Source organism: Bacillus sp. SM2101 (assembly GCF_018588585.1).
GTDB lineage: Bacteria > Bacillota > Bacilli > Bacillales > SM2101 > Nanhaiella > Nanhaiella sioensis.
The window spans coordinates 1-48,106 of record NZ_JAEUFG010000028.1 but is presented as its reverse complement, the minus strand read 5'-3'; the positions used below and the strand labels follow the sequence as shown (position 1 = coordinate 48,106).

General features: G+C 33.8%; 41 protein-coding genes and 1 pseudogene. 35 read left to right on the top strand and 7 right to left on the bottom strand.

Going from position 1 to position 48,106, the window contains the following annotated elements:
* Positions 1-267: 267 nt before the first annotated feature.
* Entirely contained in the window at positions 268-540 is a 273-nt protein-coding gene (locus JM172_RS20030; protein ID WP_214484151.1) for a YjcQ family protein, read from the bottom strand.
* 208 nt (positions 541-748) lie between these two features.
* On the opposite strand from JM172_RS20030, the gene JM172_RS20025 reads away from it, so the two are divergent.
* The 3 genes from JM172_RS20025 to JM172_RS24885 all read left to right on the top strand — a co-directional run bounded on the left by JM172_RS20025 (position 749) and on the right by JM172_RS24885 (position 3,406).
* The gene (locus tag JM172_RS20025; RefSeq protein WP_214484150.1) at positions 749-1,333 is read left to right on the top strand and encodes a collagen-like triple helix repeat-containing protein; all 585 of its coding nucleotides are present in this window, start codon (positions 749-751) and stop codon (positions 1,331-1,333) included.
* A 1,487-nt stretch (positions 1,334-2,820) separates the two neighbouring features.
* The gene (locus tag JM172_RS20020) at positions 2,821-2,985 is read left to right on the top strand and encodes a hypothetical protein (RefSeq protein ID WP_214484149.1); all 165 of its coding nucleotides are present in this window, start codon (positions 2,821-2,823) and stop codon (positions 2,983-2,985) included.
* A gap of 331 nt (positions 2,986-3,316) precedes the next feature.
* Positions 3,317-3,406, top strand: coding sequence for a putative holin-like toxin (locus JM172_RS24885; RefSeq protein WP_250886792.1), 90 nt, complete (start codon positions 3,317-3,319; stop codon positions 3,404-3,406).
* 356 nt (positions 3,407-3,762) lie between these two features.
* Here the strand turns inward: JM172_RS24885 and JM172_RS20015 are convergent, their stop codons facing one another.
* Complete coding sequence (locus tag JM172_RS20015; RefSeq protein ID WP_214484148.1) at positions 3,763-4,413, bottom strand: VOC family protein; 651 nt, start codon at positions 4,411-4,413, stop codon at positions 3,763-3,765.
* A gap of 573 nt (positions 4,414-4,986) precedes the next feature.
* Between JM172_RS20015 and JM172_RS20010 the strand changes: the two genes are divergently transcribed.
* The 8 genes from JM172_RS20010 (at position 4,987) to JM172_RS19975 (ending at position 16,441) form a co-directional block, all read left to right on the top strand.
* Entirely contained in the window at positions 4,987-5,097 is a 111-nt protein-coding gene (locus JM172_RS20010) for an FbpB family small basic protein (protein ID WP_214484153.1), read from the top strand.
* A gap of 114 nt (positions 5,098-5,211) precedes the next feature.
* Entirely contained in the window at positions 5,212-5,493 is a 282-nt protein-coding gene (locus JM172_RS20005; protein WP_214484147.1) for a hypothetical protein, read from the top strand.
* A gap of 529 nt (positions 5,494-6,022) precedes the next feature.
* Positions 6,023-7,198 (top strand): acyl-CoA dehydrogenase family protein, encoded by a 1,176-nt coding sequence (locus tag JM172_RS20000; RefSeq protein ID WP_214484146.1) that lies wholly within the window; start codon positions 6,023-6,025, stop codon positions 7,196-7,198.
* Positions 7,199-7,227: 29 nt separating this feature from the next.
* Positions 7,228-7,992 (top strand): 3-oxoacyl-ACP reductase FabG, encoded by a 765-nt coding sequence (fabG, locus tag JM172_RS19995; RefSeq protein WP_214484145.1) that lies wholly within the window; start codon positions 7,228-7,230, stop codon positions 7,990-7,992.
* A gap of 24 nt (positions 7,993-8,016) precedes the next feature.
* Entirely contained in the window at positions 8,017-8,466 is a 450-nt protein-coding gene (locus JM172_RS19990) for a MaoC family dehydratase N-terminal domain-containing protein (RefSeq protein ID WP_214484144.1), read from the top strand.
* Entirely contained in the window at positions 8,463-8,867 is a 405-nt protein-coding gene (locus tag JM172_RS19985; RefSeq protein ID WP_214484143.1) for a MaoC/PaaZ C-terminal domain-containing protein, read from the top strand. The genes JM172_RS19990 and JM172_RS19985 overlap by 4 nt, the downstream gene beginning before the upstream one ends.
* Before the next feature lie 1,002 nt (positions 8,868-9,869).
* Positions 9,870-12,113 (top strand): immune inhibitor A domain-containing protein, encoded by a 2,244-nt coding sequence (locus JM172_RS19980; RefSeq protein WP_214484142.1) that lies wholly within the window; start codon positions 9,870-9,872, stop codon positions 12,111-12,113.
* A 773-nt stretch (positions 12,114-12,886) separates the two neighbouring features.
* Positions 12,887-16,441, top strand: coding sequence for a PKD domain-containing protein (locus tag JM172_RS19975; RefSeq protein WP_214484141.1), 3,555 nt, complete (start codon positions 12,887-12,889; stop codon positions 16,439-16,441).
* A 360-nt stretch (positions 16,442-16,801) separates the two neighbouring features.
* Here the strand turns inward: JM172_RS19975 and JM172_RS19970 are convergent, their stop codons facing one another.
* Positions 16,802-17,278 (bottom strand): GNAT family N-acetyltransferase, encoded by a 477-nt coding sequence (locus JM172_RS19970; protein ID WP_214484140.1) that lies wholly within the window; start codon positions 17,276-17,278, stop codon positions 16,802-16,804.
* Positions 17,279-17,983: 705 nt separating this feature from the next.
* Here JM172_RS19970 and JM172_RS19965 point away from each other — a divergent pair.
* The 7 genes from JM172_RS19965 (at position 17,984) to JM172_RS19935 (ending at position 25,479) form a co-directional block, all read left to right on the top strand.
* Positions 17,984-19,363 (top strand): MFS transporter, encoded by a 1,380-nt coding sequence (locus JM172_RS19965; protein ID WP_214484139.1) that lies wholly within the window; start codon positions 17,984-17,986, stop codon positions 19,361-19,363.
* A 123-nt stretch (positions 19,364-19,486) separates the two neighbouring features.
* Positions 19,487-20,356, top strand: a complete 870-nt coding sequence (locus JM172_RS19960) for a cation diffusion facilitator family transporter (protein ID WP_214484138.1) — start codon at positions 19,487-19,489, stop codon at positions 20,354-20,356.
* A gap of 226 nt (positions 20,357-20,582) precedes the next feature.
* Positions 20,583-21,353 carry a divergent polysaccharide deacetylase family protein gene (locus tag JM172_RS19955; RefSeq protein ID WP_250886790.1) on the top strand — a complete coding sequence of 257 codons (771 nt, stop codon included), beginning with the start codon at positions 20,583-20,585 and terminating at the stop codon, positions 21,351-21,353.
* A 301-nt stretch (positions 21,354-21,654) separates the two neighbouring features.
* Positions 21,655-21,936, top strand: a complete 282-nt coding sequence (locus JM172_RS19950) for a DUF6509 family protein (RefSeq protein ID WP_214484136.1) — start codon at positions 21,655-21,657, stop codon at positions 21,934-21,936.
* A gap of 144 nt (positions 21,937-22,080) precedes the next feature.
* Complete coding sequence (locus JM172_RS19945; protein WP_214484135.1) at positions 22,081-23,478, top strand: DEAD/DEAH box helicase; 1,398 nt, start codon at positions 22,081-22,083, stop codon at positions 23,476-23,478.
* Between the two features lie 147 nt (positions 23,479-23,625).
* A complete protein-coding gene (locus tag JM172_RS19940; protein ID WP_214484134.1) occupies positions 23,626-24,381 on the top strand; it encodes an exodeoxyribonuclease III in 756 nt (251 codons plus the stop codon).
* 117 nt (positions 24,382-24,498) lie between these two features.
* Positions 24,499-25,479 (top strand): sodium:calcium antiporter, encoded by a 981-nt coding sequence (locus JM172_RS19935; RefSeq protein ID WP_214484133.1) that lies wholly within the window; start codon positions 24,499-24,501, stop codon positions 25,477-25,479.
* A gap of 425 nt (positions 25,480-25,904) precedes the next feature.
* On the opposite strand, the gene JM172_RS19930 is transcribed toward JM172_RS19935, so the two are convergent.
* Positions 25,905-27,062 carry an amidohydrolase gene (locus JM172_RS19930; protein ID WP_214484132.1) on the bottom strand — a complete coding sequence of 386 codons (1,158 nt, stop codon included), beginning with the start codon at positions 27,060-27,062 and terminating at the stop codon, positions 25,905-25,907.
* A gap of 601 nt (positions 27,063-27,663) precedes the next feature.
* Between JM172_RS19930 and JM172_RS19925 the strand changes: the two genes are divergently transcribed.
* The 3 genes and pseudogenes from JM172_RS19925 (at position 27,664) to trxA (ending at position 30,428) form a co-directional block, all read left to right on the top strand.
* On the top strand, positions 27,664-29,019 hold the full coding sequence (locus JM172_RS19925; protein WP_214484131.1) for a TrkH family potassium uptake protein: 1,356 nt from the start codon (positions 27,664-27,666) through the stop codon (positions 29,017-29,019).
* A 347-nt stretch (positions 29,020-29,366) separates the two neighbouring features.
* Positions 29,367-29,744, top strand: coding sequence for a MerR family transcriptional regulator (locus JM172_RS19920; RefSeq protein ID WP_214484130.1), 378 nt, complete (start codon positions 29,367-29,369; stop codon positions 29,742-29,744).
* A 369-nt stretch (positions 29,745-30,113) separates the two neighbouring features.
* Positions 30,114-30,428, top strand: a pseudogene (gene trxA / locus JM172_RS19915) (thioredoxin).
* A gap of 131 nt (positions 30,429-30,559) precedes the next feature.
* On the opposite strand, the gene JM172_RS19910 reads toward trxA, so the two are convergent.
* Both JM172_RS19910 and JM172_RS19905 read right to left on the bottom strand, forming a co-directional pair.
* Positions 30,560-30,850, bottom strand: coding sequence for an alpha-helical endospore appendage domain-containing protein (locus JM172_RS19910; RefSeq protein ID WP_214484129.1), 291 nt, complete (start codon positions 30,848-30,850; stop codon positions 30,560-30,562).
* A 198-nt stretch (positions 30,851-31,048) separates the two neighbouring features.
* A complete protein-coding gene (locus JM172_RS19905) occupies positions 31,049-31,345 on the bottom strand; it encodes an alpha-helical endospore appendage domain-containing protein (RefSeq protein ID WP_214484128.1) in 297 nt (98 codons plus the stop codon).
* A 530-nt stretch (positions 31,346-31,875) separates the two neighbouring features.
* On the opposite strand from JM172_RS19905, the gene JM172_RS19900 reads away from it, so the two are divergent.
* Positions 31,876-33,009, top strand: coding sequence for a histidine kinase N-terminal domain-containing protein (locus JM172_RS19900; RefSeq protein ID WP_214484127.1), 1,134 nt, complete (start codon positions 31,876-31,878; stop codon positions 33,007-33,009).
* A 578-nt stretch (positions 33,010-33,587) separates the two neighbouring features.
* The gene (locus JM172_RS19895; RefSeq protein ID WP_214484126.1) at positions 33,588-34,052 is read left to right on the top strand and encodes a hypothetical protein; all 465 of its coding nucleotides are present in this window, start codon (positions 33,588-33,590) and stop codon (positions 34,050-34,052) included.
* 283 nt (positions 34,053-34,335) lie between these two features.
* Here JM172_RS19895 and JM172_RS19890 read toward each other — a convergent pair whose 3' ends face one another.
* Complete coding sequence (locus JM172_RS19890) at positions 34,336-34,707, bottom strand: PadR family transcriptional regulator (RefSeq protein ID WP_214484125.1); 372 nt, start codon at positions 34,705-34,707, stop codon at positions 34,336-34,338.
* 541 nt (positions 34,708-35,248) lie between these two features.
* Here JM172_RS19890 and JM172_RS19885 point away from each other — a divergent pair.
* The 12 genes from JM172_RS19885 to JM172_RS19830 all read left to right on the top strand — a co-directional run bounded on the left by JM172_RS19885 (position 35,249) and on the right by JM172_RS19830 (position 47,827).
* Positions 35,249-37,252, top strand: a complete 2,004-nt coding sequence (locus JM172_RS19885) for a glycosyltransferase family 39 protein (RefSeq protein WP_214484124.1) — start codon at positions 35,249-35,251, stop codon at positions 37,250-37,252.
* Positions 37,253-37,256: 4 nt separating this feature from the next.
* Positions 37,257-38,234, top strand: coding sequence for a glycosyltransferase family 2 protein (locus JM172_RS19880; protein ID WP_214484123.1), 978 nt, complete (start codon positions 37,257-37,259; stop codon positions 38,232-38,234).
* The gene (locus JM172_RS19875) at positions 38,197-38,631 is read left to right on the top strand and encodes a GtrA family protein (RefSeq protein WP_250886789.1); all 435 of its coding nucleotides are present in this window, start codon (positions 38,197-38,199) and stop codon (positions 38,629-38,631) included. The genes JM172_RS19880 and JM172_RS19875 overlap by 38 nt, the downstream gene beginning before the upstream one ends.
* On the top strand, positions 38,628-39,521 hold the full coding sequence (galU, locus tag JM172_RS19870) for a UTP--glucose-1-phosphate uridylyltransferase GalU (protein ID WP_214484122.1): 894 nt from the start codon (positions 38,628-38,630) through the stop codon (positions 39,519-39,521). The genes JM172_RS19875 and galU overlap by 4 nt, the downstream gene beginning before the upstream one ends.
* Positions 39,518-40,507: a UDP-glucose 4-epimerase GalE gene (gene galE, locus JM172_RS19865; RefSeq protein WP_214484121.1), complete on the top strand. Its 990-nt coding sequence runs from the start codon at positions 39,518-39,520 to the stop codon at positions 40,505-40,507. The genes galU and galE overlap by 4 nt, the downstream gene beginning before the upstream one ends.
* Before the next feature lie 64 nt (positions 40,508-40,571).
* Positions 40,572-41,249 carry a response regulator transcription factor gene (locus JM172_RS19860; protein ID WP_214484120.1) on the top strand — a complete coding sequence of 226 codons (678 nt, stop codon included), beginning with the start codon at positions 40,572-40,574 and terminating at the stop codon, positions 41,247-41,249.
* The gene (locus JM172_RS19855; RefSeq protein WP_214484119.1) at positions 41,246-42,607 is read left to right on the top strand and encodes a sensor histidine kinase; all 1,362 of its coding nucleotides are present in this window, start codon (positions 41,246-41,248) and stop codon (positions 42,605-42,607) included. Before JM172_RS19860 ends, JM172_RS19855 begins: the two co-directional genes overlap by 4 nt.
* Positions 42,608-42,713: 106 nt before the next feature.
* Positions 42,714-43,904 (top strand): NAD(P)/FAD-dependent oxidoreductase, encoded by a 1,191-nt coding sequence (locus tag JM172_RS19850; protein WP_214484118.1) that lies wholly within the window; start codon positions 42,714-42,716, stop codon positions 43,902-43,904.
* A gap of 12 nt (positions 43,905-43,916) precedes the next feature.
* Positions 43,917-44,801: an RNA polymerase sigma factor SigJ gene (sigJ, locus tag JM172_RS19845; RefSeq protein WP_214484117.1), complete on the top strand. Its 885-nt coding sequence runs from the start codon at positions 43,917-43,919 to the stop codon at positions 44,799-44,801.
* Between the two features lie 519 nt (positions 44,802-45,320).
* Positions 45,321-46,010 carry a DNA alkylation repair protein gene (locus tag JM172_RS19840; protein ID WP_214484116.1) on the top strand — a complete coding sequence of 230 codons (690 nt, stop codon included), beginning with the start codon at positions 45,321-45,323 and terminating at the stop codon, positions 46,008-46,010.
* 205 nt (positions 46,011-46,215) lie between these two features.
* Complete coding sequence (locus JM172_RS19835) at positions 46,216-46,719, top strand: DUF4275 family protein (protein WP_214484115.1); 504 nt, start codon at positions 46,216-46,218, stop codon at positions 46,717-46,719.
* A gap of 532 nt (positions 46,720-47,251) precedes the next feature.
* Positions 47,252-47,827 carry a C1q-like domain-containing protein gene (locus tag JM172_RS19830; RefSeq protein ID WP_214484114.1) on the top strand — a complete coding sequence of 192 codons (576 nt, stop codon included), beginning with the start codon at positions 47,252-47,254 and terminating at the stop codon, positions 47,825-47,827.
* Positions 47,828-48,106 lie beyond the last annotated feature (279 nt).

The window sequence follows — 48,106 nt, the reverse complement described above, 5'->3', positions numbered from 1 at the left end:
ATGAGTCCGGTTCAATACCGAATGCATGCCTTAGAAGCTGCCTAAATATATATGTCTAACTTTATGGGTTCAGTTCATTAACGGAATAGGGTTGCGGTCTATCTTTTTAGATATATCAGCCGATCCTCTGAAGAACCTTCTATTGTAGGACCGTGAGTGTTGCGAGCACTTGCGGTCTTTCTTATTGTATGCAGTTACTGCTAGTCTATGATTAGAATATCATATTTGTTGGAAAATGTACAACCTAGGAATCTTCCTATACTTTCTCTATTCTTTCCTAACCCAAAAAGGGATATCCTTTTTTGAAGGGTATTCATCTTCATAACGTTTATTATTAGCTAAAAAATCTAATCCTTCCTCAGTAAGTTTTGCTCCACCTAAAAATATATCGGTAAAAGTAATAATTTCGCCCTTTATGTAATTATGCTCTTTAATGTAGTGGATTACTTTTCTAAATTCATAATACTTCATATTGTAATCTTGTGCCTTAGGTAAATTTGATTGATGTATTTCCCTTAAAATACTATAAATAAGACGCATGAATATCCCTCCCAAAATAAATATAGCAAAGTGATTGATGTTATTAACATTATTCAAGGCTAGTATATTTTATAGTGGTTATTGGAAAATATGGAGTATTAACATAGACTTAAGTACATTTTTGTCACGTTATTATGATAGTCCAGCCTTCTACAGCAAATATCCATACATGTAAAATAAATACAATTAGAGAAGGTGAAAATTTCTTATGAATGATAAAAATTGTACATGTAGAGTAGTTCCACCACCAGCTCAAGGTGCACAAGGACCACCTGGGAAGCAGGGTGCACAAGGACCAATGGGTAATCCAGGAACACCTGGTAGTGCACTAGGTATTTGCGGTCTTTTTAACACATCCGCTACGCCTATTGCAGTAAATAATATAACACAAACAGTGCTGCTTACTGATTCAAGTCAACCATGTACGGGTGGCTTTATAAATAATGATGCTAATAATCCAAACGCAATCATTCTTCCTGCGAATGGCTTTTATCAAATCACATACGGCATGATTTGTCTAGTAGAAGGCGGTAATCCTGATATTGGGAGAGATGGGCAACTACTTGGATTTAAAATCTATAATGGAACAAGCTTGTTTGATGAATCTAGTACAATTATAGACAATACACCTGACAACGCCTCTGATCTAGGTATACCAATATCTAAAACTTTTCTTTATAACGGGATGATGGGAGAACCTATTACTATACAGGTATCCGACCTTATCAATGAAGTTCCTAATTTAACACCAACTTATTTTAGACCATATTTAACGATAATCAGGTACACATAAGTAACACACGGGTACTCTCCAATTGCCAGAGTGTCTTTTGCATGTATGATTTTATTGAAGAACTGTGAATATGATGTTTAAATCTAGTTTGCAAAATAGAAGCAAGAGGAACTAGTGGATAACATAGACAATCGTACATTATTGACACATTATAGATGATTAGTCCAACCTGTTATAGCAAATAACTATACAATATAGTGAAAATAATGATAGAAAAGTAAAAGATTGTAAATATAGAGTAGTTCCACCACCACTTTAAGGGCCATAAGGGCCACCAGGGAAACAAGGATTAGTTAACACTGTTAAGCAGTGTACTAGCTTTAATGTGGAAGAATTTTCTACAACTTATGACGTTATAATAACAAGTGTTATAGGTGCTCCACGATTTCAGTTTTTCAATTTATCTGTAATTCAAACTAGATGGCGGGAATTACACTTTCTTATCAAATAATGACCCCCATAGAGTTGCAGCACTACCAAATACTCTTGACATCATAAACTATAATGTCAAGAGTATTTGGTAGTGCTGCAATTGAAAGAAATCCAGCACGTGGAGACATTTTCATCAATCTCAATGATGATGATGATAACAATTGTCCTTTTCTACACAGGTAATGTTACAACCTGGTGAGTCTGTTGAATTTGTCATCCTTGGCATCCGACAAAATGATACACCAATTCCTGAATCAGAAAGTCATGTTTCTATTTAGCTGAAGAATTAATACAACGATATTGTGCTCACTCCTTTATGGCTGGGCTCTTTCTTTGACGATGTTTGTATGTGAAAAAATACGGTATACAAATCTAATTAACTTAATAAGAGTTATGCCATTTCTTTATTTCCCGAATTTCTTACATATTTGTTGTATATAAATCTTCTAATATAAATAGTAGGAAAATCACCTTTCTTGTCGAATTGGGATTGTATATCCAATAATGAAAGGTGATGTCTTTTATAATGAAGAAACAAGCAGTTGTAGAAATGAAGTATATAAAAGAGGATTTGCCATAGGATAAAATAACTGAGATACAAAATTTTTCTATGCTGCATTATGGACAACGGATCATCTTTACAGATCAAAGTGAGAAATTGGGTTACTACTGTCCGATCGACTATCATGTATATCAGATGTAAGTGCAGTTGGAATATTTTAAGGAATCTAAACTACAACAACTAATCGTTACATTCTTATTGGAGATTTATTACATCAATAACCTTCAGGAGCTGAATTATATAAAGTACCATTCAAGCTCAAGAGGAGAAGTAAAAAAAGTTCAACATATAGGAAGTACTAACAACGTTTTAATCTATCAAGAATCTTGGAGTTGCAATACAAAGAATGGGTCAACTTATCAGTTCTGGTAGGCTGACTCAAATTGAGTGGAGATAGCTTGATTTTATGTGTTGAAGCTAGTTTTATTCTGTTAAATGATGGCTTTTAGCAGATTGAATAGAAAATACAGTAAACTCAATAGGGAGAGATGACATGAAGTATCATAGAAAAGATTTTTTAGTGTTAGCGGGATTTTTCTTTTTTCCATTACTTTTGTTAATAGTAGTGAGAAGAACAAACATTATTAATATTGGAATTGGAAACCTAAATATCAACCAACCGGAAATAGATGCGAACAAAGAGTGCACATCCAGTTAATTAGTAGCCCGCCCGTACGTTCACGAAAGGAGTAATGTACCAACCAGAGAGGTGAGAGTGCTAATAAAGGGTGTACGTTATGTTATGTAAGCATGTAATTTAAGCTTGTATTAATGTGATAGGTCTAATAAATCAATTTTTTGACCCATTGATTAGAAAGGCAATTAGTTCCAGATATTCATTAATAAAAAACAGGAGCTTTTGAGATTATACATAAACATGCAAGGTGGGACCAACTTACAATAATATGGGCAACTATGGTATAATTGGAATACAATAGCGAATTTCTAAGGGTGGTCGGCTTCATTCCCCGTGAAAGGGGGTGAGGCGTATGACGGTATTTGAAGCATTGATGTTGGCAATTGCATTTTGCGGGCTGATTATTTCAGTACTGTCGTTCAACAAAGATGACAACAAATAGACCACCCTTAACGCTTTAGCCAGAGCGGTTGGTGGTCTATTTAGACTATTAAAGCCGACTCTCTAGAGAATCGTCTATTGTACAGACCGTGAGTGCTAGCGACACTTGCGGTCTTTCTTATTGTATGCAGTTACTGCTTGTCTATGATTAGAATATCATAATTGTTGGAAAATGTACAATTTACATAGGCCTCAGTCTATTTTAGTTACGTTATATATGTTAGTCCAATCTGCTATAGCAAATATGCATTTTACCACCTTTACAGAGTGGTCTTGTAATAAGGTTAAATCAAACACAGCTCGGTTAGGTGAAGGGTTTGGGGCAACAATGCTAAATTAGCCAACTGTTTTCAATAATTAATTAGGTTTAACCGTGATTGTATAAGGGAGGTTTGAATGTTTGAAATGAAGAAACCTCTCACCGTGTATAGTAATATCTAGTGGATGGATCGTTGCTGGGCGTTCCGTTGGATACCAATGTCTTCCTTCATTCACTAAAACAAAAACACCAAATGTATCACCGTAAAATGCAAAATTATCACCAATTCCATATATTTTGTCGATAACATGAGGGGTCAAAACTTCTTGCATTTGTCTGACTGAACTGGAAGGTATTCCGATTTCTCCAACGTCAAACCAGCCGAATGGTTCCTCTTCATTATCATTAAACGGTCTCACAAGCACTTCTAAAATATTCCCATCAGGATCATAAAAATATGCTTGTTGTCCTTCCCAAAATAAAGAGGTTTCTCCAGACTCATCTGGTAATAACACATCCCTCTTTGACAACGTTTTATATATATGTTCGAAATATAGATCGTTTGTACGAAAACAAAGATGATAGAATGGAAGTTGTGAATCATGTTCAAAGTTTAGCCGCGTCTTTCCAGCCATTACAGAAAACATCCTGTCGTTTTCTTCAATTAATGTCATTTGCAGAACATCTGTATAAAATTGCTTCATTTTTTCTAAGTTATATGTTTTCATAGATAACTCAATAATCTTCATTTTTAATCTCTCCTTTGTTTTTTTAAAAAAATCTTTATATAATATGTTGAGTTTATTGTAATAAACTTTATTAAACAGAGCATTAGGCAGATGGATGAGTATTACTACAACTTTCGTATGAGGTAGTGAATAATTTGTTAATAGAAAATAAGCCCACATCACATATGCTGTCACATAAAATATGAAAATACTAATTGACAAAGACATATCGTTTATTTTATGATATAGGTAAATTAACTTAATGTTTCTCCTAAAGGGGAGTAGCTTTTACAGCAAAGTCGTCATTACGGAGTTTGATACTCTCGGCTTTGTTGGCGACATAACGTTGTTAGCAAGACCTTTATCTAGCGGTAAAGGTCTTTATATGTAGAAAAACCTTTACCACTCTGGTAAAGGTTTTTTTTGATAGGTTATACAAAAGTGGAGTGAAGAAATGTAAAAAATATTGATCTACTATACATGACATAACACGATAATTTTCTACAGTATCATAATCGTTTAAAAACATATTATATTGACCTTTAATAAGAAAAACTAATTGAAAGGTGAGTGAATGTATTGAAAAAAGTAAAAATGCCGTTAGCACAACTAATTAGACAAAACAAAGAAGAACTTCTTAAAGACAAGGATGCTATTGCCAAAATCGAGAAACGCATTGATAAGAAGCATGTTGGAAATAAGTAAAACATTTGTAAATGCAACAAAATGACTGGCATCGGAAGTAAGATATTTAACATGCTTGGTTAATTAAAATGGTGGATAGGGCTAGTAATTAAATTGTGATAGGAGAGAATCAATATGGCGATTGAAAGGATAAAAGTTGTTCCGTGTGGTTGTAAAGGTACGATACAATTTTGCGAAACATGTGGTGGCACTGGTAAGTTGAATGCTTGCCGTAAAGTATTAGCTGAGACAACCATTGAACCTATGGGCCAAACTAATGTAAAACAATCTTTTTTTAGTGTTACAACAGCGGATGATTATCTGGCGTACTCTAACATTAAACAATTTTTAGAAAACTTAATTGTTACAGTAAAAATGGAAAGAAAAACTTACAAAATTACCTTTACGACAATTTAAGCATACTCAGTAGCGTCTACATTACCTTAATGTGAAATTATTAACGATTAAGGTAATGTTTTTTTTATAGAGAAAATATAATTATATAGTAGGGTATGTCAAAATAGTAACAACTTTTTTAAAGGAGTAAAGTCAAAAATATAGAATCCATAATTATAGTACTTTTTAATAGGCTACCTACGCATGATATTTTCCTTCATACCAAAGGATGTAAAACTTATAATGATCGTTCGTGGCATCTTTGCTATTTTAAATTTTAAAATTGATGTCAACTAGCTAAATTAATACAATTGTTGCTATGCCTATTTAGATACTTAACAACAAATATGACGCAAAGAGCCTGTTAATAAGTGAAAGGAGGCTGCCTCTTAATAAACTGTTCATTAACGCTCTCTACTTCTCTCGCAAAAATATAGAATATGAATGATTATTTTCATGTAAACGAAGAAAATATATTACGCTATTTAAACGGGGGGACTATAACTTATTAATTCGGAAAATTCAAAAAATATAATATGGAGTTGATTTTATGAATTTAAGATTAACCGATGAGCAGAAAATGGTTCAAAAAACTATTAGAAAATTTGTTGAAAAAGAATTAATTCCTCTTGAAAACGACGTTCTCAGAAATGAACGTGCAGGTAAGCCAGGTCTTCCTGCTAGTAAATTGAAAGAGCTTCAATTAAAGGCGAAAGAAGCTGGTTTTTGGGGTATTAGTACACCAAAGGAATATGGAGGAGCAGACCTCGGGCAGATGATGTTAGCAATTGTTCTTATGGAAGTGTCGAAAACTTTTGTACCTTTCATGTTTGGTGGCTCAGCAGATATCATTCTATATTACGCAAATGAGGAACAAAAGAAAAAGTATTTAATTCCTACCATTGATGGGGAGAAAAAATCGTGTTTTGCCATAACAGAACCAAGTGCAGGCTCAGATACTAGAAACATAAAAATGACAGCGGTTAAAGAAGGAAATGAATGGGTTTTAAATGGAGAAAAGACGTTTATTACAGGTGGTAATGATGCTGATTTTGTTATGGTTATTGCTATTACTGACAAAGAAATGCATCAAGCAACAGGTAGAGATGGGGTGACGTGTTTTATTGTTGACAGAGACATGGGCTGGAGATCTGAAGAAATTTTAACGATGGGAGAAGGTGGCCCTGCAAGTTTAGTTTTTGAAAATGTACGTGTACCAGAAGAGAATATCCTTGGAGAGATTAATGGAGGCTATAAGTTAGGCTTGGAGTGGATAGGCTTTGCAAGATGGATAGTTGGGGCACGTGCAGTAGGTGCTTCTGAAAGACTGCTTCAGATGGCTATTGATTACGCTAAAGAGAGGGAGACATTTGGAAAACCGATTGCTACAAGACAAGCTATTCAATGGCAAATTGCCGATTGTGCTGTTGAAATTGAAGCTGCACGCTGGCTTGTGCTAAATGCAGCATTTACACTGGACCAAGGTGAAGACAATCGTCATGCAGCGTCTATCGCAAAACTATACGGAGCAAATATGGGGAATAGAGTAGTTGATCGTGTGCTGCAAATTCATGGTGGTATGGGATATACGAAGGAGCTCCCAATAGAAAGGTGGTACCGTGAGGCACGGCTCTGGAGGATTTTTGATGGAACAGATGAAATACAGCGCTTAATCATTTCTAGAAATCTATTAAAAGGCCATGTAAAAGTAGGACAATTCGGTTAAGAAGATTTTTTGGGAAGGAGATATAACTCATGTCAGGAAGGTTTCATAATCAAGTAGCAATTGTCACAGGTGGAAGTAGAGGAATAGGAAAAAGCATTGCTGAACAATTTGCTCAGGAAGGTGCAAAAGTAGCTATTTTTGATATAAATGAAGAAGCATTATATGAAGCTTCTCAGCAATTTCAGGAAAAAGGATTCGAAGTTTTTTCAAAAGTCGTTAATGTTGTTGATCCTATTGCTGTAAATGCAACGATTGATGAAGTATATAACAAATATGGATCGATAGATATACTTGTAAACAACGCAGGCGTTATTCGTGACAATTTATTATTTAAAATGACTGATGATGATTGGCAGACCGTTATGGATGTTCATTTAAAAGGATCATTTAATGTCACTCGTGCTGCTCAAAAACATATGGTGAAAAATAATTATGGGCGAATTATTAATATTTCTTCAACTTCTGCACTAGGAAATCGTGGGCAAGTAAATTATGCAGCTGCCAAGGCTGGTTTACAAGGATTTACGAAAACACTAGCTATTGAATTGGGTAAATATGGAGTTACTGCAAATGTAGTTGCGCCAGGATTCATAGAAACGGAAATGACCAAAGAAACAGCTAGAAGGATTGGTATATCGTTTGAAGATTTAATACAGGCTAGTATAGCAACGATCCCTGTTGGAAGGACAGGTAAGCCGAGTGATATTGCGAATGCTGTAACATTTTTTGCAGATGAAAAATCATCATTTGTAAATGGCCAAGTCATCTACGTCGCTGGAGGTCCAAAAAATTAACGAGTCATTGTGGGGTGTTATAGTTTGTTTAGAAAATTAATCGGCAAGCGTTCTAAAAAACATAGAAACACCATTGAAAGAGGAGCTGTCAAAAAATTTGCTGAGGCAATTGGTGATCCCCATCCTATTTTTATAGATGAGAAAGTAGGGACGGAATCTCGATACAAAACTAATATTGCACCAGTAACGTTTCCAAGAGTATTAAATTATGGTGTAATTGAAGGTTTGCAGCTCCCTAAGAAAGGGCTGATCCACGGTGAAGAATTGTATCATTATGAAAGGCCACTACTTGTTAATGAAGAGATACTTTGTTATCAGGAAGTAGAGGATTATTATGATAAATCGAGCAATAGTGGAGAGCTGGGCTTCTTAGTGCTCAAAAGCTACGGAGAAGATGTAAGCGGTAACATTGTTTTTACTGCTAAGTCAACAATTGTTTTTAATGCTGCCTTACGAAAGGAGATGAACAGGTGATAGAATTGACGGAACTAAAGGTGGGGGATGCACTGAGTGATGTCGAATTACCACCTGTTTCTCGTTTAAATTTAATTAAATATGCTGGTGCTTCAGGTGACTACAATCCAATTCATACGATTGATGAAGAAGCTCAAAAAGCAGGTTTACCAGGGATTATTGCTCATGGGATGTGGACGATGGGGAATTTATCTAAGTTATTTAGCCCTTTTTTGCTAGATGGTTATATTCAAGACTATTCAATTCGCTTTAAAAGTATGGTTTTCTTAAACGATATTATTACATTGAAAGCAACATTGACACAAATCTGTAATAATGAGATGAATTTTGATGTTAATGCCATTAATCAGCATAATAAGCAAGTAATCAGGGGCAATGTACATTTTATTACGTATGAATAATAGTCTACTTTGTTGGTTTACTAAATAGGACAGTCTGATACATTTTTTACAATTCAATTATGTTAAAGTATCAAAGATGCTACGAATGATTGATATTTACGTGTGAATATTTAAGAATGAATAGCAACAATTAATGGAAAAAAGCCATTATTTATGAAATGCTCTTCAAAATTATAAATGTTAAAATTGTTAATTTGTAAGTTTCCTATTTTAGATGGTGATATAAAAACGAACAAAAAAGATTTTGTTATTCCTCACAATCCAATTAAATGCCTTTTTTATAGATGTATTTTGTTATTTAATTGGATTGTTGGGGTGATTTTGTTATCTAAACTATGTTTCTTTCATTGTATGTACCTTATTTAAATATTGTTAGATCATATCTTCTGAGAAACCCTTTAACAATTTCTCCTCATTCATCTCAGTTAACATCTATTTCGTAAGTTGTAGGTTAATTTGTCCTTTCCTCCACATTGCATATGTTTCATATTTTTATTCCTATAATTATACCTTTGCAAACAAACTAGTAGAGAGAAATCAAAAATGTAACATAGTAACCACCTATGTTCATGTGCAGAATTACGCTGTTAAAGATTTTCACTATCTTTGTCTACTATAAAACGATGACTGTCTAGTTTAAGAGCCATAACTATAAAGATTACGAAAAGAATGTAAAGTATTAAAAGAAGGCAATAAAATTAAAAAAAGCGATCTTATTGGTAACGAAGTATTTTCTTTCAGCACGGTTATTATATTTATTAAGTTAACCTATCTATATGTAATCCTAATATTGGTTTATCAGGTTTGAAGTACCCCCTTTTACGAAACAAGAAGAATGCAAGGCTTTTTTGTTCTCTACTAGCATTTATACACTGAAATAGTCCTATAAAAATAGTTTTACATTGCGCATAATAATCAGTGAATTTACACTATTGAAAAAAATAGAAAAAAATCATATTATTTCCTTGGGTTAAAAGATTAAAAACAGAAGGGAGTATCATATTGAAAAAAACAATAATTTCTACCATCGCTAGTATATCATTAGGAATTAGTTTAATGTCCGTTTCTATTGCCAATAGTGCTTCAGAGTTTAAGGCCCGAGGTCAAAATCCACCTCAAAATAATCCTTATATTTTTAGTGGAGAAGAAATTGAGCTAGATAAGGAAGAATCGAAACGATTAAAACTTATCCAGTCTACTTACGAAAAAAGAGGCATAAATGGGACAAGTAATGCAATTAAAAAAGGGAATGGTAATAAGTTGGGATTGACTGAGGATGTACAAATGGTGAATCCTGAGGCATGGAATGGGGAGCTAACTGTTAGTAATGTCGTTGTACTTTTAGCAGAGTATCCTGATCATCCTGTTAATGACATTTTACCTAATGATACTGAATTGTATTATGAAGACTATAATAAAGAACACTTTGAAGGGCTCGTGTTTGGAGAGAATGGTTATGAAGGACCAAAAGGTGACAAGTTAATCTCCGTGAAACAATTTTACGAGGAACAATCTGGGGGAAGTCACACGATTGATGGAGAAGTATTTGGGTGGTATACCGTTGATAAACCTTCAACATATTATGGAAATGAAGATTATGAATATGAGCGAAGGTACGAACTAGTTGAAGATGTCCTAAAAAAATTTGGAGAAGATGTAGCAGCAAACAATATTGATTTATCTAGATATGATCAGATGGATCAATATGATTTTGACAATGATGGAAATATCTTTGAGCCCGATGGGATAATTGATTATGTAATGGTTGTACAATCAACTGTTGCTGAAGATGGTGTTTTTATGTCAGATAATATTACTAGTGATGAAACAATTTGGCCGCATTATTGGCATATTGATGAACCAATTAATCTCGATGGTACAGATCTAAAAGGATTTTCTTATACAATACAAGGTGCGACAGGAGGAGCAGCTATTTTTGCACATGAGTTTGCTCACGCTCTGGGTTTACTTGATGAATATGAAAATTCTGGGTTAGGAGAACCTATATCTTTCTGGTCTCTAATGGCTTCTGGTAGTTGGGCAGGCGAAATCCCACAAACAGAACCACCTGGGTTTAGTCCTTATGCAAAGGAAATATTACAGGCTACTTTTGGAGGTAATTGGTTATCAGGTAATACAATTTCTGTTGAAGATATTGATAGTAACGGTCTAGAAATATTGCTTGATCAAGCAAGTACTAAAGGAACGAATAGTGATGTAGTTAAGATAGAACTCCCTAATAAAGAAATTACAATAGAAGAACCTTATAGTGGGAGTTACGCATTTTATAGCGGTAGAGGCAACTATTTAGCTAACGATTTGGTTTTTAATTTAGACCTAACAAATACATCAACTGACGCTTTCCTTACATTTAAAACTTCTTATGAAATTGAAGAAGGATGGGATTTTGCTTCAGTCCAAATAAAAGAGGATGGAACTAATGAGTGGGTAGCCATAGAAGGGAATATAACAACAACTGAGGCAGAAGAAGATAATAATAATCCCGGACATGGAATTACAGGGAAAAGTGATGGATGGATAGATGGTGTTTTTGACCTATCAGCATTTGTAGGTGCAAAAATCCAATTAAAATTTCATTATTTCACAGATACTAACACAGTTGAAACAGGATTTTGGGTTGATGACATTAGCGTTGTTACTGATGGAGAAGAAATTTTCTTTGATGATGCAGAAGGTGAGACATCAGCAATTCTAGATGGATTCACGAAAGCAACAGGGACATATAGTGGTGAGCACTACTATTTATTAGAATGGAGAAACCATCAAGGGGTAGACAAGGCATTGAGTCATATTCGTCCAATTACTAGTAAACCCGTATTTTTATCGTATAAGCCAGGGTTGGTCATATGGTACGTTGATCATACTCAGGACAATAATGCTGTTGGTGATCATCCCGGAGATGGTTATTTAGGTGTAGTTGATGCTGATCAACAAATGGTCACTTGGACAGATGGTTACATCACATATACTGATACACAAATTCACGATGCCGCATTTGGTTTAGTACAATCGGAAAAAGTCTATTTAGACTACGATGATTATTATGGTGCAAGCATTAGGGATAACTTTACTCAACAAAATACACTATTTGATGACAGTCAATCTTACCTTAACAGTAAAGTAGCAGATGCAGGGCGTAACATTCCGACATATGGCTTGAAAATTCGCGTTATAGGAGAAAGTGATGACAGAAGTGTAGGTAAAATTCTTTTAACACGAGATTAATTAAATAACTATAAAAAAATACTGTTCTTGACATTTGATCTATAGTTAAGTTCGGAGCATCCTTATTTAGGCTATAAAAGTTAATAATTGATATCTTTTCTTTTATGTAAGTGAAAAAATAACACAGTTTTCGAAAACAGCCCTATACAAAAAACTAAAAAAGGCAACTAGTTTTCATTTCAGAAAACGATTTGAAGTTAATATTTATAGTATAGAACATTTAAGGAGTACTAGTTACTCTTTTTTTTATTGTGTCATTCATTCCGAAGCATGCTATTTGATATTTTTCATTCAATATTATTAATAGCTGAATGTTGACTTAAGCTTATATTCTATCATACGTCAGTTATGTATATATTTTTATACATAACAATGTATAAAAATTTACACATCATATGTAACTTCTTTCAAGCACATATTTAAATATCATACATAAGTCTCATTGGAAATAATGACATTTTATTTCCTTTTTTTTATGTAGTTCAAATGTAGTAATTTTTAGTTGTTGCGATAGTTTTGGTATATCAATTGCAATTTTATATTAACATGGCGAACAATCATCGGTATTGTTGTCTAAATATTAGGAAAGAGGTGTTGTTCGGTTTTATATTTTTTTGTTGATTGGGGGGAGGAGTTACGACGTATTTATGTGATTGATTCCAAGTCCCAGGAATTGATTACGGTATGTTTACGCTTATTAAGTAAATATTTTGCATTTGAAAAAAACAGAAAATTAAGAAAAGAGAATAACTATACAAAAAGGAGGAATTATGTTGTCAAAAAAACGAAAGGTCATGTACAAAATTACTAGCATTATCCTTGTATTTACTGTTATTTTATCGACAGGTTCCCTTACTCAAGCCAACTCAATTAACAATGATCATGCTTCTATCGTTAAGGGAAGAGAGGAAATAAAAAAGCCGTTACAACATGCACCTGGATATAGCGAATTGACATTTTCAGACTTGAGTAGCGTGTATGAACACAATGATGTTCATAATACGGTTCGATCAATAAAATCTAATAACATCGAAAACAATGTTATTTCAGCAACTAGCACAGTTATTGATTTTGCTTATTTAAATAATTTGTCCTATGACAGTTTAATAGACTACCTAATATATGATCTTAATAGCGTCGATGATATAGAGGATTTTTGGACGTTTAGCTCAGATGCTGTTGACTTTTATGTTGATGAAAGTCGCCATCAAGCATTATTAGATGCAATCGTACAACAAGCTCCTCAGTGGAGAGAAACAAATGATGTAGGTTTAATCAATCTTATAGAGATGGCAAACAGACCTTTTTATAAATCAGATGAATATAGTGAATTAAGCTTTTATGACGACTTGGAGTATCGAGAGAAAGTAAATCCAGCAATCAATGCAGTTTTAGACAATCGTAATGTTGGTTTTAGTGACACGGCTGAAGGCAACTACTTAATCACTCAATTAAGCTGGTTTTTAAATCATGCAGTTACAGATAGTGATATGTACTATAAATTTGGTGATGTTGTTCGTGAGTTTACTTCTAATTTAACATTGTATGCCGACTATGATGCAGCAATTGATGCTTATATAGAATTTATTTATTCACTTGATTGGCAAACAAAATATAACTATGGGACAACAGGTTGGGAGTTTAACGCTGGTTTAGATTATTTAATAGAACAAATAACTATTTTTATTTACGAGATGGAAGAAGATTACCGTTTAGTATGGGCATTAGACAACACTATGTGGCTGATCCTCCATTTTAACGTAGGTGGCTATCATTCAAATGAATATTATGGCTATGAAGCTATTACAGAAGCTCTTGATACAGTATACAATAGATGGGGAGCAAGGGAATATTTAGCTCTTTATCATATTTATTGGCAATATGATGGCATAGATGCAAATGGAACAACTGTAGCAAGAGTAGCCCCTTATGATTCATTTGTTGATCGATATTTCGGTAATGAATATGTGTTTGAAGCTGGTGAGTTTACAATTTGGGCAGGAGATGACGTACCAGAGGACAAAATAAAAAGAATGTATTGGGCAGCAAGAGAAGTTAAATCACAGTTTCATAGGTTTTCTGGAACCGATGATCCAGCCGACGGACCAGGAAATCCTGATGACAACTTATTATCAATTGTGTATAACAGCAAATTTGAATACCAACTTATGAATGGCTTATTAAATAATGATTATAGTGTTGAAAATGGTGGTAGATATATAGAAAGTGCAGGATTATTCTACACATGGGATAGAAGTGTTGCAGCAGGAGATAGTAGGTTTGAATTAGAAGAGTTGTTTCGACATGAATATACGCATTACTTAATGAGTAGATTTCTAATACCAGGGTTTTATGCTGACACTCCTTTGTACGATAACAATAACAATTTACCTTGGTTCGGCGAAGGCGGAGCTGAATTTTTCGCTGGTTCTACTAGAACTGGTGTAGACGGTAGAAATGTGATGGTTGAGGAAATAGGTGACCCAGCCTCTCGGTTTACAGTTGAACAAGTGATCAATGCGACTTATGATTTATATGGTTTTGATTATTATGATTATGCATACAGCTTCTATGATTTTATGGTCAACGGCAACGGTGGAGACTATTTATATATTTTAAATGATTTAAATGAAATTGTAGCTAACGAAGATTTTGAAAGAGCTTCAACTTTGTATAGGCAATATGTAGATGATCTTTCTCAAGACAATGCCGTTGAGGCAGCATACCAGCAACATATGAATGAGATGTGGGAAAATTACACGAATGGAGAGTACCGCACTGTTTTAGTAGGTGATGAGTATTTATACGAGCATCCTGAAAGGTCTATAAGACAAATTCAGAATGATATTACTAGTTTGATGAATTTAGATAATCTTGAGGTGACAACAAAATCATCGACTTTCTTTGAAACATTTACGCTTGAAGGAACATACGTTAGTGAAAGCTCATCTCGTGGCGAAGCTGTTGATATTGCTGAGATGGATAATGCTACGAATACTGCTTTAAGTGAACTAGATAATAGTGGTGTTTGGAGTGGTTATAAAACTGTTACTGCTTATTTTGTAAATCATCGAGTCAATTCAAATGGACAATTTGAGTTTGATGTAGTCTTGCATGGAATTTATGCAGGCGAAACGAATAACAGTGCACCAATTGCAGTGATTAATGCTCCTGCTACTGTTGTAGTTAATGAATCGACCTTATTCACAGGTGGTGATTCATATGATGAAGACGGTTCTATCGTGAATTATGAATGGGATTTTGGAGATGGAAACATAAGCTCAGAGGAAAATCCTATTAATATATATGAGGAAACCGGCTCATTTGTCGTAACATTATCGGTAACAGATAATGAAGGGGCTACTGGATTTACAACTAAGACGATAGTTGTAGAAGGATCTGATGAAGAAGGAACAGAAACGGAACCAAATAACCGAAAATCAGCTGCGAATAACATACAAGTTGAAGGTGAAATTAAGGGCTCTTTAGATTATGCAACTGGAGATCATACAGACTGGTTTTATTTTGATGTTGAAGAAGCAGGTGATATCGTTGTAAATGTTACAAAAACAGGTGGAGAAATAAATGCCATAGTAGAAGATGAAAATGGTAATCGCATTGGCGAGCCTCTAAGAAATAATACAATGACGCTATCCACAGGAAGATATTATGTGATCGCTTATACATGGTCTGGAGAATCTGCTGATTATACAATATCAATATCTCACGACAATGCTAGTACAAATACTGCTCCAGTAGCTATCATAAATGCACCTAGTAGTGTTGTTGTAAATGAAACAGTTGCGTTCGATGGTGGTGATTCATATGATGAAGATGGATGGATAACTTCTTATGAGTGGGATTTTGGTGACGGCCATACGAGTTCAGTAGCAAACCCAACCCATGTTTATGAAGAAGTAGGTTCATTTGATGTGCAATTAACTGTTACCGATGATTTAGGAGAAACAAGTGTGACAATAATGAGCATCACTGTTAATAATGACGTACTAATAAGTGAAACTGAGCCAAATAATCGAAAATCTAATGCCAACTTCATTGAAGGCAGTATTGTTGGGTCTCTTGATTATGAAGCAGGAGATCATACTGATTGGTACTATTTTGATATGGTGGATGATGGAGAAGTGACAATTAACCTTAATCAATCGGGTGGAAATTATAATGTTGTTGTTGAGGATGAGAATGGTGAAATTGTAGCAGAGCCACTTCGTGACAATGTTTTTCACCTCACAATGGGTACGTACTACATCATAGCTTATACATGGTCCGGGGAGGAAATAATCGATTATTCGATTCAAATCACAAAATAGATTTGTGATCTTAACTTTCCAAACCGACAAAGGAAAATAGATTTAAGTTAACAAAGAAGCAATAGACCAAATCTACTCAATGATTTTGTCTATTGCTTTCTCTATGGTGAAAAAAGAGTTGAAAATCAATTGTGCAAAAAAACAGCAGTTTTTCGTGTATAAGGTGAGTGTGTGACTGTTGATGTTCTAAAAAATTCTTTTTTCCTTAAATATTATGTATAGCGTCTAATTCCCATATAATAATCATAAGAACAAGCGTACGTGTGGCTGTTTTAACTGGTTGTAATAACTGTTAACGTGTTGGAATGATATAAATGTGTTTACGTAGATACCCTTTCTTGCGTTTTTAGTTAGCAGCTGTTAGTTAAATTTAAGTTCCATTCTTCTACTTTTTGTAGTCATTCCCATTGACTTATAAAATTCAATGGCAAATATATTTTTCTCGGACACTCCCAATTCGATACTATCAACTGTGAGACTTTTCCCGAAATTAAAAACATATTTAGTTAGCTTTTTTCCGATGCCTTTCTTCCGGTGCGTTTCAGCAACTGATAAACTGTTTATAACCAATATTTTCCTTGCTCTGACAAAAGAATTTTCGGTTATTTCTTCTTCCTTCGTCACTATAACACCAACTATATCCTTGCCAATAGTAGCCACAAAAATATGTTGTTTACCATCATTCAATTGACGTTCAAAGAATTCTTGCTCGACTGGATTGGGATTGTCAATGTATAAATCTGGTCTTACACGCACGTGGAGGTTGTGAACTTGCCTAAATAAAGGCAACAATAACTCGTAGTCGTTCATATCAGCGTTTCGAATAGATACATCCATATTTTTTCCTTCCCCCTTAAAGATAGCTTACTTTTACTATTCCTCACCCTTGAACTGGCATATCTCTTAAACTATTCAATCCTTTAGATATGAAAAAATACTTTCTTTATATATTAACCATTAACAGAAAATCCTACAAACCCTTTCCCTTATTATTTGAAAACCACAATATCTTACAATACAGGAGAATAAAAAAAATAAATTGAGCTGAAAACTACGCTAATTTAAGCTTGTTTTAATAGTTATAGTCTCCGCCTTTATAGGTGGATCTTTCAATTAGGTGGTATGGGGTCATCACCTGATATGTTAGAAGCTGATCTTTAGATTAATATGAATGTAGCAGACGTTATAAGCATTATTCTTTTCAAAATCCACCTTTTCGCTTTATGATTAGTAAGAATACGTAAAATTTCATCTATCCGAAATAGTAAGTCGTTCATGCGAATAGTAATAATAGTACATTTAATATTGATGAAGGCTGTTTTCGTATAGATTGTTTGCTGTCATACTAAGTAATCAATGCTTAAAAATCAAGTGTTCGTGGCATCTGTTCTCATTTTAATATAAAGTCAATGGTGTAAATTTTTTTGCTGCTGTCCTCAATTATCTCAATTGCAACAAAGTTTACGAAAAGAGCCTTGGTGGAAAATGACTCTCTTTTTTTTTGACTACTATCAGTAATTTTATAAGTGAAGGTGGGTTTAAATGACTTCAATTTCTGTTCCTGCTAGTAAACAGGCACACAATGAACAGATACAGGAAAACAAAATTGTCCTTATATGGAGTTTTACTGTGTGGCTTGTTGTGATGAATACAACGATGTTTAATGTAGCATTGCCGAGTGTGCTACACGATTTATCTTTATCTTCTTCTTCAGCGTCCTGGATTGTCTCTGCATATTCAGTGTCTTTTGCTATTGCAACGTTAACATTTAGTCGACTATCTGACTATATTCCAATTTCAAGACTGTTACTTATAGGCTTGACAATATTAGGGGTTGCTTCAGTGTTAGGGTTTCTCTCTCAGAGCTTTTTAATTTTGCTTGTTGCACGTATATTACAAGCTGCTGGAGCGGGGGCAGTTCCAGGACTTGCAATGGTACTTGCAAGTCGCTACATTCCACTTTCTAGAAGAGGGAAAGCGATGGCACTGATTTCATCGGCTGCTTCACTAGGTTTTGGGTTAGGTCCCGTAATAGGTGGGGCAATTACGCAATATTTGGGTTGGAATTATCTATTTGCTGTAACAGGTCTTGTTTTACTGTTTATTCCTATTTTTTTAAAACTATTACCTCAAGAAGAAGTGAAAAAGGTAAAGTTTGATACGATTGGTGGAATTCTTACCGCTTTATGTGTAACTGGATTGTTATTGTTTCTTTCAACTTTTTCTTATGTCATTTTAATAATTACAATTATGTTAATTTTTATTATGTGGAGACATATAGGAAAAATAGAACTTCCATTTATTCAACCTGCATTACTTAAAAATAGACAATATTTAAAGCTATTATTCATTGCTTTTTCTGCATTTATAATACACTTTGCCTCCTTATTCCTATTACCACTTATTTTAGCAAATGTGTATAATATGGAGCCTGCTGCAATTGGGATGATTATTTTTCCTGGTGCGATTTTATCTGCAGTAGCTGCACAGTTTATTGGACGATTAATAGATAAATTCGGTAATATACCTTTAATCACTTTCGGACAAACGTTTCTTATGATTGCGACTGTTTTGTTTGCTATCCTAGCTAGTATATCTCCATACTTCATTCTTGTAACATATATGTTCATGAGTATTGGTTTTTCTGCACTTACTTCAAGTATTTCAAATGAATTAACGAGGATTTTACCTAGTTCTGAAATAGGATCTGGTATGGGAATGGCTCAATTGACGCAATTCATTGGAGGTGCTTTTGGTGTAACATTAACAGGGATATTATTAACGATGCAACAACAAAGAGGATTTGTAGCAGAGATAAGTTATAGGAATATTTTTGTCGTTCTATCGTTGCTGCTTCTTTTGGCAATTGTTATGTTTGCACTGTACGTACGACATAAAATTCCAAATGAAAAAGGAGCTTAATTTTTACTATGCGAAACATTTTTTGACGCCTATTAATAGTAAAGTTTAAGGAAAAAAGGTTGCTCTAGACCCACACGATGTATAGTTGTTATGATGTTACGTAAGATAAGTGGAGGGGTTATTATGGAGCAACAAAAATATCAAGAACTAAAAATGGGTGAACGTGGAGCAGTGATAAGTATCATTGCCTATATCTGCTTATCAGCATTGAAGTTATTTATAGGAAACACTGCAAATTCTCAAGCGTTAATCGCAGACGGACTAAATAATGCAACGGATATCATAGCATCTGTTGCAGTCTTAATAGGTCTAAAATTGTCTCAAAAACCACCTGATAAAAATCATCCATACGGCCATTGGAAAGCAGAAACAGTAGCTTCACTAGTCGCTTCGTTTATTATGATGTTTGTAGGTGTCCAAGTTTTATATGACGCTGTAATCTCAGTTGTTAGCGGCAAACATCAATCCCCTGACATGATTTCTGCATGGACAGGAATTTTTAGTGCAGTAGTCATGTATTTTGTATACATATACAATAGAAATCTAGGGAAGAAAATTAAGAGTCAAGCCGTCCTCGCTGCTGCTAAAGATAATTTATCCGATGCATGGGTAAGTATAGGTACAACTGTGGGTATAGTCGGTTCACAGCTTAATTTGCCGTGGTTAGATCCTCTCACTGCAATTATAGTTGCAATTCTTATTTGCAGAACAGCTTGGGGGATTTTTCAAGATGCATCGCTACATTTAACAGACGGTTTTGATGAAGAGCTCATTAGCTGTTACAAAGAAACAGTTCTTAGTTTATATGGCGTAAAAGGGGTAAAAGAGATTAGAGGAAGGAGGTATGGGAATAACGCTGTAGTAGACATTGTTATTCTTGTTAACTCTAACCTAAATATTCGTGAAGCACATGATATATCAACGATGGTTGAAAATGTCTTAAGAAAGGAACATGAGGTATATGATATCCATGTTCATGTCGAGCCTAATTAACGGTTTTAACGAAAAAACAGCAGTTTAAGAATTCAAAAAAGCCACCAATTACAATAATACAAATAATTATGTTAACATCGAGTTCCGACAGCTTTCACGTTATATAAGTAACACTTTCATTAGCAAAAATTCATTCATTTTAATGTGTTAAGTTCATTTAAGTCCATGAATAGCAAATGTGTAACGACGAATAATAAAATGACTAACATAATTAGGTGGGATGATTTTGAAAAATGCTGTTATTTGTGCGTTTTTTATTGTTGCTTGCTTGTTAACAACTCATAATGTATATGGAGAAGCAGAGAAGATCAAGTCAGCCATTATTATTGATGATTTTGGTGGGGGAGATGGTGGAGTGATGGAATTTTTGAAAGGTGATATTCCAATTACTGTCGCTGTTATGCCATTTGCTGACAACTCAATAGAGCATGCGATGTTGGCACATCAACAAGGGTTTGAAATAATGGTACATTTACCTATGCAGCCAAAGAAAGGAAAAAAATCTTGGTTAGGTCCAAAACCCATAACAATTGATCTACCTCCATCGGAAGTGAAAAAGAGAGTAACTGAAGCAATCGAAAGTGTACCTTATGCAAAAGGTTTAAACAATCATATGGGTTCTCTCGTCGTTGAAAATGAAGATATTGTCAGAGCAATTGTTGAAGTTGTTAAACAAAAAAACATGTATATTGTAGATAGTGTTACAAGCCCGAACTCTAAGTTTCCCGAAATTGCTGAGGAGCTAGGTGTTCCACTACTAGAAAGAGATATATTTCTAGATGATATATCCTCTGTGTCTCATGTGACGAACCAAATGTTAAAATTAGCAGAAGTTGCAGAAGAGTACGGGGTAGGAATCGCAATAGGGCATGTTGGTGAGACAGGTAAAGTTTGTTATACTGGAATTTCACAATCAATGAAGCAATTTAAGGAACGAAACATTCAAATTGTTCCAGTATCTGACCTAATTGATGATAAGTATTTTGAATTTGAATAAGGAATAGTCACATAGCTTGTTCTTTTTACATGGCTCCCTTTATCCTGAATGATATGGGATTAAGATTAACGGTTGTTTACCCATACTGTTAGTAATTTTATTATGAAGGGTTAAAAAAACATTTACCACCAAACAAAAACATGTAAATAGGGAAGATTAGAACGTTGGATTATGATTTATGGTAAAATGTATGATAGACTTTAACTATTTTTATATATTGTTTAGCTACAGCTCAACACAAATTATTCGGTCTATTGATTTATAATAGTTGGGTCAGGGGTAGTATAAGGGAGAGGAATTAATGAATATTATTAGTCATTCAGTTGAAAAATTAAAAGACCCTACAGGGATCTTAGTTGGAGATAGATACGAATTTTTTTTACATATTGAAGTAGCGGAAGATGATGACTTATTTAGTCCTGAAGGTTTATATATAAAAGCCATCTTCGCAGTTTATGAAGATGATTATAAAGTTGCGCAATATCAGATTATTGAAAAAAACACAAATAAATATTATGATTGGGCTTTAGACGCAGAGGAAGAAATCCAAGTATTAAACTATTGCAAACAAAACTTTGAATAAATATAGGGTTTAAGAAGGGCGATATCTCAGTAGGGGTACTGTCCTTTCATCTTTTTAGCATGACATTCATATCATTCGTGCATAGGGTAGACCGCATTGAATTAATTACAAAAAACGTAACACGTAAAGAAAGCAGGTATAGCAATGCAAGATTTTTTGTCATTAAACCTTTCAGATACATTAATCAATACATTAACAAATGAAGGAATCGTTCAACCTACACCGATTCAGGAACGAGCAATCCCAAAAATACTCGACAATAAAGATGTCATTGCTCAAGCACAAACTGGGACTGGTAAAACAATTGCGTTCATGTTACCGATTTTAGAAAAGATTGATGCGAGCAAAGGACACATTCAAGCACTTATTGTAACTCCAACACGAGAGTTAGCCTTACAAATTACTGCTGAATTAGAAAAATTTATTGCGGATGTAGAAGGTGTTCATGCTTTAGCAGTATATGGTGGACAAGAGGTAGATAAACAGCTAAAAAAATTAAAACAAAACACTCAAATCGTCGTTGGAACGCCAGGTCGCCTTTTAGATCATATTAAAAGAAAAACGATTGATTTATCTACAATAGATATTCTCGTGCTTGATGAGGCTGACCAAATGTTGAATATAGGATTTCTAACAGAAGTAGAAGAAATCATTAAAGAGACTCCTGATAAACGTCAAACATTATTATTTTCTGCTACAATACCTACAGAAATAAAAAAATTAGCTTCAAAATATATGCATGACCCTTCATACATTCAAGTTGAAAAGATTCAAGGGCCAGCAGATAATGTTAAACAAATAGCAATACATACAATTGATCGTGCCAAACAAGCTACACTCTTCCATTTAATAGATACTCGTCGCCCATATTTAGCAGTCATCTTTTGTAGAACGAAGAGAAGGGTTAGTAAGCTGTACGACATACTGAAATCAAAAGGATATTTATGTGATGAACTACACGGAGATTTATCACAAGCAAAAAGAGAGCAAGTGATGAAACGGTTTAGAGATGTACAGCTTCAATTGCTTATTGCAACAGATGTGGCAGCAAGAGGGCTTGATGTAGAAGGTGTTACTCATGTTTTTAATTATGATATACCACAGGATGCCGAAAGCTACGTTCACAGAATTGGGAGAACTGGTAGAGCTGGTATGCCAGGAGAGGCTATTACCTTTTACTCTTCTAATGATCGCCCAGTCCTTGATATGATTGAAAAAGATCTAAACATCAAGATAGAAAAACAAAACGTAGGTAAAATAACGAAGAATGAGGACAAGGGTAAGAAAAAAAATTATAAATCAAACAGAACCAATAAGAATAAATATTCTCGTCAAGATAGTAAGGACGAATCCAATTCTAAATCAACAACTAAGTCTAATAAGCAAAGTTCAAGGTCGAGGCAATCACAAAAAACTCATAACGATGAGTCTGGGTCCACATTTAAAGGTAGTAGGAATAGCTCTAAAACTAGTTCGAATAAAAAATTGCATCGGAAGAAGAATGTCAAAAAGAAGGCTACTCAAAAAGGCAGAAGAAAATAAGTCATGTTAAGCAAAGTACTTCAAAAGAGATCGTGAGTGTAGGTTAAACTACTGTGGTGAGACACTACTACTTTGAAAAGTTTGTGCTTATCATAAAGGTGAAAACCATCCAAACAAAAAATGTTAAACAGTGATGAGGAATGGTATATGAAATTGGTTTCATGGAATGTTAACGGAATAAGGGCATGTGTAAAGAAAGGGTTTTTAGATTATTTTAATGAAGTGGATGCAGATATTTTTTGCATTCAAGAGTCAAAATTACAGCACGGTCAAATTGACTTAGATTTAACAGGATATTTTCAATATTGGAACTACGCTTTGAAAAAAGGTTATTCTGGAACAGCGATATTTACCAAAATAAAGCCACTATCTGTCTCATATGGGGTGGGAGATAATGAAAGTGAGCCTGAAGGTAGAATTATTACTTTAGAGTTTGATAAATTTTATTTAGTAAATGTTTATACACCTAATGCTCAAAGAGATTTAGCAAGACTTGAATATCGTTTACAATGGGAAGATAATATAAGAACTTATCTTTTGGAATTAGATAACATCAAACCTGTAATCCTATGTGGAGACCTTAATGTAGCTCATAAAGAAATCGATTTGAAAAACCCTAAGTCAAATAGGGGCAACTCTGGATTCACTGATGAAGAACGTGAAAAGATGACAAATCTGCTTGATGCTGGTTTTGTTGATTCTTATAGATTTCTTTACCCTAATAAGGAAGATGCCTATTCGTGGTGGTCCTATATGAACAAAGTAAGAGAAAGAAACATTGGATGGAGAATAGATTATTTTATCGTATCCAATAAACTTAAATCGATTATGTTAGATTCAGAGATTCATTCACAAATACTCGGAAGTGACCATTGCCCTGTTTTACTAGAAATGGATATGTAACAAGTTAGTTAAAAATAGTTGTATGAAGTCATTTTTTATTATAAATTAACTAAGTAATGTATTAGATCAATTTGGAAATACTGTTTACAAGTAAATTTATTGAAGGTGGACGAACTTATGGTATATTTTCTCTTTTTCATTGCTGCATGTTTTACTATCTTTCTAGCTGTCCAGTTGTCAAAACATGCTGATATTATTGGAGAAAAATCAACTTTAAATGCAGCGGTGTTAGGGTTAATGCTTGGTGGAGCAACATCGTTACCTGAAATCACAACGAGTGTGACTTCTATTTTTATTGAAAATCCAGATATTGCAACTGGAAATGTACTAGGTAGTAATTTATTTAATTTGTTAATACTAGCTCTCGTTGATCTCTGGTATCGAAATAAGCAGATTTTTAATTACTCTAGCAAAGAAAATGGTTATACAAATGTGCTTGTAATGACGCTTTCAAGTATTATTTTTATATCACTTTATATAAGAGTCCCAAATCATTTCTTTTCTATTGGAATAGATACGATTGTGTTAATTAGTGTTTATATATTGGGCATCGTACTGCTGTCAAAAGTTAAAAAACCGCAGCTAGAAGTAGAAGTTCAAGGAGAAACAACTAAATATGCACATGAATCTTTAAAAAAATCTGTTCGAACTTTCATATTGACTGCTTTTCTTATTCTGCTTTTTGGCACCCTGTTAACTATTACAGCAGACCAAATAGCTACACTAACCGGCATTGAGGCTTCCTTTATAGGATCATTTTTAGTAGCAGCAAGTACGAGTTTACCGGAAGCAGTGTCTATTGTCGTTGCGGTGCGGCTTGCAAACTATGGCCTTGCGATTGGTTCAATACTAGGTAGCAACATCTTTAACATACTTATTTTAGTGTTTACTGATGTTATGTTTAGAAGTGGTAGTCTGTTGTTCTATTCTAGTCCAAGCCATATTTATACTGTATTAGGAACCCTTATCCTTTCAATCATCACATACTATGCAATATTAAGAGAACGTTCTATAAATAAAGTTACATACGTTTTGCCAAGTTTATTCGTCGTTATATGTTATTTTATCACTAGTTATGTTATTTTTAGTAAATTATAATAGGCTCACTTTGTAGCTATTGTTAAAATTAATACAAGAATATATGTTTTTGACAATACCTCAGTGTCTAAATGTAATACTTGAATTTATGCAGCTATTTTCGTTCAAAAAACACCAATAATTAAAATTAACTTCAAGTTCCGTTAGATACATACACCTAGAAGAAGCTTAAGCAGAAGGTTAAACTTAACCAGACAATAAAGGCATGTTCAGCTACAATGAACAACTAATAAAAAACAAGCCTTCAAAATTAATCAGATGAAGGCTTGTTTTTATTGTCAGGCTCTTTTTTTTGGGACCAAATTAGTATATTAGGTTATCGAAAAAAAATGCCACGAACGTATTATAGGTGTGCATTTACATAGCTCGAAAAGCATCCTATTATTTTGTAAATACATCATTTGATCACGCATCAGCTACATCATTTAGACGTTCATTCTACGCTCTTCAGCATACACAAGCTTGCCGTTGATAAACGTTTGCTCAACTTTATTTCTTAAGTCAAATGGGTCTCCGCTCCAAAGTACGAAATCAGCGTCTTTCCCAACTTCAATAGATCCAATCTTTTCTTCCAACCCTAAGTGTTTTGCAGCATTTAACGTAATAGCTTTTAATGCAAGCTCTTCTGTTAAACCATATTTCACAGCTAAAATAGCACTAGTCATCAAGTGATCTATGCCGACAACTGGGTGATCGGTAGTAATAGAGAATGGTACATCTTCATTAGCTAACGCTTGAAGTGTGTGCCAACCTTTATCAGCAAGTTCAATTTTTGACCGAGAAGACATTGTAGGTCCGACAGCTACACGAACATTATGCTTAGCAATGAAAGGAGCAATTTTATGACCTTCTGTACAGTGCTCAATCGTAAGGTCGAAGCCAAATTCATTTTTTAAACGTAATGCAGTTACTATATCATCAGCACGATGTGCATGAACACGTAATGGAATTTCTTTATTAAGTACTTTTGCAATATTTTCTAGCTCAAGTTTACGATCAACCTTGCCCTTTTTCCTATTTTCAATATAATTTTGCACCTCAATTAATTTTTCTCTTAACAGTGCAGCTGTCCCCATTCTTGTTATAGGCAAAATACCTTTACCACCATGAAAGCGTTTTGGATTTTCACCCAGAGCAGCCTTTAATCCCGACGGACTTTTGACTACCATTTCGTCAACGATATGGCCGACCGTTTTTACGATAACCATTTCACCACCGATTACATTGGCACTTCCGGGCATGATTTGGACAGTTGTAACTCCAGCAAGACGTGCATCATTAAATCCCTTTTCAATAGGATTAATACCATCTATTGCTCGAACTTGAGGAGTTGACGCTGCGCTTACTTCGTTGTAATCTTGTCCTTCTTTACCAATTCCCTCTTCATGAATTCCTAAATGTGTATGGACATCTATTAGACCTGGTGTAATAACTTGGCCTCTAGCATTCACAACCTCACATCCATCAGGAATAGCAATATCATTTCCAATTTTTACGAATTTCCCGTCAGAAATAATGATTGTTCCTTCACTTAATTTTGTTCCATTACCAATATAACCAGTCACATTTGTAATTGCTAACATCAAAATCCTCCTAAAATATCAATAAAATAACTTAATTGTTCTATTAATCATATTTTTCTATCTATATCTTATTGATCATAATGGATATTTGAAATATTGTAAATAGATTGCAACCAGCCGAATCTGTTAACTGTTTGCTGTCATTTTACTATAAGAAAATGAGAATCTGTGCTAACAAAGTTTCCTCGAAATATAACGAAAATGATGCAATTTTAGCATGAGGTTTACGCGTAGCACTGATGGTGTTACTATAATGACTAATTCGTTTATTGAGGACTAGATTCTTCGCTATAGTATTGAAAGGAATAAAAGCAAAGCAAAAAAAACTAAAGTGGAATTATGATAAATAGGCAAATTCTTGTTTTATCTTTGGGTGACTTCAGTTAGTTGATACTCAAAAGCTCTTATCATCGTTAATACTGTATTTGAAATTTTGTCGCTACAATTTCAACAATATTACCGTTAAAAGGTGTTTTCATCCAAGATCCTGATTTTTCACGTAGTAAAGATGCAACGAAATGATTATTCTATAGTAAAAAATCAACATGGAAACAAGCTTTTTATAACAATAATTAATTAAATAGACATTGGAGAAAAAACAATGAGGATGTTAGCTAAAAGAAAATTATTGTCATTTACACCGATTCAATTGATTGTTTTTTATTATACAGTTGCTGCGATCGTATCAACAATTTTACTCATGCTTCCTATCGCTGTTAAAGATGGTGTGGAATGGTCATTTATAGATGCTTTATTTACTGCTATCAGTGCAATAAGCGTAACAGGGCTAACTGTTGTGTCGACTGTTGACACATTTAGTATTCCAGGAATTTTTATCTTGGCATTTATTTTACAATTTGGTGGCATTGGTTTAATGACCTTAATGACTTTTATGTGGATGTTGTTTAGAAAGAAAATTTCATATCAAAACCGAAAGCTCATTACTTATGACCAAAATCGCATTACATATAAAGGGCTTGTCATGTATATTAAACAAATTTTATTAATCATAATCACGATTGAGACGTTAGGTATGCTTATTTTAGGCACATATTTCTTAAAGTATTATCCTAATTGGCAAACCGCATTTTTACAAGGTTTCTTTGCTTCAATTAGCGCAACGACGAATGCGGGATTCGATATAACAGGGAGCTCTTTAGTACCATATGCAAACGACTATTTTGTTCAATTTATATATATCATTCTATTAATTGTTGGAGCAATTGGCTTTCCAGTCTTGATAGAACTGAGGGATAGTTTATCTTTTATGAAATGGAACAAAAGGTTTCGTTTTTCACTATATGTAAAACTCACTACACTTACTTTTTTCATTTTAATTGTAGTTGGAGGACTATTGATTTTCCTCTTCGAATTTAATCATTTTTTTTCACATAAATCGTGGCATCAATCACTGTTTTCTTCTTTGTTCCATTCTGTATCAGCAAGGAATGGTGGCCTAGCAACAATGGATTTAAATAATTTTTCAACTGCTACTCAGCTTACATTGGCTATGCTTATGATTATAGGTGCATCACCTAGTAGTGTTGGAGGAGGGATACGGACTACGACCTTTGCTATTGTGATTTTAGCGATGTATGCACATATTAGGGGGCAAGGATCAGTGAAGATATTCAAGAGAGAATTAGATAAAGATGATATTGCAAAGTCATTTGCCATTGTAATGATTGCTTTCTTCGTTTGTGCAAGCTCTGTTGTGATCTTGAGCATAATTGAACCATTTTCATTAAAGTCGATCATATTTGAGGTTTGTTCAGCGTTTGGAACGACAGGATTATCTTTAGGAATTACACCTAGTTTGAGCAATGCTGGTAAAATAGTCATTATTGTCCTTATGTTTATTGGAAGGATAGGAATTTTAACTTTTATTTATTCAATATCTGGTGAGCAAGAACAAGAACAGTATCGCTATCCTAAAGAGTATGTCTTAACTGATTAATAAGCACAAAGATTTGTGTGTATTATGCTTGCGAGAATAGAATGGGTCTTTCTGTATTTGAAAAAGGCATCGTTTGTACCCCTTCCATTTTAAAAAAATCTCATGAAATATAGTAATCAATGCGCCTAGCTTGATTTACAGAATCAGACAATGTGCCTTTTTGTCTTTTTTTTCTTGACCTTAACATTAATGTCATCGTTTATACTTAATTTACTTTAAGTAGCACAATCTTTAAGTGAGGGAGGTTGGTATATATAAGCTGAATAATAGCTATTATTTTATTGCCAGCAAGCAGTAGTGGTATACCGTATAGTTAGATATGGAACAGGGTGGAGGTTTTCACATTTATGAAAATAGGTGAACTATCTAACATAACCGGTGTTAGTGAACGATCAATTCGATATTATGAAAAACAAGGGCTTATTACTCCCATACGTTTAGCAAATGAGTATAGGGAATATAATCAATCTGCTATAGAACAGGTAAATACAATCCAATTATATATAAATTTGGGACTGACAACTAAGCAAATATCTAGCTTTTTAACGTGCGTACTAAAAAACAAAGAAGAGTTTTGTAGTGATGTATTACCAATATACAAAGATAAGCTTCAAGAGATAAATAACCAAATTAAACAGCTTGAAATGATTAAATCGAATCTTGAAGAAAGAATATTATACTTTACTACAGGTCACGAAGATAAAGGGAAGCATGGTAGTAGTTAACGTATGCAAATTTACTACCACAAGAAACTTTCAAATGGTTGTACGACTAGGGAGTATCGTTAAGGTAAAGTCTGCTCGTGCATAAGCAAACTTTGTTGCTTCTTATAAACTTAAGTATAACTAGTATAGTTTTTAAACAAGTAAAGATACCTCCAGCGTTAGTTATAATGCAGTTTAGCTCCTCTTGGAAAAAGCAACAAAAATTAATGAGCAATGAGCCAGAACTATAAATGATTTTGATGAGTTGACATCAATTTATGACAAAGTAGGATGCGAAGAACGTTATAAGTATAGTGTTATAACTAAAGTACGAAAAGTAAAAATTAATGCGTAAATAGCCTTATTAAACGATAAGGGAGGTATATATGAATGGCGATCTTACACGTTACTGATAAATCATTTGCAAATGAAACTTATGACGGGCTAGTATTAGTAGATTTTTGGGCACAGTGGTGTCCACCATACAAAATGATCGCACCAATTCTTGAAGATTTAGATAAAGAGTTTAGCCATAAATTAAAGATAGTTAAGCTAGATGTTGATGCAAATGAATGAACTGTATTAAAATATGACATTATGAGTATGCCTACATTATTACTTCTAAATAATGGTGAAGTGATCGATAAAGCCGTTGGATATAAGCCAAAGGAACAACTAGTTAATTTAATTACAAAGCATCTATAAGCTAGTTTTAGGTGAAAAGATAAATAGTATATTTCGTTGCACTATGGATATATGCTTTCATACAACACTTGGTTAGAAACACACTCCTACATAAAAGAGGAGTGTGTTTCTTGCTATTGCAAGTTTAATAGTTAACGCTCTTCTAATAATTCCTTAACGTCATCTATCTTAAAGTCTAGTAGGATTTCTTTTTGCAATACACGTTTTAATGTTTCAGCTACATTACTATTGACATCTAATAAATCACGAATCGTTACTAGCCTTTGCGATTCAAATGCCGCCACAGCAGCTTGGATTTTTTCGCCTTCAGCATTCATTATATGTGCCAACGCTAACTCCTCAAAACCAACTGTAACTAATAAAAATAATAGAACATTCTCTTTATCATAATCAGGTAAAGTAGGTGCAACAGGCATTCCCATTATTAAATCCCTCCTTCTTTATTGTATTGTCTTACACTACATTTGTATGTTGATTGATAGATATTGCTTGTTTAAATGTCTATTTCTTTTTAAGGGAAGATCAAATTGTATTTTTGTACTAGAAACGTACTAGTAGCAATTTTTTATAAGTGTAAAAAAAACTACAATAGAGGGAAATCGGTAAACTTCCCGAATATATTAATTAATATTTAACTTTGTAATCAATTGTCTTATATCATAAAGCTTATTGTTTAAAAGGATTTGTTGTTGATTTACGCAAGTAAGTGTACGCTGAACACTTTCAGAAATAGCAAGTAACTCAGCTGTGTTAATGGTTTGATTCTTAAAAGCAGTAAATGCCATCGTTACTTTATTAGCTTCCGCTTCCATAAGTCGTGCTAAAGCTATTTCGTTTTCTGTAAGAGCTTGTAATAAAAACCATAATGCTTGATCCTTATCTATATTTCCTAATTCAGGAATAACTGGTAAATCCATTTGCAATCCCCCTTTCATTTATGAGGAATTTTATTTAGTACTATAGGATAAAAACAAAATGTGTTATTGCAGTACTAGTCAGGAATATTATTGAAAAAAATTTAAGTTATATTTTGTCATTCGTAGATTCATTGCCTATGAAGTACTAAACATATTCTTTAGAGTATTTTATGGAGAAGGTTACTATTCGCTTGTGCAAAAGGCTAGCATTGAAGGATTGTTTGAAATTTAAGGCTCTTTTCGACAACATAGTTGCTACACATCCTAATTTAGGGTGCAACAATTAAATTTATGCAGTTGCCATGATTATAAATGCACCAAAGCTAGGATTATACGTATTTATTATTTATTTTCTAGTACAAAAAAGTAGTATTGATGTAAAAAATGTATAATTAAATGAACAATGGGAGATTAGCCAAGATAGAAAAAACCTTTCTTACTATAGTTCATTCTTTTGCTAAAATAATACATAGATACAATCACAATACAAGTTATTCACGAGGTAAATAAGTAGAAAGTGAGGCTATTGGATGAATGCAATTCGTAAGGAAATTGTACAATTTTTAGATGAAAATGTTTCAACCTTTATACAGTCTTGGAGACAACGTGTGCTTATTTCAGATAGTGATATACATAAGGAAGAAGTTATTAATAACGGTAAAAAAATGTTTCAGTTAGTTAAGCTTAGATTGGAGAACGCATTAAGTGAGGGAGATGTGCGAAAATTAGCGTACAAGGTAGCTTCAGAAAGAGTAGAAGCGAACATTAATATTGGAGATTTAGTATTTAATGTTAATGAAGGACGCAAAGAAATTAATAACTGGATTATCAGCTCAGGGTTTCCCTACGACCAACTCATACGAATTTTAGAAGAAATAAATACAATTTTTGATCAATTCTCGTATTACACAGTAAGGAAGTATACAGAAATTAAGGAAGAGCAATTAGAGGAGAAAACTTTATTTATAGATCAAACACATAAAGAGCGCTTAACCATTTTAGGGCAAATGTCTTCAAGCTTTGTACATGAATTTAGAAATCCGTTAACAACCGTTATTGGTTTTACAAAGTTAATTAATAATGAATATCCAACGATAAAATATATTGATATTATCGAACATGAGTTACATCAATTAAACTCACGGGTGACTCAATTTCTTCACGTATCAAAAAAAGAATTAATAAACGGTGACAAATTTGAAGTTTCCTTGACAAAATTGTTTGATGACCTACTAAATTTCATTTATCCAAGCATTGTAGATGGTGATGTTAAAGTTACTAAAAATATTCATTCTGATATTAGTGTTTTTGCAAATAAAGAGGAGCTTAGGCAAGTTTTTTTAAACATCCTATTAAACTCTATAGACGCATTGCAATATGTTAGACACACAAAAATAATGAATATTGACTGTAATACATCTGATGGTAAAGCTGAAATTACTATTTCAAACAATGGTCCTGTCATTCCTAAAGAGATCATTGCTGTGATTTTTGAACCGTTTTTTACGACTAAAGAATTAGGTACTGGAATTGGTTTGTATATTTGTAAGAAAATAATTAACAAACATGAGGGAGAGATTAGTTGTGTTTCTGATGAAAAGTTAACTACATTTTCTATTAGACTTCCTTTGTTTGTCAAAAAGGATAGAAGCGCCATTTCATAATAAATAGTTGAAGTATAATAATGTTTTGTTGTTATGGAAAAAAGCTCAGAGGGAATGAGATTTCCTCATAGGGAAACCAGCTAAAAACAAGATTTACCAAGACAAGGAATGTTAAAAACAAACCTTTTTCAATGGTATCTTAATACTACTGCTTTCTAGTTATTAAATTTATAACAACCTTAATCAAAGGTTGTTTTTTACATCGTGTTTAATTTAATTCTTTATTTCTATTTAGTAGCAACTCAGAATAAACAAACAGATGATTAGTAACAAAAAATATAATACTCAACTATTAACATGAAGTCTAGGAAAATAAAAAAATACTCGATGGATAAAATGTTGTAATAGTGCAGTATCCGTTTCATTAATTGTGGATAGCTGAACAAAGATAATATTAGCGAACGAGGCGTGAAAAGGGGCTTATTATCGATGGTGTAGCTAGAAAATGAGTGGGGGAAACCGCAAACCTGTATGTCGGTAGTTTAATGAGACAAGTTGTTAGCAGCTAAAACACATTTATTATCTTTCAATTTAGAAACATGGTTTAAATCCTAGTATTAATAAGAGGAGAGAGTATGTTGAGAAAAAAATTGGCCATTATCTTATTTGTTATTGGGGTTTGTATAATAGAATTGGTGTATTTTATGACTCAAGCTAAAAAATATGTTTCATTAGCACCAATTTCAGTCCATGTAGTTTTATTAACTATGGCAGGAATCATAATATTTAAAGAAATTTCAAATTTAGATCAAAAAGCAATTACTAGCCATTTCGTTAAGAAAATAGGCCTTAGTATGTTCATATTAATTTTTCTGCCTATTAGTTTTTTTATGACAAAGCCAGAATACTCATTTGTTCAGGCACAAAAGGAGGTTGCGGATAACGAATTCGTTACTATTGTAAACAATAACAGGAAATCAATAGAGGACAAGGATGAAGGGATCAGGTTTTACGTAATTACATGTACGAAAGATGGTGAAACTATATCTTTTTTATTTAACCCTTACGATGGATCATATGAGGAACTTCAAACAAACCCTTAAATTAATGATGTTAACATCTGTATCTAGTTTGTCGAATGCCTATATGTATTTGGCTTAGACCGATAAACTAATGAATTTAACCCAATAAAATTAAATTTTGACCTATAAATCCTATAAATTGCCCGATAAATACAATTTGTCTTCGCCTTCAGTAATGCAAATAAGCAGCAACCTGGTGATGTTCGACATCGCCCGATTGCTTAGTAAGGATGAAAGTTAATTTTTTATCTTTTATGACGTTGTTCGCTTTTTTACTCGACTTCTATTCTAGTGAAAACATCTATCATTTATACACTTGCGTCATGACTTTATCTAATACCTTCCGTTGTTCTTCAAAAATACTATAGTATTTTTTCTTCAAAACATCAAACTCTTCTTTCCCAGAATTCGTTAATTGATACAAATAAATCCTCTGTCTCTTACCTTTAATATGAACTTCTCTAGTTAGTAGGCCATCTTCAGTCATTTGAGCAAGCGTATTCAGAAGCGTTGATGGGGCAGGGCACCACTGGCCACCGAGCGTGCGAAATTCTTTTTTAAATTGTTCACTATACATCGTTAACCTCGTTGTCAACAAATACAATATATAAAATTTAACAAATTGAGCTGCACTCATATTTAAGGCAAATCGTTTAGGTTCACTAGACTTATCCATATTATCCCTCCTTTTATAAAATTATACCATATTACTACTTAGTAGCAACTCAGAATTATATTTTAAGAGAATGTAACCAAGAAAAATCATTTTCATCTTAGAATGTCAAGTTTCTGTATCATTCATTAAACGATGTATAGCACTGTGTAGTAGCTGACCTAATTTTCTAGGCTTACAATTCTAAACCGATGTTAGATGTGTTATATGAAAAAAGATGAGACGACTAAAAAATGACTACGTGTATTGCATACTTGTTCTCAGTCGTTAAAAGAGAATAATACAGTAGAACATATTTTCATCTATAAAATATGAAGACCGTTCAACCTTGGATGAAATATACATACCAATTTGTTTGCAAAATTCGTTGCAAACTAATAAATTCCAAGTGCTTAATAGCAAGAAACCTATAAAGCCACAAAAATTAACATTCCTATCAATTTAAGTAAGAAGTAAATTCTACCATTTCGTTACACTCGTTCATAATCAGTTCATATTCAGATGATAAATTGTAGTCAGATAATTTAAAGGAGTGATTAACTAGATGCTTAAGCATGTAAAAAATCCAGATTATATACTCATACTTATTATTCTATTAGCTGCTGTACTGAACATTTTTAACATATGGACAGATGATTATGCCAATCCATATTACACTGCAGCTGTGAACAGTATGATGCAAAGCTTTGAAAATTTCTTTTTCGCATCCTTTGATGCTGCAGGCTATGTAACAGTGGATAAACCACCAGTTGCGTTTTGGATTCAGACCATTAGTGCATTTATTTTTGGATATGATGGTTGGAGTGTCATATTACCACAAGCACTAGCTGGAATAGGCTCGGTAATATTGATGTATGTTCTCATAAAACCATCTTTTGGTACTACAGCAGCTAGAATTGCCAGTTTAGTCATGGCATGTACGCCTATCGCAGCAGCTGTGAGTCGTACGAATAATATTGATAGTCTTTTAGTATTTACGTTGCTTTTAGCTACTTGGGTATTATTTAAAGCTGTGAAGAATGAAAAGGCTCTATGGCTCATTGGTTCATTTGCTGTAATTGGCATAGGGTTCAATATGAAAATGCTTCAAGCATTCATGGTTTTACCTGCTTTTTATTTATTTTATTTGTTAGCAACAAAAATTGATTGGAAGAGGAAGGCGAAAATACTATCTGGTGCAACAGTTGTTTTATTGGTCGTTTCATTATCATGGGCGGTCATAGTTGAACTTACTCCAGAAGAGAATAGGCCTTATGTTGGAAGCAGTCAAACAAATTCCGTCTTAGAATTAGCTTTCGGTTATAACGGGATTTCTCGCTTAATTGGTTTACAGAAAGGCGGTTCTGACGCTGTATCTATCGAGGAAGGAAATGGTACCCCTCAACAAATGTCACCAAATAGAAGTAGAGGTGGTATGCCTGGTGGGGGACCACCAAATGGGCAGATGACTCCAGAGATGGAAGAAAGAATGAAAGAAATGCAAGAACAAATGGAAAGTGGAGAAGGTATACAAAGTGGTAATAATCCAATGATGGGTGGCGCTCGCCAAATGGACGATACTGGTGAACCTGGATTGCTAAGATTATTTAGTACAGCCCTATCAGATCAGATTAGTTGGTTCATTCCATTTATATTGATAGCAAGTATCGGATTGCTTATGAAGATGAGAACCTTAAGAAATATAACACGAGAAAATAGCCAAATATTATTTTGGTTATTATGGTTTATACCTATAGCAGCCTTTTTCAGTGTAGCATCCTTTTTCCATTCATACTATCTCGTCATGCTTGCTCCTCCAATAGCTGCACTTACAGGTATAGGTTGGATGGAATTAGTAAAATCATATCTTAATCATAATGGCTGGCAAAAACGGCTCTTACCAATTGCTATTTTAGTTACTACACTATTTGAGCTATACATTTTGATGGCAAATGTAATAGAAATTGGATTTGGATTACCTTTAGTTGTTGCTTTCTTAGGTATAGGTTTGTCATTAGCATTGTTTATAATGAAAAAAAATAATAAGTTCTCATATCTTACATCTATAGCTAGTCTTCTAGTCTTATTAATTGCACCTTTCTATTGGTCAACGACACCGATGCTTTATGGTGGAATGGCTATGCTTCCGGCGGCAGGACCTGATATAAAAAATACACAAGGTATGGCACAAATGATGATTGGTGAAGCTGACCCGAAAACAATCGAGTATTTAACAGAAAATAATACAGGCGAAGAGTTTTTGTTTGCTACTGCGAAAGCAACTACGGCAGCTCCATACATTATCGAAACAGGTGAGGCAGTAATGGCTATGGGAGGATTTAGTGGAACCGATTCAATTTTAACGGTTGAACAGCTTAGTGACATGGTCAAGGAAGGGAAGGTTAAATACTTTATATTGACATCTGAACTTATGGGTAGAGGTTCGGGTGTAGAAGATTGGATCAAAGAACATGGCACGGAAATTCCTAAGGATCAATGGCAATCTACTTCTAATGAATCCCAAATGAGCGGAACGATGACGTTATTCAAAATTACGGAGGTGGATTAAGCCGATGAATGAGCATGTTAGGTATTCTATTATTGTCCCAGTCTACAATGAAGAATCTGTTATTCATGAGACGTACCGTCGTTTAAAAGAAGTTATGGAAAGTACAGCCGAAGTTTATGAATTATTGTTCGTCAATGATGGTAGTCAAGATAACACTGCTTCTATAATAAAAAATTTCTGTGAAGATGATCCATCAGTAAAGCTAATTAATTTTGCTAGAAATTTTGGTCATCAAATCGCAATTACAGCAGGGATGGATTATGCAAATGGTGATGCCATTGTAGTGATTGATGCTGACCTACAGGACCCGCCTGAATTAATTTTACAAATGATAGAAAAATGGAAGCAAGGATTCGATGTGGTATACGCAAAACGGATCAAACGCGAGGGAGAAACGCTCTTTAAAAAACTAACAGCAACTTTATTTTATCGTGTATTAAGGGCTTCAACAGATATTGATATTCCTGTTGATACAGGTGATTTTCGTTTAATAGATCGTAAAGTATGTAATGAGATGAAAGGGATTCAAGAAAAAAACCGTTTTGTACGAGGTTTAATAAGTTGGGTTGGGTTTCGACAAACAGCTGTAGAATATGTACGAAATGAACGGTTGGCTGGGGAGACAAAATATCCATTAAAAAAAATGCTTAAATTATCGTTAGATGGCATTACAACCTTTTCCTATAAACCTTTAAAGCTAGCAGGCTATACAGGTGGATTTTTATCCATCACGGCCTTTCTATATATGGTATTTGTTATCTACCAAAAACTATTTACAAATAGTACAGTAGATGGTTGGGCTTCACTTATCATTATTCAACTGTTCTTCAGCGGCATTATTCTCATCTTGTTAGGAGTGATTGGCGAATATATTGGTCGTATTTACGATGAAACAAAGAATCGTCCTCTATATATTGTTAGTGACAGCTATGGTGTAGAACGGCATGAAAGAAAAGTCACAAGTAGTGTTGTTCATGAATAACAAAGGAAAACGTTTTCTGAAATTTAGTATTGTTGGTGGGATTAACACAGGCATCGATTTTGCAATATTTTCACTATTGATTGCTATGGGCATGAATTATTTAATAGCGCAAATCATCTCCTATGGAGGTGGTTTGCTTAATAGCTATTTGCTTAATAGGTCATGGACATTTCAGCAGCAAGGAAGAGTTGAAATAACCGAGGTTGTTAAATTTATCTTAGTCAACTTTATAACTATAGTAATTACTTCAATCCTACTTGCATTATTATACAACGAATTAAACTTGCAATTATTATTAAGCAAATTGATCGTGACAGGCTTTGGTGTATTTATTAACTTTATTGGCAATCAAATTTGGGTTTTTAAAAATTCTGAAGAAAGAGGCGAAAGTGTATGAAGATAAAAAAAGCAGTCATTCCAGTAGCAGGGCTTGGGACACGATTTTTACCAGCAACAAAAGCTCAACCTAAAGAAATGCTCCCAGTAGTTGGCAAGCCTGCAGTGCAATATATCGTAGAGGAAGCTGTTCAAGCAGGTATTGAAAGTATTATATTTGTTACAGGAAAAAACAAGAAATCGATTGAAGACCATTTTGATAAATCTACAGAGCTAGAGCGTATGTTAGAAGAAAAAGGAAAATTAGCTCAATTGAAGGAAGTACAGTCTATATCATCAATGGCAAATATTTATTATATTCGTCAAAAAGAGCCATTGGGCTTAGGACATGCGGTGCTTTGTGCAAAGCAATTTATTGGGGATGACCCATTTGCAGTCTTACTAGGTGATGATATTATGATTTCTAAACCTCCAGCGATCAAGCAAATGATGAATGTATATGAAAGAACTGGCGTTCCGATCGTAGGAGTGCAACAGGTGCCACTTGCAGATGTGAGTAAATATGGAATTATTAATCCAAGTAATAAAAAAGACGATGTTTATCATATTCATGATCTAATTGAGAAACCCGATTTAGAGCAAGCCCCTAGTAATTTAGCTATATTAGGAAGGTATATTTTAAATCCTTCAATTTTTCCTATTTTAGAAACAATTGAAAGAGGAGCCGGTAATGAAATACAGCTGACAGATGGATTACGACACGTTTGCAAAAAAGATGGACTAATGGCCATTGAGCTGCAAGGGAATCGATATGATATAGGAGATCAGCTGGGATATACAAAAGCTATAGCAGAAATTGGGCTTCAAAGACCCGAATTAAGATCAAAGCTTCTAACCTATTTTGACCAGCTTCTAAAAAACGAATATCAAAAAAAGGAGCTGATCAAATGAAAGCAGTATTAGTAACTGGGGGAGCTGGATATATTGGAAGTCATACTGTTCAAGAATTGCTGCGGCAGAACATGAAAGTCATTGTATTAGATAATCTGTCTACTGGTCATAAAGAAGCTGTTAAAAGCCCTTATTTCTATATAGGTGACATCGCTGATGATGAATTACTTCGTGATATTATTTATACACATCAAGTTGATTCAATCATACATTTTGCTGCTAAAAGCTTAGTTTCAGAATCATTAATTAAACCTGAAGGGTATTTTCGTGAAAATACTTTTAAAACGTGTTCTTTTTTTGAAAAGGCTATACAATATGGTGTGAAACGAATTGTTTTCTCCTCAACAGCTGCTGTTTACGGAATAACAGAAGATGAACCGATAAATGAAATGTCTACAATAAAACCGATTAATCCATATGGTGAGTCCAAGTACTTTACAGAACGATTTTTATATTGGCTAGGAAAAAAACATAAAATACAATGGATCGTTCTACGTTATTTTAATGCGGCTGGAGCTTCTTTAGGTGGAGAAATTGGTGAAGATCATTACCCCGAAAGTCATCTTATACCATTAATACTACAAACCGCATTAGGAAAGAGAGAATTTATTTCTGTGTTTGGAAATGATTATCCAACATTTGATGGTACGTGTATTCGTGATTATATTCATGTCATTGACTTGGCAAATGCACATATCAAAGCGTTAAAAGCTTTGTTCGAGGGTAAAATAGTTTCAAATATATACAATGTAGGTACGGGTAAAGGCTATTCAGTTGCAAATGTAATCGACGTAGCAAAGGAAGTTACTAATAGAATTATTCCCATCGAATATGAGCCAAGAAGAGAAGGAGATCCACCTATATTAGTAGCTGATAGTACTGCAATACAAAAACAACTAGAGTGGAAACCAGCATTTAGTGATCTTAGAACGATTATTAACAGTGCTTGGAATTGGCACTTTAACCATCCGAACGGTTATGAGTGAAAACTTAATTAAACAAATATAAAAATATACAGTATAGGCATTGTAAAAGTAGGAGGGGAATAAAATGCTGCAAATTTTAGTTGCAGACGATGATAATCACATTCGCCAATTAATTACTCTTTACCTAGAACAAGCTGGGTTTAAAGTGATTCAAGCTACTAATGGTAGCGATGCTTGGGAAAAACTAGAAGAATATAAAATTAATCTAGCTATCGTCGACATTATGATGCCAAATAAGGATGGCTGGGAATTGACAGAAGAGATTAAAGAATTTTTTGATATACCTGTTCTCATGGTTACAGCTAGAGGAGAGTCACAAGATAAGTTAAAAGGCTTTAAAAAGGGAACGGATGATTATTTAGTCAAGCCCTTTGATCCACTAGAAATGGTCGCACGTGTAAAAGCGTTATTAAAGCGATATCAGATAGAAACAAGTGATATATTGTATATTAGTCATACAAGGTTAGATAGAAAACGATTACAAATAACTTTTGAAAATGAACAGATGACCTTACCTCCTAAAGAGTTTGAGTTACTCTTTACTTTAGGTAGTATAGATGGAAAAATATTCACAAGAGAACAGCTTATTCATCAATTGTGGGGCTATGATTATGAAGGAGATGAGAGGACTGTGGATGTGCATATAAAAAGATTGAGAGAACGTTTTTCAAACAAAGACACAGGTTTTGAAATTAAAACAATCCGTGGACTAGGGTATAAATTAGTGAGTCAAAGTCAATGAAAACAATATATGCAAAATTGATAAGTTCTTTCATCATAACAATCTTGTTAAGTATGATTATAGCGTTCTACTTCGTAACGGCATTTAATAAAAGGGATATTCAAAATAATTTAGCCACTAACATGAAGAGCGTTGCATATGAATTCATACAATTATATGGTAATGAGAATGCACAACAAGCTGTCTCATTTTTCACTAATATGTCCTTTACTGGCTATACATTTATCATATATGATGAGCATCTTCAAAAACAAGAGGTCGGAGAACGTAAATTACAAGCTGTCATTCACGAAAAGGACATAGTTAAAGTGTTGAATGGTGAAGAGCATACTAATTATGTAAAAGGGGTAAACCCACCTTTTAATTCAATTATCGGTGTGCCATTTGAGGAGAATGGCAAGCAATATGCGTTGTTTGTGTTATCCAATCCTGAAAAACAAATGAGATCCTCTCGGAAAATTCAACTAACTCAGCTTGCATTCGTGCTAGTAATAGGGAGTTTGTTCTTCTTATATATATCAAAAGTACTTGTGCAACCTATTAAAAAATTAATCAAAGCAACAGAAGAGGTCGGCAATGGAAATTATAAAGTGCAAATTCCAGTTACTTCTAAAGATGAAATCGGTTCATTAACAAGCCATTTTAATAAAATGACTAAAGAGTTAAGTAAAATAGAACAAATGCGCCAAGATTTTGTTGCAGGAGTCTCTCATGAAATTCAATCACCACTCACATCTATTCATGGATTTGCTAAAGCATTAAAAAATAATGAAATTGATGAACAGGGGAAAATGGAGTATTTAACTATTATTGAACAAGAAAGTACGAGGTTGTCACAAATAGGTGGAAACTTATTAAAATTAGCGTCACTCGATTCAGAACATCATCCTTTTACATTAGTCCGTTATCGTGTAGATGAGCAAATTCGTCGTGTGATCACATCTTTAGCTCCTCAATGGGAAGCAAAAGAACTACTGTTAAATATCCAATTACCAGAAACATATCTTATAGGTGATGAAGATTTGTTAGAACAAGTTTGGGTGAATCTTCTTACTAATGCAATCAAGTTCACTCCTCAATTAGGGAACATAGACATTGACCTAACTACTGATGAATCAACAGTAACCTGCTCCATCACTGATACAGGACCTGGAATACCAGAAAAGGATCTGAAATATCTATTTGAACGGTTCTATAAGGCTGACCATTCTAGATCTTCAAGAGGAAGTGGTTTAGGACTTGCTATCGTAAAAAAAATAGTTGAAATGCACGGTGGACAAACTATGGTTATGAGCGAACTCAATAATGGAAGTACATTTGTCGTTACATTACCAATTAATCAAGCAAACGAGATATAAAAAACTGTTTAATATGGCTAATCAGACTAGGTTTTTATAAGAATTTCCCTCCCTTATGTCACAAACTTACTTCCTTATTCGTTATAAGGGCAAGGAGGCGAATAAAATGAAAACAATTGTGATATTAGGCGGAGGTTACGCTGGAATAAACTTAGTAGACAGTTTGAAGAAAGAATTAAAAGATCAGTTAGGAACAGCAGTGAGGGTTATATTAGTTGATAAAAACTCGTATCATTTTCGAAAGGTACTATTAGTTAAAGCAATTACCGAAGATGCAGACGACTTACAACTAAAAATTCCCTTTCATCGGTATATTTCCAAGGGTATTGAGGTGTTACAAGGAGAAGTTACACGAATTAATAAGACTGGTAATATTGTTGAAATTGAAAAGGAAGACCATCAAGCAGTTGAAGTTCATTACGATTATCTAGTCATTACGTTAGGTAGCAGAGTTAAGGACAATGAGAACTTTATCGGGGGTATGACACTTAAAGATGAAAGTAGCGCACATGATATTAAAGATAGGTTAATAGACTTAATAAATAAAACAAAAAAACTGAATTCTGATCATAAAAGGCAAAGCAATTTAAAGATCGCATTAGTTGGTGCTGGAATAACAGGAATTGAAACTGCATGTGAGCTTGCTGTGTGGCTAAAAGAACAAGCGTTAGTTCATGGTATTGATCCAAATGGAGTGGAAGTACTATTATTCGATCCGAAAACACGCCTTCTACACGAAGCACCTGACCATATTAGTTCGAGATTGGAAAAAAAGATGAACAAATTTGGTGTAAAGTTTTTTTCTAACACAAGGGTAAAGGAATTCAATAATGGATACCTTGTCTGTACAGATGGAAGAAAATATGAAATAGGCCTATGTATCATTACAAACGGTGTAGAAGTTAATCCAACCATTAAACAGCTCCAATTACCACTATCTGATCAAAATCAACTAATTGTTAACGATTGTTATGAAGTAGAAGGGCACAAAAACATTTATTCAATTGGAGACTGTGCTCGAATAATTGACCCAATTACAAATAAATACGATGGAATGACGTGTAAGGAGGCTATTCCACAGGCACAGAGGTTGGCTAAAATTATTAAACATAAAATGACTAAACAGCCAAATCATATTGTTCATACAAGCTACCCTGTTAAGCTATTTTGTGTTAGTTTAGGACCAAAAGAAGGGTTTGTTTGGATTCAAAAATGGGGAATGAATTTTACGTTAACAGGCCAATTAGGGTTGAGATTCCGTAATTATACATGGAATCTTGCAAGTTTACTAAAGTGACGGTGAAAGATATTGGAAAATTTGTTAATTCAGCAACTTTATATAGATTATAAGCCACTTCTTTTTTCTCTTGCATACAAAATGACTGGGAGTGTTAGTGATGCAGATGATGTCGTCCAAGATGTTTTTTCTAAATTAACAAATTATGAGCTAAAGAACAATCAAAACGTGAAAGCATTTCTTTGTAAGTTAGTGACAAACCGTTCCTTGGATTTGCTAAAATCATCAAGGAAGAAGAGAGAATTATACACCGGAACTTGGTTGCCAGAGCCCATTGTTCAAAATGAGGATCCATTAAATCATGTAATGGTAGAAGAAGACATTTCTATTGCTCTCCTCCTTTTGTTCGAATCATTAAATCCAATAGAAAGAGCAATTTTTATACTGCGAGAAATTCTAGAATACGATTATAAAACCGTAGCTGATATTGTTCAAAAATCAGAGAGCAACTGCCGAAAAATATTGAGTAGACTGAAAAAAGAACTTCCTGATCTTAATACAGAACTTCTTCCTACTCCTGATGAGGAGCATGAACAAACAGTTCTAACATTTATCTCCGCATTCCAAACTGGAAAAGTAACAAGCATCATAAAATATTTGCAAAATGATATCACTTACTATGCAGATGGTGGTGGTAAGAAAGCAGCTGCATTACGACCAGTCGTTGGTAAAGAAAAAGTAAGCATATTATTTGAGGCACTTGCTAAAAGATTTTTGGAGGAAAACTACACATTTCATTTAATTACAGTAAATGGGCAAACAGGCTTGACCATATTGGACCCAACAGGATTCACTGCTGTGGTCGCCTTTCAAGTCTATGAAGGGAAAATAAAAGCAATCTACTATATTGTTAACCCTGATAAAGTTAGACATATACAAAATGATGTGAGCCTTTAATAGTAAATTTCAGCCGATATCTCAATATAGCATTGGGGTTATCGGCTTACTTAGTTTTTATAACTTACAGTCATTCTTTTTAGCAGGTCATATGAAGAAATAATAACGAACTGAGAGGTTATTAGTAATTAAGCATAATTGATAGTTTAATTTTGTGTTGTGGGACATAATGACTGCAAGACTCTCTTGGCCTTGTTTAACATATATGAAAATTTGGATGTACCTAGTATAAATAGAGCTTAATAAAGTACATCTTCTTAGTTCCTTTGATGATATACATAATATCCGGAATAAAAAAGTAATCTAGGTATTTGCGGTCAATCGCTCCATTACAGATAACCGACACATTTTTGTAACTATACCTTTATACAAATGGTTTTGTATAATAAATTTTAGGTGTATAAGCTAAATAATGGTTATTGAATAATAGTCTTCAAGTTAACACATACAAGAATCAGTTTTAATGGTATTAACAGTCAATATTTGAAAAATAAGCTTGTAAAAATGGAGAAAAAAATGATGAAAAATCAAATTACCATTAACAATAATAGTGTATTATTTGAAGTTAATAAACGATTAGAAGATGTTACGAAAAACTCGAATGTTGAGACCTATAAAATAAGGTCGATTTCCTCAACTGTATTTAAACTAATTGATAATAAATCAATTGCAAATATACTTCTACTTTGTGAAAAACTGTTAGAGAAACGTAAATGGGAGTATGGGGTTATCGCCTATGATTGGGCTTTCAGAATTAAAACACAATATAGTAAAGATACTTTCCTTGTTTTTGAAAGATGGCTAAAAACATATGTAACAGGGTGGGGAGATTGTGATGATTTCTGTACCCACGCTTTTGGAGAGCTATTAAGTCAATATAATAGCTTATTTCCTAAGGTTGTTCAATGGACAGAACATCCTGATTTTTGCGTAAGGCGTGCAGCTGCTGTTATTTTAATTTATCCAATTAAGAAGATGAGATTTGATGAACTAGAACCGTTTACAATTGTAGATAGTCTGATGAATGATGAACATGACTTAGTTTTAAAAGGTTATGGATGGATGCTTAAAATATATTCAACTGTTAAACCAGACGAAGTCTATCATTATGTGAAAAATAACAAAATGATTATGCCTAGGGTTTCATTTAGATATGCGATTGAGAAATATGATGATTTTACGAGGAAATGCTTGATGCAGAAGAACTAATACAACAACTTATGATGTGCAACACAAGATTATGTTAGTTTACTAGTGTTCGAGCGAAAAGTCATTAAATAACCTGACACTTTTCGAGTAGAAGTGTGATAAATTTGATAGGGGATTTTAGTAAAGGGAATGTTTATAGCTTACAAACAATGATAATAGTTATAAACTACATGTTGTAGTATAAATTTTCATTGTAGGTGAAATCATGAATTCGAATAGAGAGCAATTGCATTCAATTATTCAGGAATTAACAGATGATGCGGTTTTTGAATTAACATTTTATGCAAAGGAAATCAAATCAAGATACGAGTTTAAAGATAAGATGGATCAAAAAGGGGTCGGACTTACCTATATTGGTAATGCTGAAGTAAGGAAACGATGGGAAGATACGTTTACGAATTCCATTAGTCAAAGTAAAAAAGATGAAATCTTTTTACACCAATATCTATGGCATATTTTCAGCTTTCAAGTATTGCCTTGTAAAGAAAAAGAAAAAGCCATTGAAGCTTTCAATACATTAAAGAAAAACAAAATTTATGTATTTTATCAAAATACATACTCATACTCACTTGAAAATGCTGAAAATATTACGACAGAGGATTTTAAAGGTGAAAGGGATATATATATAGTTAACGAAGATTTTACATGGACTTATATACAAACCCATGAACAAGAGGCAGGATTGGGCCCTTATTTTTTTGAAATATAAGTATAGATTAAGAATATATAACTTATATCTTATATCTTAGGAGATTAGTAAGTTAATTAACGGCTAAAATAAACAATAGTAATCTTCAGCAATATGGTGCTTTTCTCTAAGAAGTGAGCCTTTCTTTTATTGAAGGCTCTTTTCGTACTTTGTTGCTATCTTTAATAATAATGGACAATATAATGAGTTTTATGAGGGCTCGTAGATTCTAAAAATTGAAAAGTTGCCTCGAAAATTTGATGTAGACGTGCTTATATCAAGGTACGATAAGCAATAATCAATGCGAAAACAGCATTATTGCTAGTGCAATATAGTCGCTTAGTTCCAGTTCTTCAGAATAGAAAAATTAGAACGATTGCACTATTTTACATAATAAGGAATCTTGTTTGTTGTATATCGTTTGTTTAGAACCTTGCTCTTAATAACATAGACACATACACATTTTTATCACGTAATACATGACAGTCCAACCTTCTATAAAACATAACCATAAATATAAAGTAAAAAACATTTTAGAAGGTGAAAATTACTAATGAGAGACAAAGATTGTAAATGTAGAGTTGTGGCACCACCACCTCAAGGTCCTCAGGGACCACCAGGTAAACAGGGGCCACAAGGTCCGATGGGAGTGCAGGGTCCAATGGGAGTTCAAGGTGCAACTGGGCCATCAGGAATGTCTGACCCTCAATCAGCGTTTAGAGCTCAAGCAAATGCTCCCCAACTAATAACAGTAATTAATACAGAAGTTTCTTTAAATTTTAACAATCAATTATTTGATTTAAATAATGAGTACGATGCTACTGCGTCAGAGTTTATACCACAACAATCAGGTGTTTATTCCATATGTACCAATGTGAATTTTGTTTCAAATTTAGCGGCTGGACAACAATCAATAATTACAGTGCAAATTGCTGTTAATGGTGGCACTGTAGGGGAAGTCACCGATGATAGAACAACTCCAGCTACTCAATTAATAAGTGTATGTACAATCGTACAATTGCAACCTGGCGATGTTGTTACAGTTCTCTTGTTTGCTAATCTAACTGGAACGGGGACTGTTAATGTAGGCGGAACATCTTTTGCTGCAGGTAGGTTTCCATCACCGTAAAGTACCTTGTAGAAAGATAAAGCAAAAAAAGAAAGCACAGTCATCGAAAACTAACGGAGTTGGGTTTGGAGTCCAAAACACCAATAAACAGTGAAAATTGACCAATAAATGGTTATCAATTAACATCTAAATTAATAGTGAAATAACAAAATAAAGAGGAGCTTGGGTAATCAAGCTCTTTTTTCTAGTGTGCCAGGCATGGCAACTATCTAGGTGGTGAAAGTCCACTGTGGGGGTACACATCGACCAACCACTAAGGAAGCGCAAGGTACTTACCGT

Bases quoted from the DNA above. Each gene is read 5' to 3' on its own strand.
- JM172_RS20030 (WP_214484151.1), bottom strand. From the start codon at position 540: ATGCGTCTTATTTATAGTATTTTAAGGGAAATACATCAATCAAATTTA.
- JM172_RS20025 (WP_214484150.1), top strand. From the start codon at position 749: ATGAATGATAAAAATTGTACATGTAGAGTAGTTCCACCACCAGCTCAA.
- JM172_RS20020 (WP_214484149.1), top strand. From the start codon at position 2,821: ATGAAGTATCATAGAAAAGATTTTTTAGTGTTAGCGGGATTTTTCTTT.
- JM172_RS24885 (WP_250886792.1), top strand. From the start codon at position 3,317: ATGACGGTATTTGAAGCATTGATGTTGGCAATTGCATTTTGCGGGCTG.
- JM172_RS20015 (WP_214484148.1), bottom strand. From the start codon at position 4,413: ATGAAGATTATTGAGTTATCTATGAAAACATATAACTTAGAAAAAATG.
- JM172_RS20010 (WP_214484153.1), top strand. From the start codon at position 4,987: ATGCCGTTAGCACAACTAATTAGACAAAACAAAGAAGAACTTCTTAAA.
- JM172_RS20005 (WP_214484147.1), top strand. From the start codon at position 5,212: ATGGCGATTGAAAGGATAAAAGTTGTTCCGTGTGGTTGTAAAGGTACG.
- JM172_RS20000 (WP_214484146.1), top strand. From the start codon at position 6,023: ATGAATTTAAGATTAACCGATGAGCAGAAAATGGTTCAAAAAACTATT.
- fabG (WP_214484145.1), top strand. From the start codon at position 7,228: ATGTCAGGAAGGTTTCATAATCAAGTAGCAATTGTCACAGGTGGAAGT.
- JM172_RS19970 (WP_214484140.1), bottom strand. From the start codon at position 17,278: ATGGATGTATCTATTCGAAACGCTGATATGAACGACTACGAGTTATTG.
- JM172_RS19965 (WP_214484139.1), top strand. From the start codon at position 17,984: ATGACTTCAATTTCTGTTCCTGCTAGTAAACAGGCACACAATGAACAG.
- JM172_RS19960 (WP_214484138.1), top strand. From the start codon at position 19,487: ATGGAGCAACAAAAATATCAAGAACTAAAAATGGGTGAACGTGGAGCA.
- JM172_RS19950 (WP_214484136.1), top strand. From the start codon at position 21,655: ATGAATATTATTAGTCATTCAGTTGAAAAATTAAAAGACCCTACAGGG.
- JM172_RS19945 (WP_214484135.1), top strand. From the start codon at position 22,081: ATGCAAGATTTTTTGTCATTAAACCTTTCAGATACATTAATCAATACA.
- JM172_RS19940 (WP_214484134.1), top strand. From the start codon at position 23,626: ATGAAATTGGTTTCATGGAATGTTAACGGAATAAGGGCATGTGTAAAG.
- JM172_RS19935 (WP_214484133.1), top strand. From the start codon at position 24,499: ATGGTATATTTTCTCTTTTTCATTGCTGCATGTTTTACTATCTTTCTA.
- JM172_RS19930 (WP_214484132.1), bottom strand. From the start codon at position 27,062: ATGTTAGCAATTACAAATGTGACTGGTTATATTGGTAATGGAACAAAA.
- JM172_RS19925 (WP_214484131.1), top strand. From the start codon at position 27,664: ATGAGGATGTTAGCTAAAAGAAAATTATTGTCATTTACACCGATTCAA.
- JM172_RS19920 (WP_214484130.1), top strand. From the start codon at position 29,367: ATGAAAATAGGTGAACTATCTAACATAACCGGTGTTAGTGAACGATCA.
- JM172_RS19910 (WP_214484129.1), bottom strand. From the start codon at position 30,850: ATGGGAATGCCTGTTGCACCTACTTTACCTGATTATGATAAAGAGAAT.
- JM172_RS19905 (WP_214484128.1), bottom strand. From the start codon at position 31,345: ATGGATTTACCAGTTATTCCTGAATTAGGAAATATAGATAAGGATCAA.
- JM172_RS19900 (WP_214484127.1), top strand. From the start codon at position 31,876: ATGAATGCAATTCGTAAGGAAATTGTACAATTTTTAGATGAAAATGTT.
- JM172_RS19890 (WP_214484125.1), bottom strand. From the start codon at position 34,707: ATGGATAAGTCTAGTGAACCTAAACGATTTGCCTTAAATATGAGTGCA.
- JM172_RS19885 (WP_214484124.1), top strand. From the start codon at position 35,249: ATGCTTAAGCATGTAAAAAATCCAGATTATATACTCATACTTATTATT.
- JM172_RS19880 (WP_214484123.1), top strand. From the start codon at position 37,257: ATGAATGAGCATGTTAGGTATTCTATTATTGTCCCAGTCTACAATGAA.
- JM172_RS19875 (WP_250886789.1), top strand. From the start codon at position 38,197: ATGAAAGAAAAGTCACAAGTAGTGTTGTTCATGAATAACAAAGGAAAA.
- galU (WP_214484122.1), top strand. From the start codon at position 38,628: ATGAAGATAAAAAAAGCAGTCATTCCAGTAGCAGGGCTTGGGACACGA.
- galE (WP_214484121.1), top strand. From the start codon at position 39,518: ATGAAAGCAGTATTAGTAACTGGGGGAGCTGGATATATTGGAAGTCAT.
- JM172_RS19860 (WP_214484120.1), top strand. From the start codon at position 40,572: ATGCTGCAAATTTTAGTTGCAGACGATGATAATCACATTCGCCAATTA.
- JM172_RS19855 (WP_214484119.1), top strand. From the start codon at position 41,246: ATGAAAACAATATATGCAAAATTGATAAGTTCTTTCATCATAACAATC.
- JM172_RS19850 (WP_214484118.1), top strand. From the start codon at position 42,714: ATGAAAACAATTGTGATATTAGGCGGAGGTTACGCTGGAATAAACTTA.
- JM172_RS19840 (WP_214484116.1), top strand. From the start codon at position 45,321: ATGAAAAATCAAATTACCATTAACAATAATAGTGTATTATTTGAAGTT.
- JM172_RS19835 (WP_214484115.1), top strand. From the start codon at position 46,216: ATGAATTCGAATAGAGAGCAATTGCATTCAATTATTCAGGAATTAACA.
- JM172_RS19830 (WP_214484114.1), top strand. From the start codon at position 47,252: ATGAGAGACAAAGATTGTAAATGTAGAGTTGTGGCACCACCACCTCAA.